40 protein-coding genes are annotated in these 43,117 nt (G+C 51.6%); 16 read left to right on the forward strand and 24 right to left on the reverse strand.

Annotated features, from left to right (window positions below; all coding sequences use genetic code 11):
- Positions 1-15 precede the first annotated feature (15 nt).
- Together IBX50_RS02890 and IBX50_RS02895 are read right to left on the reverse strand one after the other, a co-directional pair.
- The gene (locus IBX50_RS02890; RefSeq protein ID WP_292253153.1) at positions 16-1,806 is read right to left on the reverse strand and encodes a bifunctional diguanylate cyclase/phosphodiesterase; all 1,791 of its coding nucleotides are present in this window, start codon (positions 1,804-1,806) and stop codon (positions 16-18) included.
- Positions 1,807-1,814: 8 nt separating this feature from the next.
- Complete coding sequence (locus tag IBX50_RS02895) at positions 1,815-3,380, reverse strand: methyl-accepting chemotaxis protein (RefSeq protein ID WP_292253154.1); 1,566 nt, start codon at positions 3,378-3,380, stop codon at positions 1,815-1,817.
- 209 nt (positions 3,381-3,589) lie between these two features.
- Here IBX50_RS02895 and fabA point away from each other — a divergent pair, with 209 nt between their 5' ends.
- Positions 3,590-4,105, forward strand: coding sequence for a 3-hydroxyacyl-[acyl-carrier-protein] dehydratase FabA (gene fabA, locus IBX50_RS02900; RefSeq protein ID WP_292253156.1), 516 nt, complete (start codon positions 3,590-3,592; stop codon positions 4,103-4,105).
- Positions 4,106-4,119: 14 nt separating this feature from the next.
- Complete coding sequence (gene fabB, locus IBX50_RS02905; RefSeq protein ID WP_292253157.1) at positions 4,120-5,340, forward strand: beta-ketoacyl-ACP synthase I; 1,221 nt, start codon at positions 4,120-4,122, stop codon at positions 5,338-5,340.
- Between the two features lie 82 nt (positions 5,341-5,422).
- On the opposite strand, the gene IBX50_RS02910 is transcribed toward fabB, so the two are convergent.
- Positions 5,423-6,220, reverse strand: coding sequence for a 1-acyl-sn-glycerol-3-phosphate acyltransferase (locus tag IBX50_RS02910; protein WP_292253158.1), 798 nt, complete (start codon positions 6,218-6,220; stop codon positions 5,423-5,425).
- Complete coding sequence (locus tag IBX50_RS02915; RefSeq protein WP_292253159.1) at positions 6,198-7,007, reverse strand: sugar nucleotide-binding protein; 810 nt, start codon at positions 7,005-7,007, stop codon at positions 6,198-6,200. Before IBX50_RS02915 ends, IBX50_RS02910 begins: the two co-directional genes overlap by 23 nt.
- 379 nt (positions 7,008-7,386) lie before the next feature.
- Here IBX50_RS02915 and IBX50_RS02920 point away from each other — a divergent pair, with 379 nt between their 5' ends.
- From IBX50_RS02920 to IBX50_RS02930, 3 genes are all read left to right on the forward strand, one after another.
- A complete protein-coding gene (locus IBX50_RS02920) occupies positions 7,387-10,260 on the forward strand; it encodes a ribonucleoside-diphosphate reductase subunit alpha (protein WP_292253160.1) in 2,874 nt (957 codons plus the stop codon).
- A 34-nt stretch (positions 10,261-10,294) separates the two neighbouring features.
- On the forward strand, positions 10,295-11,539 hold the full coding sequence (locus IBX50_RS02925; protein WP_292253161.1) for a ribonucleotide-diphosphate reductase subunit beta: 1,245 nt from the start codon (positions 10,295-10,297) through the stop codon (positions 11,537-11,539).
- A gap of 201 nt (positions 11,540-11,740) precedes the next feature.
- Entirely contained in the window at positions 11,741-12,481 is a 741-nt protein-coding gene (locus IBX50_RS02930; RefSeq protein WP_292253162.1) for an SH3 domain-containing protein, read from the forward strand.
- 43 nt (positions 12,482-12,524) lie between these two features.
- Here IBX50_RS02930 and IBX50_RS02935 read toward each other — a convergent pair whose 3' ends face one another.
- The gene (locus IBX50_RS02935; protein ID WP_292253163.1) at positions 12,525-13,424 is read right to left on the reverse strand and encodes a helix-turn-helix transcriptional regulator; all 900 of its coding nucleotides are present in this window, start codon (positions 13,422-13,424) and stop codon (positions 12,525-12,527) included.
- Complete coding sequence (gene fdhD, locus IBX50_RS02940) at positions 13,421-14,287, reverse strand: formate dehydrogenase accessory sulfurtransferase FdhD (protein WP_366930686.1); 867 nt, start codon at positions 14,285-14,287, stop codon at positions 13,421-13,423. Before fdhD ends, IBX50_RS02935 begins: the two co-directional genes overlap by 4 nt.
- A 154-nt stretch (positions 14,288-14,441) precedes the next feature.
- Between fdhD and IBX50_RS02945 the strand changes: the two genes are divergently transcribed.
- A complete protein-coding gene (locus tag IBX50_RS02945) occupies positions 14,442-14,666 on the forward strand; it encodes a hypothetical protein (protein ID WP_292253165.1) in 225 nt (74 codons plus the stop codon).
- On the opposite strand, the gene IBX50_RS02950 is transcribed toward IBX50_RS02945, so the two are convergent.
- Positions 14,663-15,586 (reverse strand): diguanylate cyclase, encoded by a 924-nt coding sequence (locus IBX50_RS02950; RefSeq protein WP_292253166.1) that lies wholly within the window; start codon positions 15,584-15,586, stop codon positions 14,663-14,665. The two genes, IBX50_RS02945 and IBX50_RS02950, sit on opposite strands and share 4 nt — an antisense overlap.
- Before the next feature lie 166 nt (positions 15,587-15,752).
- On the opposite strand from IBX50_RS02950, the gene grpE reads away from it, so the two are divergent.
- The 3 genes from grpE (at position 15,753) to dnaJ (ending at position 19,587) form a co-directional block, all read left to right on the forward strand.
- The gene (gene grpE, locus IBX50_RS02955) at positions 15,753-16,331 is read left to right on the forward strand and encodes a nucleotide exchange factor GrpE (protein ID WP_292253167.1); all 579 of its coding nucleotides are present in this window, start codon (positions 15,753-15,755) and stop codon (positions 16,329-16,331) included.
- An 89-nt stretch (positions 16,332-16,420) separates the two neighbouring features.
- Positions 16,421-18,340 carry a molecular chaperone DnaK gene (gene dnaK / locus IBX50_RS02960; protein WP_292253169.1) on the forward strand — a complete coding sequence of 640 codons (1,920 nt, stop codon included), beginning with the start codon at positions 16,421-16,423 and terminating at the stop codon, positions 18,338-18,340.
- A 116-nt stretch (positions 18,341-18,456) separates the two neighbouring features.
- On the forward strand, positions 18,457-19,587 hold the full coding sequence (gene dnaJ, locus IBX50_RS02965) for a molecular chaperone DnaJ (RefSeq protein WP_292253171.1): 1,131 nt from the start codon (positions 18,457-18,459) through the stop codon (positions 19,585-19,587).
- Positions 19,588-19,682: 95 nt separating this feature from the next.
- Here the strand turns inward: dnaJ and IBX50_RS02970 are convergent, their stop codons facing one another.
- The 6 genes from IBX50_RS02970 to pcnB all read right to left on the reverse strand — a co-directional run bounded on the left by IBX50_RS02970 (position 19,683) and on the right by pcnB (position 25,077).
- Positions 19,683-20,858, reverse strand: a complete 1,176-nt coding sequence (locus IBX50_RS02970) for an acetyl-CoA C-acetyltransferase (protein WP_292253172.1) — start codon at positions 20,856-20,858, stop codon at positions 19,683-19,685.
- A gap of 186 nt (positions 20,859-21,044) precedes the next feature.
- Positions 21,045-21,425, reverse strand: coding sequence for an aspartate 1-decarboxylase (gene panD / locus IBX50_RS02975; protein WP_292253173.1), 381 nt, complete (start codon positions 21,423-21,425; stop codon positions 21,045-21,047).
- 23 nt (positions 21,426-21,448) lie between these two features.
- Complete coding sequence (panC, locus tag IBX50_RS02980; protein ID WP_292253175.1) at positions 21,449-22,315, reverse strand: pantoate--beta-alanine ligase; 867 nt, start codon at positions 22,313-22,315, stop codon at positions 21,449-21,451.
- Positions 22,312-23,103 carry a 3-methyl-2-oxobutanoate hydroxymethyltransferase gene (gene panB / locus IBX50_RS02985; protein ID WP_292253176.1) on the reverse strand — a complete coding sequence of 264 codons (792 nt, stop codon included), beginning with the start codon at positions 23,101-23,103 and terminating at the stop codon, positions 22,312-22,314. Before panB ends, panC begins: the two co-directional genes overlap by 4 nt.
- 93 nt (positions 23,104-23,196) lie before the next feature.
- A complete protein-coding gene (gene folK / locus IBX50_RS02990; RefSeq protein ID WP_292253177.1) occupies positions 23,197-23,706 on the reverse strand; it encodes a 2-amino-4-hydroxy-6-hydroxymethyldihydropteridine diphosphokinase in 510 nt (169 codons plus the stop codon).
- 12 nt (positions 23,707-23,718) lie between these two features.
- Positions 23,719-25,077, reverse strand: a complete 1,359-nt coding sequence (gene pcnB, locus IBX50_RS02995; RefSeq protein WP_292253179.1) for a polynucleotide adenylyltransferase PcnB — start codon at positions 25,075-25,077, stop codon at positions 23,719-23,721.
- 362 nt (positions 25,078-25,439) lie between these two features.
- Here pcnB and IBX50_RS03000 point away from each other — a divergent pair, with 362 nt between their 5' ends.
- Positions 25,440-25,679, forward strand: coding sequence for a hypothetical protein (locus IBX50_RS03000; RefSeq protein ID WP_292253181.1), 240 nt, complete (start codon positions 25,440-25,442; stop codon positions 25,677-25,679).
- 99 nt (positions 25,680-25,778) lie between these two features.
- On the opposite strand, the gene IBX50_RS03005 is transcribed toward IBX50_RS03000, so the two are convergent.
- Genes IBX50_RS03005 through dksA form a run of 5 tightly spaced genes read right to left on the reverse strand, consistent with a single transcriptional unit; the run spans position 25,779 to position 31,695 of the window.
- The gene (locus IBX50_RS03005) at positions 25,779-27,227 is read right to left on the reverse strand and encodes a sigma-54 dependent transcriptional regulator (protein ID WP_292253182.1); all 1,449 of its coding nucleotides are present in this window, start codon (positions 27,225-27,227) and stop codon (positions 25,779-25,781) included.
- Positions 27,205-30,165 (reverse strand): ATP-binding protein, encoded by a 2,961-nt coding sequence (locus tag IBX50_RS03010; protein WP_292253184.1) that lies wholly within the window; start codon positions 30,163-30,165, stop codon positions 27,205-27,207. Before IBX50_RS03010 ends, IBX50_RS03005 begins: the two co-directional genes overlap by 23 nt.
- A gap of 4 nt (positions 30,166-30,169) precedes the next feature.
- Complete coding sequence (locus tag IBX50_RS03015; protein WP_292253186.1) at positions 30,170-30,340, reverse strand: hypothetical protein; 171 nt, start codon at positions 30,338-30,340, stop codon at positions 30,170-30,172.
- The gene (gene gluQRS, locus IBX50_RS03020; RefSeq protein ID WP_292253188.1) at positions 30,322-31,257 is read right to left on the reverse strand and encodes a tRNA glutamyl-Q(34) synthetase GluQRS; all 936 of its coding nucleotides are present in this window, start codon (positions 31,255-31,257) and stop codon (positions 30,322-30,324) included. Before gluQRS ends, IBX50_RS03015 begins: the two co-directional genes overlap by 19 nt.
- Entirely contained in the window at positions 31,258-31,695 is a 438-nt protein-coding gene (gene dksA / locus IBX50_RS03025) for an RNA polymerase-binding protein DksA (protein WP_292253189.1), read from the reverse strand.
- Positions 31,696-31,882: 187 nt separating this feature from the next.
- Here dksA and IBX50_RS03030 point away from each other — a divergent pair, with 187 nt between their 5' ends.
- Positions 31,883-32,824 (forward strand): ChaN family lipoprotein, encoded by a 942-nt coding sequence (locus IBX50_RS03030; protein WP_292253190.1) that lies wholly within the window; start codon positions 31,883-31,885, stop codon positions 32,822-32,824.
- Here the strand turns inward: IBX50_RS03030 and IBX50_RS03035 are convergent.
- Genes IBX50_RS03035 through hemJ form a run of 5 tightly spaced genes read right to left on the reverse strand, consistent with a single transcriptional unit; the run spans position 32,803 to position 37,637 of the window.
- Complete coding sequence (locus IBX50_RS03035) at positions 32,803-34,374, reverse strand: bifunctional aminoglycoside phosphotransferase/ATP-binding protein (RefSeq protein WP_292253191.1); 1,572 nt, start codon at positions 34,372-34,374, stop codon at positions 32,803-32,805. The genes IBX50_RS03030 and IBX50_RS03035 overlap by 22 nt on opposite strands.
- Before the next feature lie 24 nt (positions 34,375-34,398).
- Positions 34,399-35,691: a glutamate-1-semialdehyde 2,1-aminomutase gene (gene hemL / locus IBX50_RS03040; RefSeq protein ID WP_292253192.1), complete on the reverse strand. Its 1,293-nt coding sequence runs from the start codon at positions 35,689-35,691 to the stop codon at positions 34,399-34,401.
- The gene (thiE, locus tag IBX50_RS03045) at positions 35,666-36,352 is read right to left on the reverse strand and encodes a thiamine phosphate synthase (RefSeq protein ID WP_292253193.1); all 687 of its coding nucleotides are present in this window, start codon (positions 36,350-36,352) and stop codon (positions 35,666-35,668) included. The genes hemL and thiE overlap by 26 nt, the downstream gene beginning before the upstream one ends.
- Positions 36,345-37,160: a hydroxymethylpyrimidine/phosphomethylpyrimidine kinase gene (locus IBX50_RS03050; protein WP_292253194.1), complete on the reverse strand. Its 816-nt coding sequence runs from the start codon at positions 37,158-37,160 to the stop codon at positions 36,345-36,347. Before IBX50_RS03050 ends, thiE begins: the two co-directional genes overlap by 8 nt.
- 39 nt (positions 37,161-37,199) lie before the next feature.
- The gene (gene hemJ / locus IBX50_RS03055) at positions 37,200-37,637 is read right to left on the reverse strand and encodes a protoporphyrinogen oxidase HemJ (protein ID WP_292253195.1); all 438 of its coding nucleotides are present in this window, start codon (positions 37,635-37,637) and stop codon (positions 37,200-37,202) included.
- Positions 37,638-37,795: 158 nt separating this feature from the next.
- Between hemJ and argC the strand changes: the two genes are divergently transcribed.
- The 4 genes from argC to erpA all read left to right on the forward strand — a co-directional run bounded on the left by argC (position 37,796) and on the right by erpA (position 40,609).
- The gene (gene argC / locus IBX50_RS03060; RefSeq protein ID WP_292253196.1) at positions 37,796-38,845 is read left to right on the forward strand and encodes an N-acetyl-gamma-glutamyl-phosphate reductase; all 1,050 of its coding nucleotides are present in this window, start codon (positions 37,796-37,798) and stop codon (positions 38,843-38,845) included.
- A 33-nt stretch (positions 38,846-38,878) separates the two neighbouring features.
- Positions 38,879-39,616 (forward strand): DUF6776 family protein, encoded by a 738-nt coding sequence (locus tag IBX50_RS03065; protein ID WP_292253197.1) that lies wholly within the window; start codon positions 38,879-38,881, stop codon positions 39,614-39,616.
- The gene (locus IBX50_RS03070) at positions 39,617-40,147 is read left to right on the forward strand and encodes a polymer-forming cytoskeletal protein (protein ID WP_292253199.1); all 531 of its coding nucleotides are present in this window, start codon (positions 39,617-39,619) and stop codon (positions 40,145-40,147) included. It begins immediately after the preceding gene.
- A 108-nt stretch (positions 40,148-40,255) separates the two neighbouring features.
- Entirely contained in the window at positions 40,256-40,609 is a 354-nt protein-coding gene (gene erpA, locus IBX50_RS03075; RefSeq protein WP_292253201.1) for an iron-sulfur cluster insertion protein ErpA, read from the forward strand.
- Between the two features lie 3 nt (positions 40,610-40,612).
- Here the strand turns inward: erpA and IBX50_RS03080 are convergent, their stop codons facing one another.
- Positions 40,613-41,734 carry an anhydro-N-acetylmuramic acid kinase gene (locus IBX50_RS03080; RefSeq protein ID WP_292253202.1) on the reverse strand — a complete coding sequence of 374 codons (1,122 nt, stop codon included), beginning with the start codon at positions 41,732-41,734 and terminating at the stop codon, positions 40,613-40,615.
- Between the two features lie 123 nt (positions 41,735-41,857).
- On the opposite strand from IBX50_RS03080, the gene tyrS reads away from it, so the two are divergent.
- Positions 41,858-43,057 carry a tyrosine--tRNA ligase gene (tyrS, locus tag IBX50_RS03085; RefSeq protein ID WP_292253203.1) on the forward strand — a complete coding sequence of 400 codons (1,200 nt, stop codon included), beginning with the start codon at positions 41,858-41,860 and terminating at the stop codon, positions 43,055-43,057.
- The last annotated feature ends 60 nt before the right edge of the window (positions 43,058-43,117 follow it).

Below are 43,117 nucleotides of genomic sequence, written 5' to 3' on the forward strand. Positions count from 1 at the left end.
AACCTGATCTGAAGCTCAGGTGGCTCGTGCGGCCCGGACTTTTTGCTGGATTAACAGTTGGGTTGTAGCCGCAGCATCTATCGGGCGGCCATAAAAATAACCCTGTAGATAGTCACAGCCTTTGTGGCGCAGGTAATCAGCCTGTGCTTGATTTTCCACACCTTCAGCAACCGCTCTCATTTTTAAACCTCGGCATAAAGCCAAGGTGGATTCCACTATAGCTCGGTCGGCTTCATTGGCAGGCAGCCCTTTGATAAAGGCTTTATCCAGCTTTAACTGGTTTACTGGTAGATGTTTCAGATAAGCCAGTGATGAATAACCGGTACCAAAATCATCAATGGCCAATTTGATACCATGATGCGATAGGGCATCCAGCTTTTCCAAAGTGCTTACATCCTGCTGTACAAACACTCCTTCGGTCAGCTCAAGCTCCAGACACTCAGGCGCAACCTTATGCTTTTGCAGTGCTGACTTGACATTGCCCACAAAGTTTTCACTCTGGAACTCCAGTGGTGAAGCATTGACAGCCAAACGGGGTGGAGCAATATCCTGATGTTGCCAGGCAGCGTACTGTTTGAGTGCCTGCTCCAGTACCCACTGCCCCAGCAGCTCCATCAGTCCGTGGCGTTCAGCGAGCGGAATAAATTGATCGGGCGGAATGCGCCCCATCACTGGGTGATCCCAGCGCAACAAGACTTCCAATGCATCAATTTCACCGGTTTCCGCCAGTACCAGCGGCTGGAAATTCAGGCTCAGTTCGTGATTGGTTAGTGCATCTCTCAGCCCCTGCAGGCGTGCCAATGGGTTGTTGTCGTCTTTGAGGTCTTCGGTGAAAAAGCGGGTTTGTCCGGCACCACGGGTTTTGGCGGCATGTAAAGCCAGCTCTGCCTGCTGCAGCACATCATTAACCGTGAGACTGGCATTGTCCCAGGTGGTGGCTCCGATGGAAAAGTTGAACTCCATCAGTCGCCCTTTGATGGCAAAGGGTTTGCTCAGGCATTCACGTACTTTATTGATATTTGCAGCACGTTCATTGTGGTCGTTGCCTGAAGTCAGCGGGAAGGCACCAATAAAAACATCGGCAGAATGACGTGCAACCATTCCTGCGCAGCAGTCTTTCAGGCGACGAGCCAGGCTGTTAAGCAGCTGATCACCGACCGCAAAACCGTAACTGGCATTGACCAGCCGGAAGTTATCAATATCAATCAGTGCAACGGCCCAGCGCTGTTGCAGGTTGGGAATCTGACGTGATAATTCTCGCTGCAGGGTGGCGGTATTGGACAGGCCGGTGAGACGGTCGTGCTCAGTAGCATGTTCCAGGCGGGCTTCTTGCCGACGGTGTTCGGTGATGTCAGAAAAAACCGCAACATAGTGAGTCACTTCACCATTCTGGGTTTTGACTGCTTTGCAGGTTAACCACTCTAGATAAACTTCACCATCCTTGCGGCGGTTCCAGATTTCACCCTGCCAGACACCTTCACGAGCCAGAGTTTGCCAGTAGTTTTCGTAAAATGCCGCATCATGGTAACCGGAGCTGAGTAGACGTGGGTTTTTACCGACTACTTCCTGTTCAGAATAACCGGTAACCTGCGTAAAGGTGCGGTTGACCGCAATGATAGTGCCTTTGGGGTCGGTAATGGTGACCCCGTCATGGGTGTGATCAAATACTTGCCGCATTAGCAGCAGAGCAGTTTTCTGATCCCGGCTTCGATACCTGCGGTACCACTGTCCGATCATAAAACCCAGGGTAAGCACTAGGGGTAAAAGAACCAGAAAAGGAACAAACTGCCGGAGTTGATCGCCCATGAATAGAGTTACCTGTTGGCAAAGGCTTTAGCCAGTGAATGCATTTGTCTTATCTGATCCGTCAGGTGGTCGGCACTATGAGATGTTTTTTCTGCCTGGTTGCGCGAGTTGGATGCCAGGTTACGTAGCTGTTCAAGACTGCTGACCACGCAGTCGCTGGCTTGCGACTGTTGCTCCATGGCAGATGTAGCGCGATGGCTGGCAGTCAGTACACTGGCAGCTGCTTCAGTCAGCTCAAGTAATACATCGCCGGCCTTCTCAATCTGCTCGACTGTTATCTGACTATCCTCACGACTGGCTCGCATCTGGTCAACGGCCAGATCAATGTTCCGTCGTATGGCTTGAATGCGTTGAGTGATGGTTTCTGTTACCTGCTGAGTACTGCTGGCCAGCTGTCGTACTGCATCGGCCACCACAGCAAAACCGCGACCGGATTCACCGGCGCGGGCAGCCTCAATGGCAGCGTTTAATGCCAGCAGGTTGGTCTGGTCGGCAATATCGGTAATTGAGCCGATGCTTTCGTTGATGGCTTCGGCATCTTCTCGCAGGGTTTCAATACGATCCGCCGCCAATTCAAAACGTTTCGCCATGTGGTGCACGCTCTGAACACTGTTTTTGACACTGCTCTGGCCTCGGCGGGTTTCTTCATCCATCTGTGTGCTGGCAGCGTTGATGCCCTGCATGCTGTGTTCAATTTCGTGGATGCTACCTGCCAGTTGTTCGGCCATGCTGGCCAACGCATCCAGATGTTCTTCCTGTGCTCTAACGCTGGTTTCAGCCTGATGTACGGCTTGATCCGTGGTGTTGGCGACCTGTCCCAGCGATTGGGTAGCATCCTCCACACGACCAATAACCGTGCGGAGTTTGGCATCCTGCATACGCAGTGCCAGATCTAGAGCGCCAAACTCATTCATGCTGCCGTTATAAACCTGCTGTGCAACCGGGTTGTCGATGATGCCCAGTGCTCTGCGGTAGATGTTTTTCAGTGGGTTCAGGGCAACAGAGGCGGTGCCGAGGATGACTAACCCCAGCAGACCAACAAAAATTCCCGCCCAGCTGCGGTCATCCACCAGGTATAGTACCGTTAGGGTGGAAAGAATTTGCAGCAGAATCAGCCCGACCACCAGTCCGTAAACAGACCAGCGTTTGTGGGATGCTTTTTGTTTGCCGCTGTTGATATCCTGATAAGTCTGCTGAGCGCGTTGCACCAGGCTTTTTTCTGGTTTAACCCGTACAGACTGATATCCGACATGTTCATCACCTTCAAAAATAGGTGTGACATAAGCATCAACCCAGTAGGCATCACCGTTTTTGCAGCGGTTCTTGACCACGCCCATCCAGGATTCACCGCGCTGGATACGCTGCCACAGATCGGCAAAAGCCAGCGGTGGCATGTCAGGGTGGCGTACTACATTGTGGTTTTTACCAACCAGATCTTCAGCAGAAAATCCACTGATTCGCTGGAAATCAGTGTTGGCATAACGGGTGATGCCTTTCAAGTCGGTGGTGGATACCAGTCGATCCTGAAGGCTGAGGGTCACTTCCTGGTCGGTGACAGGCAGGTTGTTTTTCATGATCAGTGGCGCCGGAATTGCTGCCTTGTTTATGGGATGTTTATATCCTTGTATTGTAACAGGTTAAAGGCAGGGATGTCGGTTAAGTCGTGCAACCAAAAAGTCAGTCAGCATCGGCAGATGCAAACAACGGGCTTTGGCAGTAAACTACAACCAATAAACATGAGAACCTTTATAGCCTTACAAGACCTCAACAACGGAAAGACCCAGTGACTCAACAAAACTCCTACAATCGTGAAGAACTACTGGCCTGTGGCCGTGGCGAACTTTTTGGCCCCGGCAATGCCCAGCTGCCAGTCCCCAATATGCTGATGCTGGATCGTATCATTACCATTGATGCAGACGGTGGCGCTTATGGCAAAGGTCAGATCATTGCTGAGCTGGACATCACCCCAGATCTCTGGTTTTTTGACTGCCATTTCCCCGGTGATCCGGTGATGCCGGGCTGTCTGGGCCTGGATGCCATGTGGCAGCTGGTTGGTTTTTATCTGGGCTGGCAGGGCAACCCCGGACGTGGGCGTGCGCTGGGCAGTGGTGAAGTTAAATTTACCGGTCAGGTATTGCCTGAGGCAAAGCTGGTCACCTATCGTATTGATATTAAGCGCACCATGAACCGTAAACTGGTTCTGGGTATTGCTGACGGCATTATGGAAGTGGATGGCCGTAAAATTTATGAAGCGAAGGATCTGCGTGTGGGGCTGTTCACCAGCACCAGTGGCTTCTGATAGAGGACAAGCGGATGAGACGAGTCGTTGTTACCGGTCTGGGTATTATTTCGTGCCTGGGATCAGATAAGACCAGCGTTGTGGATTCATTGCGCCAAGGCCGCTCTGGCATCAAGTTTAAACAGGAATATGCGGACATGGGCTTCCGCAGTCAGGTGGCTGGCAGTATTGACCTGGATCTGGATGAACTGGTAGATCGCAAACTGAAGCGTTTTATGGGTGATGCAGCTGCTTTTGCTTACCTGTCCATGCAGCAGGCCATTGAAGATTCCGGCTTAACAGAGGAGCAGGTTTCCAACGTGCGTACTGGCCTAATTGCCGGTTCCGGTGGTGCCTCTTCTGCCAACCAGGTGGAAGCAGCGGATGTGCTGCGTGATAAAGGGTTGCGCCGTGTCGGTCCTTATCGTGTTACGCGCACCATGGGCAGTACCGTATCTGCTTGTCTGGCTACTCCATTCAAGATCAAGGGTGTTAACTACTCGATCTCCTCAGCCTGTGCGACCTCCGCACATTGTATTGGTAATGCCATGGAGATGATCCAGCTGGGTAAACAGGATGTGGTGTTTGCTGGTGGCGGTGAAGAAGAGCACTGGACACTGTCTTGCCTGTTTGATGCCATGGGTGCTCTGTCGACCAGTTACAACGACACCCCGGACAAGGCTTCTCGTCCTTATGATGCAACCCGTGATGGTTTTGTTATTGCAGGTGGCGGCGGTATGCTGGTGCTGGAAGAGCTGGAGCATGCCAAGGCGCGTGGTGCAAAAATTTACGGTGAACTGGTCGGTTACGGCGCCACCTCTGATGGCTACGACATGGTGGCTCCTTCCGGTGAGGGTGCTGTACGCTGTATGCAGCAGGCAATGGCTGGTCTGGATGGCAGCATTGATTACATCAATACTCACGGCACCTCAACACCTGTTGGTGATACCGCGGAGTTAAAAGCCATTCGAGAAGTATTTGGTGATCAGTGCCCAGCCATGAGCTCCACCAAGTCACTGACTGGCCACTCACTGGGTGCCACAGGTGTACAGGAAGCCATCTATTCCCTGCTGATGATGGAAAACAACTTTATTGCCGCTTCGGCCAATGTTGAGCAGCTGGATGAAGCCGCCGCTGATCTGGATATTGTTACTGGTAAAGCGCGTGAAGGTGTCACCCTCAACCGTATTCTGTCCAACAGTTTCGGTTTTGGCGGCACCAACGCCTGTCTGGTGTTCCAGCGTTATCAAGGCTGAGCACAATAGCAGTAAAAAAAGCCCGACCAGTGAAAACTGGCCGGGCTTTTTGTTGATTGGGCTGTTATTAAACGGGCGATGATCAGGCTTGGGTAGCATCCTTCGGTGCAGCATCAGACTCAGTTGTAGCCAGTGTGGGACGTGGAACAGCGGAAATTTCTGCCAGCTGGGTCTCAATCCACTGCTCTGCTTCGGCCATCACCTCATCGGCTCTGCGACCTTGGGTGTTAATGGGTTTGCCTATCCGCAGGCTGAGTGTGCCGGATAGTTTGATCCAGCTTTTGGGATCCCAGTGTTCACCGCCATTGTGCGCCACTGGGATAATCGGAACCCCGGCTTTACAGGCAATCATCGCGGCACTTTTACTGAAGGGTTTGCGTTTGCCGGGTGGTACGCGGGTTCCCTCAGGAAAGATCAGCACGGATAAACCTTCATCCAATCGTTCGCCGCCCACCTTGAGCACCTTGCGCAGCATTTTTGCGGGTTGGCTTCTATCCAGAGGGATGGGTTTGATCAGGCGTAATCCCCAGCCAAAAATTGGAATCTGCAGCAGCTCTTGTTTCAGCACAGTGCAGAGAGGGGGTCTTAAGGTGTGCAGGATAATGGTTTCCCACTCGCTCTGATGATTGGCAACCATCACATAAGGGGGTGATGCGAGGTTCTCAAGCCCGCTAAAGCGGTATTCAATGCCACAGGTAATTCTGAGCCAGAACAACACAAAACGGTTGTAGATATTCAGCAGTGAAAAACGCTGCCTTAAAGGTAGCGGTATGGACAAAAGTGCCATGGGAGCACCAATGACCAACAGTGCCGAAAAATAACCAAAATAAAATAACAGACTGCCCAGTGGGCGAGGTTTACGTGGTTTGGGCTGAGTCATTCAGCTGCTCCAGTAGTTCAGGAAGTTTGGCACGCCAGGCGCGTGGGTGCACGCCAAAGGTTTCCAGTAGGTGTTGAGTATTCATACCCTGGCGTGTGGTGCCAGAGGGATCAGCGGGATAAGGCTCAATTTTAAGGTAACGCGCCAGAGTATGCAGCAGTTCTGTCTGGCTGACAGGCTCACTGCCTGCGTAGTGGTACAGGCCAGATGCTTGAGCACCTGCACCAACCTGCAGTAGTATGCCCAGCAATACACGGGCGATATCATCCAGGGGTTGCAGGCCACGGTAGTCAATATTTTCGGGTGCTTTGTGCAGTTGGCAACGTTGCAGCAGTTGATCCAGCCCGCCGCCGGGCGTGCTACTTAACAGTGGCGGGGTACGAAGCAGGATGCAGCGGTTGTATTGTGCTGCACGACTTTCCAGTTCCAGCAGTTTACGTGCTGTGCTGTCGGGGTTTTCGGGCAAATCCAGTTCACTGACACCCTGCTGCTCTGCAGCAAACACCTGGTCAGACGATAATAGCAGTAGGTGGGCATCCCGCAGGTTGCATAACTCGGTCAGGGCATCAATTTTTTCCAGCCAGAAATCAAGATGGCTCTGATTCAGCGTTAAGCCCACTTCGGATGATTGTCCCAGTGGCGCCAGAATCAGAAACTGAAAGTCTGAGAGAGTCAGAACTTCGGTATCAGGCTTGACCTGCAGGACGTCCAGACCGGAATAACGCCTGGCTTCTTGTTCCAAGGCTGTAAAAAGAGCCTGATAGTCAGAAATCAGCAGAATGCGCATACAGGGAACCTGTTAAAATAATTCATCAAGCCCATCAGTATAACAGAGCAGTAAAAGCGAAATGCAGTTCAAAAAGTCGTTTTAATTGGTGCAAATCAGGTTTGGAATTTTCAGCACATGACTATTGCAGAGAATGGTTTTGATCCAGAGGCTTACCATATCTATTCAATACCAGCGCAAGAAATGAGTCTGGAGCAGGTTGCCTGCCCTGTTCTGATCAACTGCAATCCCTCACAGGTCATGGATGGCCAAAACAACACTATCTTGTGCTACGGAATTTGCTAGACCCTATATATAGGGTTGAGATGGCGTTAAAGTGAAATAAACGAGAAGTGGTCAAAGACCAGACATGAACAACTAAAAGGTGGGAATCAGCACGATGGATGTAACCAGTGAAGAGAAGGTTCAGACAACCGCTCCAGGTAAACTGCGGGTAATCAAGCGCAATGGTGAGCTGGCCGGTTTTGATGCCGGTAAGATTTCTGTTGCGATGCGCAAGGCCTATATTGCCGTGGAAGGTGAAAGTGCCGACTCATCCAGCCGTATGCGCGACTTGGTTGAAAAACTGACTCAGCAAATTGTGGAGACTTTCCTGCGTCGGATGCCAGAAGGCGGCACCCTGCATATTGAGGATATTCAGGATCAGGTGGAGCTGGCACTGATGCGCTCCGGTGAGCAGAAGGTCGCCCGTGCTTATGTTCTCTATCGTGAAGAACATGCCCGTCTGCGTGCAGCCCAGCAGCAGGGCATCAGCAAACCTCACCCGACCATTACTACCACTCATCTGGATGGTCAGCGTCGTCCGCTGGATCTGGGTCGGATCGAAACCCTGGTGGCAGAAGCTTGTGCTGGTCTGGATCGTGTTGAGCCGAAAAAGATTGTTGATGCAGCCATCAAGAACCTCTACGACGGTGTACCCATTGACGGTGTTTCCACCGCACTGATGATGACCGCCCGTACACTGGTCGAAAAAGAGCCGGACTACACCTTTGTGACTGCTCGCCTGCTGCTGGATAATCTGCGCCGCGAGGCCTTGTCCTTCCTGAAAATTGCCGAAGATGCCACGCAGGAAGAAATGAAAGCTCTTTACCCGGAAGCCTTTAAAGCCTATGTCGCCAAAGGCATCGAGTTTGACCAGCTTGACCCGCGCCTGGGTGATTTTGATCTGGATCGTCTGGGTAAAGCCCTGGACCCAGAAGCAGACAACCAGTTCACCTATCTGGGTCTGCAAACCCTGTATGACCGCTATTTTCTGCACCACGAAGACGTGCGTTATGAATTACCCCAGGTGATGTTTATGCGTGTGGCGATGGGTCTGGCGTTGAATGAAGCCGACCGTGAAGCCCGCGCCATTGAGTTTTATCAGGTGCTTTCCGCTTTTGATTACATGGCCTCCACCCCGACCCTGTTTAATTCCGGTACACGTCGCAGTCAGCTGTCCAGCTGTTACCTGACCACCGTACCGGATGATCTGGATGCCATTTATAACGCCATCCACGACAACGCCATGTTGTCGAAATGGGCGGGTGGTCTGGGTAATGACTGGACTCCGATTCGTGCCATGGGCTCTCGCATCAAGGGCACCAATGGCAAAAGCCAGGGTGTGGTGCCTTTCCTGAAAGTGGTTAACGACACGGCTGTAGCAGTAAATCAGGGCGGTAAGCGTAAAGGTGCTGTGTGTGCTTATCTGGAAACCTGGCACCTGGATATCGAAGAATTCCTGGAGCTGCGTAAAAACACTGGTGATGACCGCCGCCGTACCCATGATATGAACACTGCCAACTGGGTGCCGGATCTGTTTATGCAGCGGGTGTTTGAAGACAAGGACTGGACACTCTTCTCCCCGAATGATGTACCGGAACTGCATGACCTGTTTGGTCTGGCGTTCAAAAATGCTTATGAAGCCTACGAAGAAAAAACCCGTACCGGTGAAGTCAAACTCTTCAAACGAGTAAAAGCGGCAGATTTGTGGCGCAAAATGTTGTCCATGCTGTTTGAAACCGGCCACCCGTGGATCACCTTTAAAGACCCGTGCAACCTGCGTTCACCGCAGCAGCATGTGGGTGTGGTGCACTCATCCAACCTGTGTACAGAAATCACCCTGAACACCAGCGTGGATGAAATTGCCGTGTGTAATCTGGGTTCCATCAACCTGGTGCGTCACATCAATGCACAGGGTGAGCTGGACGTTAAAAAACTCCAGCGCAGTGTAAAGGTTGCCGTGCGGATGCTGGATAACGTCATCGACATCAACTACTACGCTGTTCCTCAGGCGCGTAACTCCAACCTGAAACACCGCCCGGTGGGTCTGGGTATTATGGGGTTCCAGGATTCGTTATACCTGCAGGGGATTGCTTACACTTCCGCAGCAGGCGTCGACTTTGCTGATCGCTCGATGGAACTGGTCAGTTATTTTGCCATCGAGGCATCTTCCGATCTGGCAGCAGAGCGCGGTCGTTATGAAACCTATGAGGGTTCACTCTGGAGTCAGGGCATTCTGCCGCTGGACTCCATCGAGCTGCTGCGCAAAGAACGGGGTGAGCAGTACATCGAAGTGGACACCTCCAGCACTCAGGACTGGGATCGTTTGCGCGCCAAGGTGAAAACCCAGGGCATGCGCAACTCCAACGTGATGGCAATTGCACCCACAGCCACCATCTCCAATATCTGTGGTGTGTCCCAGTCGATTGAGCCGACTTACCAGAACCTTTATGTAAAATCCAACCTCTCCGGTGAGTTCACCGTAGTGAACCCTTATATGGTTAAAGACCTCAAAGCTTTAGACCTGTGGGATGAGGTGATGGTGAATGACCTGAAATATTACGACGGTTCATTACAGCCGATTGATCGGGTACCGGAAGAAATCCGTCAGCGTTATGCCACGGCTTTTGAAGTAGAACCCAAGTGGTTGGTGGATGCGGCTTCACGTCGTCAAAAGTGGATTGATCAGGCGCAGTCACTGAATCTTTACATCAAGGGTGCATCCGGCAAAAAACTGGATGTGACCTACCGCATGGCCTGGTATCGCGGATTAAAAACCACCTATTACCTGCGTGCTCTGGGTGCCACCAGTGTTGAGAAGTCCACCGTGGATCGTGGCACCTTGAATGCCGTGGCTTCGGGTGCACCACTGGCCGCTGCGCCCAGTCAACCGCAGCCCCGCGGCATTGAGGATTTTCTTGAAGGTCGCAGCGGACAAAACGCTCCAAGGGCTGGCGATATTGATGATCTGGGCTGTGAAGCCTGCCAGTAATTGCTGATTTAAGAATGAATACGAGGGTATCAAAATGTTGAACTGGGACGAGTACGAAGAAACAACACTGGCAACCCCACCCCCGGTTGCTCCTGCACAGCCAAAAGCAGCACCGGCACCCCAGGTTAATGCTACTGCGGCGGCGGAAGTGCCCAGCACACAGTATGCCCCGCAAACCGATGGTGAACTGCACCGCCGCGCTGCCGAAGCGGTTAAAGCGCTGGATGTGGCTGCTGGTCTGGAAGAGCTGGAAATGGGTGCGCAGCGTATTGCTGTGGACGACAAGCGCATGATCAACTGTCGCGCTGACCTGAACCAGCTGGTGCCTTTTAAATACGAATGGGCCTGGCAGAAGTATCTGGATGGCACGGCCAACCACTGGATGCCGCAAGAAGTCAACATGAATGCGGATATTGCCCTGTGGAAAAGCCAGACCGGCCTGACCGAAGACGAACGCCTGATAGTAATGCGCTCACTGGGTTATTTCTCCACCGCTGACTCACTGGTCGCCAACAATCTGGTGCTGGCGATCTATCGTTTGATCACCAACCCCGAGTGCCGCCAGTACCTGCTGCGTCAGGCATTTGAAGAAGCCATCCACACCCATGCTTACCAGTATTGTGTAGAGTCGCTGGGTATGGATGAAGGTGAAGTTTTTAACATGTACCGCGAAGTGCCCACCGTGGCTGCCAAATCCGCCTGGAGCCTGAAACACACCCAGGCGATTGCCCGTCCGAACTTCCAGACCGGCACCCCGGAAACGGATCAGGAACTGCTGCGCAACATGATTGCCTTCTATGTGGTGACTGAAGGTATCTTCTTCTATTGTGGTTTCAGCCAGATCCTTTCCATGGGTCGCCGCAACAAAATGACCGGTGTGGCCGAACAGTTCCAGTACATCCTGCGTGATGAATCCATGCACTTAAACTTCGGTATCGACATGATCAACCAGATCAAGATCGAAAACCCACACCTGTGGACACCGGAATTCCAGGAAGAGATCACTCAGATGATTCTGGAAGGTACTCAGCTGGAAATTGCCTATGCTCGCGATACCATGCCGCGTGGTGTACTGGGCATGAATGCAGCCATCATGGAAGAGTACCTGCATTTCATCTGTAACCGCCGTCTGGCGCAGATTGGTTTAAAAGAGCAGTTCCCCGGTGCCACCAATCCTTTCCCATGGATGTCGGAAATCATTGATCTACGCAAAGAAAAAAACTTTTTCGAAACGCGGGTGACAGAATACCAGGTGGGTGGCGCACTCAGCTGGGATTAATTCACAGTAATCCAGGAAAGAGCCCGGCGGAATGCCGGGTTTTTTATGGCTTTTGCCAGATTAAAAAAAGCCATTACAATGCTACTATCAATAAAAGTGCTTAGGTATTTGCGGTCATGGCATGGCTATGGTTATTCTAGGCAACTGAACCGGAAGGAGCGCGGTTGCCTTTAATTCATTTTGGTAGGTGGGCAAGAAAAGATGAATGGAATTTCTGGAAACAAATTACGACCCCAGTTGCTGAGCAGGCAGCTGTATTTACTTATTTTTATTGCCCTTTCTTTGATGATTCCCCAGGCAGTGGCTGCCCCCGGTGAAAGCTGGGTTATCTCTGTGCCAGTTGGTAATGTACGCGATAGACCCGCGCAGGATGGTGCACTGGTTGCCCAGTTACCAGCAGGAACCCCAGTCACGGAAATTGAACGAAGTGGTGCGTGGTTACGGGTGCGGCTGCCGGATGGTGTCGAGGCCTGGATGCATCAGGTGACACTAAGCCAAACGGTCGACTTGTTCGGCTTATCGCTGCAAACAGTGGATCGAAAAACACTCAGGCCGGCCATTCGGGCGGCAGGGGTTGAAATTGTGCGGGAGGTAGACAGTTATCCCTACGATTTATACGACCCGAGCGACTGGATGGCTGGCTCCACTGAAATGGCTGTGGGTTATACACTGGATCAGCAGTTGTTTGCCGTGGCAGAAATCACCTTCCGTTCGCTTGATGATACTGATCAGGTCAGAAAAATTGCCGATCAGGTCAGCCAGCAACTGGGGCCTTGGCAACGAGTGCTGGGTCGTCGCGCAGAAGGTCCGGTGGAATTTGAATGGCAGCGTGGCGGTGTAAAAGTGATGGTTCACCGTGGCTGGCCGGATACCACCACCTACCTGACTTACGAGATCCCGGAGCGGCTGGAGCAGATGCACTCAGCCCAACAAGCTCAGTAACTCTTTATCAGCAACACGCCATCAGTCACCATTAAAAGCAGCATCAGTTCTGGCGCTGCTCTCCGTTCCACACCAGTTTGCCGCAACGCTGTAACCGATAACCGCCACACCCCTGTGCTTTTTTTAACCCCTCGGCACTTTGTAACCAGTCAAAAACCTGTTGCAGCAGAGTACGAAAATACACCGGTCTGGGCACCACCAGCTCAAAGGCTTCTTCATACACAGGAATAAACCCCAGCCCGAACTCATTAGCCGCAGCCTGAGTACCCGGCCCGATATCTGCCAGTCCCTGTGCGACGGCAGAGGCTGTTTCTCGCTCTGTTAGTGCCGCACAACAGATATTGATTTGCTCCAGTGTGCTGCCCTGCTGCCCCAGCCAGTCTTTCAGAAAGCGTTGTGATCCGGCACCTTCCTGACGGGTCACCCAGTTTTTACTCAACAGGCTGCTGGTGGAACAGCTTTCCAGATCGGGCCGAATAATAAGCCCCTGCTGGCGCTGAAACAGATGCACCAGTACCCAGTGACGTGAGCCATTGTACTGGCGTACCAGCGCCGGGTGGCGTAACTGGCTTTCAACGGCCTTGCCCCAGTGCAGGGCGCAACAATCCACCAGCCCTTGTGACAACAAGGACAAACCCGCCTGGGTACCGGTGGGCATATAACTGTAAAGTGCCTGATGTTTTTGATCCTGCATGATGCGTAACAAGGCTGCCTGCAACAGCGGATCATCACTGCCGGAAATCAGCAGTCGATCACTCAGCACACCATGATGACTGGATTCCAGCAGCCACTGATCCACCAGCTTGCGTGGAAACAGCCATTTGCCGGTCACCTTGGTGGCGGGCAGGTGTCCGTCACTGGCGAGCTGATACACCTTTTTTTCATTCAGGTGCAGATAATCAGCAACATCTTTCACTGTCATGTAGGTGTTGTTATCACTCATAAAAGATCACCCGGACGCAGGGTCGGGCGAGCATCCAGATCCAGCCGTTGTTGGCTGGCAAAGACCTGGAAATGTCGTCCTTTGGCTCTTGCCAGCAACAGCAGTTTTAACTGCATGGCAATTTCCAGTCCCATCTGGGTGGCACCGGAGCGGGATAACAACACACTGATACCCATCTGGGCAGTTTTCATCACCATCTCGGAGGTTAAACGCCCGGTGGTGTAAAAAATGGCCTGCTCGGGTTTAATACCCTGCAGCCACATACGACCGGCCAGTGTATCCACCGCATTATGTCGACCAATATCCTCACAAAAAGCCAGCACCTCTCCATCTGCTGTACACACCGCACAGCCATGTACCGCACCGGCATTACGATAGGTGGCGTTATGGGTTTTCAGGTTGTCCAGCAGGGTATAAATCTGTGATTGTTTTAACGGCCACTGGGGTAAATCCAGACTTGCCAGCCGTGCCATCTGATTACCAAACACCGTGCCCTGACCACAACCGGTGGTGATGGTGCGGGTGGATAACAGCTCTTCCAGATTGGCAACGTCGCGAGAGGTTTTGACCGCTGCGGCACCCACTTCCCAGTCCACCTGGATGGCCTCGATATCTTCCAGATTTTCTACCAGCCCCTGATTACGCAGATAACCCAGCACCAGTGCCTCCGGGTCTTCCCCTAGTGTCATCAGTGTGACCAACTCGCGCTTGTTCAGATAGAGCGTCAGCGGGCGCTCACAAGCCAGAGCAATATCCTGCCACTCACCCTGCTCATTCATTACGCGGGTGGTCAGCGTCAGGGGTGCTCTGGCCTGTGACAGTTGAAGTTGGTGGTTGCTGGTATGACAGGCAGAAGACATCATGGGCGACTCGTGCAGGTTGTGTTAAAACTCAATTTTCGGAGCTAAAAAATAGTAGTAAAATACACTTAAGTTTCTGAAATATATAAAAAAATAGCCTTTTCGTGGTATAATGTTGGTTGTCTAGACAAAACATGATACCCACCCAAGGCTACCCTTGAATACTGACACAACCTCTTCTGTTTTGCCATCACTCACCGCTGAGCATTTAAGCCGCCACGATGTTCAAGTGAATAATCTTTTTAGCAAAGGATGGCAGCGAATCGGCTTTAATCAACTGCTGAAACAAGCGCGGTTTACAAAGCGTTCAGGGACGCCTGTCATGCAAATGGATACCTTCACGTTGAGACTAGAGGCTAAATCCGTTGGTGATAAATACTAACGGTCATCCGCACATACACAGTTTCGGCCTGTGTTCTTTGCCTGATACAACGCGTGATCTGCATTGGCCAGCAGGGTATCCAGGCTGTCGTTTCCTTGTGCGGTGTGACTGACACCAAAACTACCGGTGCAGTGTAAGTGTATGCCATCAAAAGTTATTTCCAGCTGATCAATACGTCGCCGTAATCTTTCCGCTAGTCTCATGGCCTGATTCAGCGTGGTTTGTGGCATCAGAATGGCAAACTCCTCCCCGCCCAGTCGTGCCAGCACATCGGAAGCCCGTACCTGTTCAGCAGCAGTTTTAGCAATGGATTGCAGCACCAGATCACCCGCTGCATGACCATGCAGGTCATTAATCTGTTTAAAGTGATCCAGATCGAACATCACCAGGCTGACCGGGTTGGCATTACGTTGTGCCAGATGCAGGGTTTTTTGGCCCAGATTAAAAAAAGCACGTCGATTATTCAGGCTGGTCAGCACATCGGTATCGGCCAGCATTTCTGCCTTCCGACGCGCGGCCTCCAGTTGCTGCTCTATCAACTTGCGATCGGTGATGTCCGTAGCAATCTCGATGCGCACCAGTCGACCATCCAACCACTCCACTGCCTGATCCCGACACTGATACCAGTGTTCATTGACGGTATTCTGAAACTCCCATACCAGCACACCGGTCGGCTTGCCTTCTTCATCCAGCAAACGATGATTGGTGCAGAAGGCGCAAGGGCCTGTCTGATCAGCTTGCAGCACCTGCCAGCATTTACGTCCGTGGGCTTCGCCCCATTGGTTGCGTCCATATTCATTCATGAACAGCAACTCATAGGTATCCATATCTGCAACGTACACCAGTGCATCAAGGTTATCCAAAATCCGGCTGACGGCCTGCTGGTTGTTGTTCTGTGTGGAGTGTTGATCCTTGTGCATGGGCATCTCTTTCATAGGGTTAAACGGATTGTACAAACTCCGAGTAGCGTAAAAACTGTAAGCCGGGCTTGAAACATACAAGGTTTGTCCCCATTTAACGGTAACTGGGAATTTAACGCTTTATTTAATACAAGGGCAACAGCCAGCCCGGTTTACGGAGTTGATTATGAGTAAGCAAGAGGATCTCAAGCAGCAGGACGAAGCAGTCGAACCACTGGTGACGGCCGCTGATGTTGAGATGAGCCCGGAAGAAGAAATTGCCGGATTGTCTGCACAGGTTGAAACCCTGCAGCAGGAGCTGGCCGAAGTGCGTGACCAGATGCTGCGTGCTGCAGCCGAAGCTCAGAATGTGCGCCGTCGTTCTGAGGCAGACGTGGAAAAAGCCCATAAGTTTGCGCTGGAAAAGTTTGCCCGTGAGCTGCTGCCGGTATCCGACAGCCTGGAAAAAGCGACTGAAGCGCTGGGTGATGTGGATGAAGCACAAAAAGAAGGTGTGGAGATGACCCTGCGCCTGTTTATGGGTGTGCTGGAGAAGTTTCAGATTAATCAGGTTAATCCCATGGGTCAGACTTTTGACCCCCAGTATCATGAAGCCATGAGTATGGTGCCAAATCCCGCTTTGCCCCCCAACTCAGTGATGGATGTGCTACAGAAGGGTTATACCCTCAATGGTCGCCTGCTGCGTCCGGCGATGGTGGTGGTAGCAACCGGCGGCACACCAAAAAAGATTGATGAGACGGCTTGAAAAAGCAACTGACTGGACACATTAAGTGTTCAGCATCAGGAAAAGAACTTCCCCTGTTAAAAAATTGAATACTTATTCGGAGATGAATTATGGGTCGCATTATTGGTATTGACCTGGGTACTACCAACTCATGTATTGCTGTGCTGGATGGTGATAAACCCAAGGTGCTGGAAAACGCTGAAGGTGGGCGTACTACCCCTTCCATCATTGCTTATACCGATGATGGTGAAATTCTGGTTGGTCAGAGCGCCAAGCGTCAGGCAGTGACCAATCCTCACAACACCCTTTATGCTGTTAAGCGCCTGATTGGTCGTCGTTTTGATGAAGAAGTGGTACAAAAAGACATCAAAATGGTGCCTTACAAAATCGTCAAGGCTGACAACAACGATGCCTGGGTGGAAGTAAAAGGCAAAAAAATGGCTCCTCCGCAGATTTCTGCTGAAGTGCTGAAAAAAATGAAAAAGACCGCAGAAGACTATCTGGGTGAAGAAGTCACCGAAGCGGTCATCACCGTTCCGGCCTATTTCAACGACAGCCAGCGTCAGGCCACCAAAGACGCTGGTCGTATTGCCGGTCTGGAAGTCAAACGCATCATCAACGAGCCAACTGCAGCGGCACTGGCTTATGGCATGGACAAGTCACGCGGTGATAAGACCATTGCTGTGTATGACCTGGGTGGTGGTACTTTTGATATCTCCATCATCGAAATTGCCGATGTGGATGGTGAAACCCAGTTTGAAGTACTGGCGACCAATGGTGACACCTTTCTGGGTGGTGAAGATTTTGACATCCGCCTGATTGATTATCTGGCAGACGAATTCAAGAAAGACAGTGGTATTGATCTGAAAGGTGATCCGCTGGCGATGCAGCGTCTGAAAGAAGCGGCTGAAAAAGCCAAGATTGAACTGTCATCCGGCCAGCAAACCGATGTGAATCTGCCTTATGTGACTGCCGATGCCACGGGTCCGAAGCACCTGAATGTCAAGGTGACTCGCGCCAAGCTGGAAGCGCTGGTGGAAGATTTGGTCGAGCGTTCTCTGGCACCTTGCCGCACGGCGCTGCAGGATGCCGGTGTATCCACCAGCAAGATTGATGACGTGATTCTGGTTGGTGGTCAGACTCGTATGCCGATGGTACAAGCCAAGGTTGCCGAGTTCTTTGGCAAAGAAGCACGTAAAGATGTTAACCCGGACGAAGCTGTGGCCGTGGGTGCTGCCATTCAGGGTGCGGTACTGTCTGGTGATGTAAAAGACGTACTGCTGCTGGATGTGACTCCGCTGACCTTGGGTATCGAAACCATGGGCGGTGTGATGACTTCACTGATCGAGAAGAACACCACTATCCCGACCAAAAAGTCACAGGTGTTCTCGACGGCTGAAGATAATCAAAATGCAGTGACCATCCATGTCCTGCAGGGTGAGCGCAAGCAGGCGACACAGAACAAGTCACTGGGTCGTTTTGATCTGGCCGACATTCCGCCCGCTCAGCGTGGTATCCCACAGATTGAGGTGACCTTCGATCTGGATGCCAACGGTATCCTGAACGTGTCAGCCAAAGACAAGGCCACTGGCAAACAACAGTCGATTGTCATCAAGGCATCTTCCGGTCTGTCTGATGATGAGATCGAAAAAATGGTGCGTGATGCTGAAGCTCACGCAGCAGAAGACAAGAAGTTTGAAGAGATGGTGCAGGTTCGTAACCAGGCCGATGGCATGATTCACGCGACCCGTAAAACTCTGGCTGATGCAGCAGACAAGGTGGAGCCAGCCGAGAAAGAAGGCATTGAAAAAGCCATCACTGAGCTGGAAGAAGCCATGAAGGGTGATGACAAGGAAGCCATTGAAAGTAAAACTCAGGCACTGGCAGAAGCCTCCGGCACTCTGGCACAGAAGCTGTACGCGGAGCAGGCTGCTCAGGCAGAAAATACTGCGGCAGGTGATGATGCAGCCAAAGGCCCGGATGATGCCGTAGATGCTGAGTTTGAAGAAGTGAAGGACGACAAGAAGTAATCCTTGCTGTTTAGCATGACCTAACCTGAGCCAACGCGGGATACGACTCCCGCGTTGGTTTTTTGCCCGCAGAGCAACTGCATGATGGGTGGATTAAAAAGCGGTGACGAATAACCATGGCAAAACGTGATTACTACGAAATCCTGGGGGTCGAACGCGAGGCTGACGAAAAGGCCATCAAAAAGGCCTATCGTCGACTGGCGATGAAATACCACCCGGATCGTAATTCTGATGACCCGGCGGCGGAAGAAAAATTCAAGGAAGCCACCGAGGCTTATGAAGTGCTGGCTGATGCTGATAAGCGTGCTGCGTATGACCGTTTTGGTCATGCCGGTGTCGATCAGCAGATGGGTGGCGGTGGTTTCTCCGGTGGTAACGGCAATTTTGGTGACATCTTCGGAGATATGTTCGGTGATATCTTCGGTGGTGCGGCTCAGGGCCGGGGTGGTCGCGGTGGCGCCCAGCGCGGTTCAGATCTGCGTTATCAGCTGGATTTGGATCTGGAAGATGCGGTGAAAGGCACCTCAGTCAAGATTAAGCTGCCGACACTGGAAGAGTGCCATCACTGTAATGGTACAGGTTCAGAAGACGGCAAGGTTGAAACCTGCGCCACCTGTAATGGTATGGGCCAGGTACGGATGCAGCAGGGCTTTTTTGCCATACAGCAAACCTGCCCACGCTGTCATGGTGCGGGCAAGGTGGTGCGCAATCCTTGCAAGAAGTGCCACGGTGAAGGCCGGGTACAGAACTCCAAAACCCTGGAAGTGAAAATCCCAGCCGGTGTGGATACCGGTGATCGTATCCGCTTGTCGGGAGAGGGTGAAGCCGGTCGCATGGGTGGCTCATCCGGCGATCTTTATGTGCAGATCAATGTACGCCCACATCCGATTTTTGAGCGGGATGGTGCCAACCTGTATTGTGAGGTGCCGGTTAGTTTTGTGGATGCCACACTGGGTGGTGAGCTGGAAGTACCAACCCTGGAAGGCCGAGTGAAGCTGAAAATTCCTGCGGAGACTCAGACTGGAAAACTCTTCCGCCTGCGCGGTAAGGGTGTCAAGCCAGTACGGGGTGGTGCAGCGGGTGATTTGTTGTGCCGTGTGGTGCTGGAAACACCGGTGAATCTGAGCGAAGCGCAGAAAGACCTGTTACGTCAGTTCCATGAAGACACCCGTGCTGAAAAGCACTCACCGAAAAAAAGTAACTGGTTTGATGGGGTGAAAAAGTTTTTTGAGGACATGAAGCCCTGATCCTGCATTTTTTCTGTGTAAATCACCATTAAAAAACCCGCCGTGCTGAACACGGCGGGTTTTTTGTTAGTGCTGTATTGCAGTTAATCCGTGTTTTAACGCTCAACCGCCAGCGCAACACCCTGACCACCACCAATACACAGGGTTGCCAGACCTTTTTTGGCATCCCGTTTGACCATTTCATGCACCAGGCTGACCAGTACACGGCAACCGGAGGCACCAATCGGGTGACCCAGTGCAATGGCACCACCGTTCACGTTCACCTTGCTGGTATCCCAGCCCAACTGGCGATTAACACACAGTGCTTGTGCAGCAAAGGCTTCGTTGGCTTCAACCAGATCCAAATCTTCGATTGCCCAGCCCGCTTTTTCCAGACACTTACGGGTGGCTGGAATCGGACCGGTACCCATGATGGCTGGATCAACACCGGCTGAAGAATAAGCCTTGATACGAGCCAGAACCGGCAGACCCAGTTCAGCTGCTTTGCTGGCAGAGCAGAGAATTACGGCAGCAGCACCATCATTGATGGTGGAAGCATTGCCGGCTGTGACGGTACCGTCTTTTTTGAAAGCGGGGCGCAAACCAGCAAGTTTCTCGGCAGTGACCGCACGAGGACCTTCATCGGTGTCAAATACCACTGGATCACCTTTACGCTGTGGAATGGCCACAGGATAAATTTCATCTTTGAAACGACCGTCAGCAACAGCTTTAGAGGCTTTTTCCTGTGAGGCAGAAGCAAAAGCATCCTGATCTTCACGGCTGATGTTGAACTTCTCTACAATGTTTTCGGTGGTGATGCCCATGTGGTAGTCATTGAAAGCATCCCACAGGCCATCCACAATCATGGTGTCCTGAGCTGTCCAGTTGCCCATGCGCTGACCATTACGTGAGTTAGGCAGGATGTGTGGAGACATGCTCATGTTCTCCTGACCACCGGCAATGATGATTTCAGCATCACCACAACGAATAGCTTGAGTCGCCAAATGAAGAGCCTTGAGGCCGGAGCCGCAGACCTTGTTGATGGTCATGGCGGGGGTGGTTTCAGCCAATCCGGCCGCAATCATGGTCTGACGGGCAGGGTTTTGACCACAACCGGCAGTAAGCACCTGTCCAAGAATGACTTCATCAATCTGTTCGGGTTTGATACCGCTGGACTCCAGCAGACCCTTAATGACGGTTGCGCCCAGTTGATGAGCTGGAACAGTGGCCAGTGAGCCACCAAAGCTGCCAATGGCAGTACGACCTGCCGCTACAATAACTACATCTTGCATTTTTAGTTCTCCCAGTACGCCTCATGTTGGAGGCAGGTTGGCCTGCCTTAAAAGAAGGCTATCTCAAAAAGGTAACAGAAGCATGACGGCTTGCCTACATAAAGGATAAAAAAACGCGAGTCTCTTAGACTAAAAATGCAGCCGAGGCTGCTTTAAAAGGTATAGAAATACGGGTTACACAGCAGCTTAGGCCACCTGTACCGGAATGGCATGGCTGGTATGGCTGACAGCATTGCCTTCAGTCATATAAATCAGTGCTGGTTTGTGGTTGATGCGCTCTGCCTCGGTAAAGTTGGCATAGGCACAAATGATCACTCGATCACCAACGGATGCCAGGTGGGCTGCAGCGCCGTTGACTGAAATAATGCCACTGCCGGGTTCACCACGGATAATGTAGGTGGTGAAGCGCTGACCATTTTCCAGGTTATAAATCTGAATCTGTTCGTACTCGTGTAAACCGGCCATATCCAGCAGGTTGCCATCTATGGCGCAGGAGCCTTCATATTCCAGTACCGCATGGGTGACACGAGCCTGATGGAGTTTGGCTTTTAGCATAATGGTTTGCATAACAGTGATTCTTCCTCGTCAATTCAGTGTTTATCCCGGTGAACTACCAGGTTGTCAATTAAACGGGCCTTGCCCAGTCGTGCAGCGACCAGAATTACCCAGGAGTCTGCCTTGATACCGGGTGGGCTGAGATCCAGCGAACGAATTTCGACATAGTCTGGTGCAAACCCCTGTTCAGCCAGGCGTGCACGGGCAAAGTGGCAGAGTTCAATAAAGTGGGAGTTGCCTGCTGCCAGTTTTAGACCAGTGGCTTGCAGAGTTGCATAGAGTGAAGGTGCTTTTTTTAGTTGCTCAGGTGTCAGGTAGGCATTGCGTGATGACAGTGCCAGGCCTTCACTGGTGCGACAGGTCGGCACACCAATAATACGGATGGGGAAAGACAGGTCTTTGACCAGTTTGTTGATGACTGCCAGCTGCTGGTAGTCCTTCTGACCAAAACAGGCAATATCCGGCTGCACAAAGTTGAACAGCTTGGTAACAACTGTGGCAACACCATCAAAGTGACCAGGACGTTTCTGCCCACAGAGTCCTTCACTGACAACCGGCACAACCACCCGGGTTATCTGCTCCTGACCCTCGGGGTAGACCTCTCCTACATCCGGTGTGAACAACAGGTCGCAGCCAACACTTTGCAGCAGCTGTTGATCCTGTTCCAGTGTGCGGGGGTAACGTTCAAAATCTTCACCGGGGCCAAACTGCAGTGGATTGACAAAAATACTGGCAATCACGATGTCTGCATGGCGACGTGCTTCTTCGACCAGACGTAAATGGCCCTGGTGCAGGTTGCCCATAGTGGGAACCAAAGCCAGTGTCTTTCCTTGGCTCCGCAGTTCAGCAAGCTGCTCACGTAGTTCACTGACGCGGCTGATGGTGATTAAGGGTGTGCTCATTTGAAGCAGTGTTCCTCAGCGGGGAAAGAGCCGGATTTGACGGCCTGATGATAGGCTGTCAGCGCTTCCGGTATGGAGCTAGCCTCGGCCATGAAGTTTTTTACAAATTTTGCTGTTTTGCCGACGGTGACACCCAGCATGTCATGTAATACCAGTACTTGCCCATCGGTATCCGGACCGGCACCAATACCGATCACCGGACAGCTGACAGCCTGACTCACTGCCTTGCCAACTTCACTGGGAACACACTCAAGCAACAGTAAGCTGGCACCGGCGGCTTCGAGACGTATTGCAGCATCAACCAAAGCCTGTCCGGCATCACCACGCCCCTGAACCTTGTAACCACCCAACTGATTAACAGTCTGGGGTGTCAGGCCGAGGTGCGCACAGATGGGGATGCCTCGGCGACTTAGCTCGGTGATACCGTTTGCCAGCCATGCGTCACCTTCAATTTTAACCACATGCGCACCGGCACGCATCAACTGTGCTGCATTCTCCAGCAAGGTAGGAATGCTGGAGTCACACATAAATGGTAGATCAGCCATGATCAGGGTTTGCTGGTTGCCACGTTTTACAGCACGGGTGTGGTAGACCATGTCGGCCAGGCTGACAGGAAGGGTGGAGTCGTGTCCCTGTAAAACCATACCAAGCGAGTCGCCGACCAGCATGACTTCAATGCCAGCTTCATTGATGCGGCGAGAGAAGGTGGCATCGTAACAAGTCAGCACACTGAACTTCTCACCGGCTTGTTTCAGCTCTTTGAGCGTATTAATGGTCACAGCTTTCATGGACTGTACCCTTGTTCTGGTTATAGGGTTGGATGGCAATTTTTTGCCATCCTAAGCATGGAAACGGGATTGTTACCCCTGGTAACCTAAAAGTCAAAGCCCGGATAGGCTATTTGCTTCCAGGGGTAACACCCCCTGAAAATCATCGAGTGTTAACTGATCCAGCAGGTGACTCACACGACCTTTACCGGGTATGTAAAGATCTGCGGCCAGCTCGGCGAGTGGCAGCAGCACAAACGCACGCTGAGTTATTCCGGGGTGGGGTAGAGTCAGGCGTGGGTGCTGGTATTCCAGTTGATCATAAAGCAGTAGATCCAGATCCAGGGTTCTTTCTCCCCAGTGGCGCAACTTGACTCTCTGGTGGTGTTGCTCCAGTTGTTGCAAGGCATCCAGCAATTGCAGCGGCTCAAGTTCGGTATCCAGTTGTGCCACGGCATTAATAAAGTCCGGCTGATCCTGCGGCCCCATGGGTTTACTCTGCCATAAACGAGACGTTTGCCGCAGTTGTGTCTGAGGCAGTTGTGCCAGTTCTTGAAAAGCAGTCAGTAATTGCTGAGAAGGTTGCTCAAGGTTACTTCCCAGTCCTATCCAGGCAATTGGCATAAAAGCTTTGGCTCAGCTGGATGCTGCAGGTTTGCGACGACGCGGGTTGCGGCGTCTACCGGCAGACTTTTTCGTCGGTGAGCGTCCCAGTGCATTCAGCAGGATGTGCTGACCGGCTTCATCGGTTTCCTGAAACTCTGTCCACCAGGCACCAACGCCTTCGGTTGGTTCACCGGCTGCTTCACGCAGTAGCATAAAGTCGTAGGCGGCTCGGAAGCGTGGCTCTTGTAGTAGTGCCCAGGCACGTTTGCCATGACGCTGAGGTAATTTCAGCTGCATGTCCCAGATTTCCCGCATCGGGAAGGCAAAACGTTTGGGAATGGTGATGTGCTGGTTCTGGCGCTGTAATAACCGGTTGCCTGCCTGCTGCATGGCAGGAAAGGCGGGTACACCATTTTTCAGCAGGTCGGAGTAGATCAGCTCAAGTCCTGGCCAGAGCAGGGCAGCATACAGATAGGCCGGGGTCACCGGACGCTCCTGCTGGATACGTAAATCGGTGTTGATCATGGCTTGTTCTACCAGAGCCAGGGCAGCAGGGTTTACTTTAAAAGCTTCATGGCTAGCGGGGAACAGAAAACCAAAAAGATGGTACTCAAGCAGTAACTCAAAGGTTTTGTGTGCGTGACCAGACAAGAATAGCTTTAACACTTCATCAAACAGACGAGCCGGAGCAACCTGTAACAGCAGATTGGCCTGACTGCGAATGGGTGCCTCAGTACTGGCTTCCAGAGTAAAGTCCAGTTTGGCAGCAAAACGGATGGCTCGCAGCATCCTGACTGGATCTTCACGGTAACGGGTTTCAGGATCACCAATCAGCCGTAGACGACGCGCTTGAATATCTGCCAAGCCGCCGGTGAAATCATGGATGGAGAAGTCGTTGATGCTGTAATAAAGCGCATTGATGGTGAAGTCTCTGCGTAGGGCATCTTCTTCAATGTTGCCCCAGACATTGTCACGCAACAACATACCGTCTTCTGATTGGCGTGAATGGCTGCTTTCTTCCGGTGCGTGTCCACGGAAGGTGGTGACTTCGATGATTTCTCGACCAAAACGCACATGAACAATTCGGAAGCGCCGACCAATCATGCGTGAGTTGCGGAATAAATGATGAACCTGCTCGGGTGTGGCATTGGTGGCGACATCAAAGTCTTTGGGATTTTTACCCAGCAGTCGATCCCGGATACAGCCACCCACTAGATAGGCCTCAAAACCACTATTTTGCAGACGGTAAAGAACCTTCAGCGCCCCTTCATGGATTTCGCTGCGCGAGACAGGGTGTTCCGAGCGGGGAAGAATGCTGCGGGTGACAACAGGTGCCGGAGGCTGTCTGTTCAGGCGGGTTTTGATGTAGCGAGTAATTCCTTTAAGCATTTTGGCCGTCGATATTAAATAAAGATACTGCGCAGTTTAACCGACCAGCCGGATGGGGCAAAGGCTGAAGAGTGATTCATAACAACAAAAGGGGAAGGCCTGAGCCTTCCCCTTTGAATCGATTGACACTGGCTGCATCCGTGCAGGAAATTAGGGAGATGTTTCTAGATCGCCCTGAATACGTATCACAGTCGCAAATTCTGCGTGAATTGCAGAGGCTGACCGTCTCGTATTCAAAACAATTTAGCCTCAGCTTGGACCTTTTCTTTGGGTGTTTATTGTTGTTGTTCACCCTTGTGATGTACTCAGCATTGTTTTTATTTTTTGCTGATCACATCGGTTTTCGCTGAAGACCGGAGACCTTGGCTATTGTTTTTATTGTCGATGCCGCAACTGCTGAACCGTTTTTTGTATTTGTGGTGGATTGCAGTGGTCTTTCACCTGGCTTCCTGTTGTTTTTGTTGTCGGAGGCCGGTTCGGTCAAGCTCAGTGTTTGTTTTTGTTATGCTGAGTCTGTGACGCCGGTGTTCTTATTTTTCTTGGCTAGTAGTATGCTTGTTGTGTGCCATGTTTCTGCATCTTATTTTAAATCAATTAGTTAGGTTAAAAATATGTTATTTTTGCAGTTTGCCTGAACCAGGTGTTACCCATAATTGGCCGGTTGAGGGTGGGATTTGGGTGTAACGGTAACACTTGTTTTTTTAACGTGAAGAAATACTTTTGCGTCTGGGAATACCCAGTCGCTGGCGTCTTTCCCACAGACATTTACGTGAGATGCCAAGCTTTCTCGACAGCTCGGTTTCACTGAGCAAATCCTGATTCTCACGGACAAAACGCACAAAATAATCTTCCAGAGACAGATCATCCACCGGCAGATGGGCGGGATCTGCCTCTTCTTTATCGGTGGTGGCGGATGCAGAGGATTCGCTGCTACGATTACCCTGTGTGGGTGCGGTGGTTGCTGACTGTATAAAGCTGACCTTGGGTGGAGTGTGGCTGCCGTGTGGCAACTCCAGATCTTCGGCATGTAACAGGGTGTCGTCTGCCAGAATCACTGCCCGTTCAACCCGGTTCTCCAGTTCTCGCACATTACCCGGCCATGAATAAGCCAGCAGTGCATTACGAGCCGAGCGTGAAAAACGTGCGTGGGGTTTGTTCAGGCGTTGGCAGGTTTTTTTCAGTAGTTCATCAGCAATCAGCAGTATGTCTTCACCCCGCTCAGTCAGACAGGGTAACTCCAGCTCCACCACATTCAGGCGATAATAAAGATCCAGTCGGAACTTGCCCTGATCCACGAGGGTCTTGATATCTCGGTGGGTTGCAGCAATCAGGCGTATATCCACCCGACGAGATTCAACAGAGCCCAGACGGCGGATTTCACCTTCCTGCAGCACTCTTAATAGTCGAGCCTGAGCTTCCAGCGGTAATTCACCAATCTCATCCAGAAACAGACTGCCGCCATCAGCGGCTTCGACCAGACCGTTACGGCTGGCATTGGCGCCCGTGAACGCGCCTTTTTCATGGCCAAAGAGTTCGGACTCGATCAGGGTTTCGGGAATGGCTGCACAGTTGACTGAAATCAAGGGGGCATCTTTTCTGGGGCTGAGAGCATGGAGTGCACGAGCAACCAGCTCCTTGCCGGTACCGGACTCACCCAAAATCAACACACGGGTGTCATAGGGTGCTATTTTGCTGATTTGCCGAAATACCGCTTGCATGACATCACTCTCACCAATCATGCCGGCAAACTGTGCCTGGCTGGCAGGAGAGATTTCTTCCGGCTCGGTTGTTTCAGCCTGCTGGCGTCGATGCTGGCTGAGGATATGATTCACCGCCGAGAGCATTTCATCGTGATCAAAAGGTTTGGCAATATAGTCCACCGCACCAAGTTTCATGGCATCCACTGCTGAGCGCAGGCTGGCATAACTGGTCATGATCAGTACCGGGATGTCCTGGCTGATCAGCTCCGTACCAGATTCACCCGGCAGGCGAAGATCACTGATGATCAGATCAAAATGTTCTTTTGCCAGTTGCTGGCGTGCCTCCGAAACAGTGCCCGCTTCAGCAACCTGAAAACCATTACGCTCCAGTAACCGCCGCAGGGCGGAGCGGATAATGCCTTCATCTTCAACGATCAGTATCTGACTCATGATCTGCTGGCTGCTCCTGATGTGTTAATTCAGTGATCGAAGGGAAACGGCAACAAAAACAACTGCCCACCCCGAGTAGAGGGCTGGGACTGATGGCCTGAATCTGTCCTTCGTGCTCTTCGACAATACTATACACCAGTGCCAGTCCCAACCCTGTGCCTTCACCGGCTTGTTTGGTGGTATAAAAAGGCTCAAACAGATGCTCCAGGTGCTGGGCTGGAATGCCTGTGCCATTATCGTGAACTTCAACCACCACATCCTGATCACGCCTGTCACCACAACAGAGAATAATACCGCCATCTGGAGTGGCATCACGGGCGTTGGCAATCAGGTTCACAAAAACCTGTACCAAGCGCTGGGTATCACCTCGTACATAAAGGTGCTCCGGACATTCGTTTTTATACACACGATTACGACCTCGGTTACTGAGCGAGATCAGGTTGATGGCTTCGGTCAGTGCGCCTCGCAGGTTCACCTGTTCAAACTGCAGGGTGGCGTGAGCACGTCCGGCATGAGAGAAGCTGACCAGTGACTGCACTATGGCGGTGATGCGGTGGGTCAGCTGCAGAATCTGCTGGCTGGTTTCCAGTACCGCCTGTGGGTCTTCTGCGTCATACCGTAGGTTCTGCGCCAGAGACGAAATGCCGGTGACAGGATTGCCAATTTCATGCGCCACCCCCGCCGCTAAACGACCGATGGATGCAAGACGTTCATTGTGCAGCAGTTCGTCCTGTAGTCGTTTCAGATCGCTCTGATCTTCCACCAGTAACACGGTGCCACCCATTAACGCAGCAGGGTCATCCAGTCGTGCTTTGTGAAGGCTTAACCACCGTGGTGGGATGCCCTCTTGCTTCAGTGGTTGGCGGTGGATTTGCTGCCGGGGGCTTTCTAAAAAGCCTTGCAGCAGTTGGTTCCAGGGCTCCGGCAGATGGCGGATTCTGGAGCCTATCACCTGTTCACCCACAATACCGGTGAGGTGTTCCATTGCCAGATTCCACATCAATACTTCCTGGTCTCTGCCCAGGGTGCAAATCCCGACTGGGAGACGCAGCAGTGTCTGACGGTGGTGGCGGCGGAGTTTGTCCAGCTCTCTGGCCATACCGGTCAGACGGGTGCGGTAGTCTTCCAGATGCCGTTCGACATAATGTATATCATCTTCTGATTCGGTCTGCTGATTTTGCCAGGGCAGGTACCGGTCGGTTAACTCTTGCGCTACAGCGGGCCCCATCAAGCCGGAAAGATTGGCTTGTATTTGGTCGCGCAGCCGTCGCATTGAATAAGGACGAGCATCGGATGGATTGAGATTAAGTTCACCCAGAGCGCGGCATACTTCACGCTGGGCGGTTTCGATACCCAGCGGAATACTGAGGAAGCGGGTGAAGTCATCACAGTTTCTAGCTTGTAATTGCTGGCGCTTGGGATGCAGTAAGGCATCCTGAGAACAGGCCAGCGCACTGGCCTTTTCTTCATCACTGATACGTGTCAGCAGTGACACCAGAATAAAAATGACAATGTTCAGTGTAATGGCAAGAATAGCAACGTTGTACCAGTCACTGATACCGTTTAGCTCCAGGTGCATACCGGCCAGTTGCAGTTCATTGATATCCAGCATCAACGGGAAACCCAACCCGACAACCCATACGGTGAACCCGGCCAGCAGACCAGCAATTAAACCGTTACGGTTGGCAGAAGGCCAGTAGAGTAATGCCAGTGTACCCGGTAAAAATTGTAAAGTTCCGATAAAAGCGGATAAGCCCAGGGTGGATAAATCATGTTTAACACTCACCACCAGATAAACCAGATAAGCGATGAATATCAGCGTGCCAATCAAGAATCGACGCATCCAGATCAGCCAGTAATAAATATCAAAACGGGCCGGGGGCTGGTAAATTGCCAGCACCAGATGATTCAGTACCATGGGCGCCAGAGCCAGGGTGATCACAATAATAGTGCCACTGGCTGCAGCCAGACCGGCAATAAAAGACAGTAGGCTCCAGTAACCACCCAGTGACAGGGTGGCATATTCGATTGGCACACTGCTTTCAAGGGCATGATGTGCCCAGTAGATGATGGGAACTGGCAGTGCCAGTAATAACAAAAAAACCGGCAGCATCCAGCTGGCTTGCATCAAGGCATCTTCAGAGGGATTTTCAGTGAAGATGATATGAAAAATATGCGGCATAGAAACAGCCGTGGCAAAAAACAGCAACAACAGGGTACGCCACTGATTGTCTTCCAGCGGGGTAATGGCCTGAGTCAGAGTATTACCGTGCTCAGCCAACCAGTTTTCCAGCCCTTCAAAACCACCAAAAACACTGAACAGGGTGATGCCGCCGAGTGCCAGAAAAGCCAGTAATTTAACCAGCGATTCAAAGGCAATGGCAACCAGCAGGCTTTCGTGGCGCTCGCGTAGTGAGATATGACGTGCGCCAAACAGTATGGCAAACAGGGTAATCACAGCACAAAACACGAACGCCAGATGATAGGGGGAGGATTCGTTGGTCAGCAGATAAATAACATCACCAATAGCCTGAATCTGCAGAGCCAGCAGTGGCATGGTGCCAATCAACAGTCCAAGGGTCACCAGCATACCTACCCAGCGACTGCGATAACGGAAAGCAAACAGGTCGGCCAGTGACGATAACTGATAGGTACGGGTCAGGCGCAGGAGGGGCGATAGCAGCACCGGTGCCAGCACAAAAACACCGGAGATGCCCAGATAATAGGTCAGGTAACCATAACCATACTGGTCGGCCATGGCAAAGGAACCATAAAAAGCCCAGCCGCTGGCATACATACCCAGTGCCAGCACATACACCAGTGGATGACGCACCAGTCTTGCAGGAATCCAGCCTTTTTCCACTATCCAGGCACAGGCAAATAAAACCAGTAGATAGCCAACGCCGATGACAAAAATCTGTGTCAGTGTAAAACTCATAAGGTTACAACTGCTCCAGGCGGCGTTTCTGCTCCAGCCATAGGGTGGCTCCGATCAGCGCGCCCCAGACCAGAAAAGGTTTATACCAGTCACTGCCACCCCAGGGCGTTAGAAACCAGGGCGAAAAGAAGTAACCAACGGTGACCAGCAGTAGCACTAATCGATAGAGATACATGGATCCAGATCCGTGTCCTTGATGTGGGTAGTAGCGGGAATGTTACTCGGCTGCCAGTGGTTTAATGCTTCTTCCAGCAGGGTGGCCACAGGTTCAAGTCTCAGTGCCGGATCTGGTTGTTGCTGCAAAGCGCAGAGGGCACGGTAGAGTAACGGGCTAGCCTGCTGAGTATCCATTGCCGGAGCGTGATTCTGTTTTGAAAGCTTTTGACCTGTGTCATTCACTATAACGGGAAGGTGAGCGTAATGGAATGCGGGCTGATGGGGTTGTGCTTTGCCAAGACAGGTCTGAATCCAGATTTGCCAGGGAGTGGAGTCAAGCAGATCAATACCCCGCAGCAGATGAGTAATGCCCTGTTCCAGATCATCCACCACTACGGCCAGCTGATAAGCCCAGAGACCATCACGCCTGCGAATAATAACATCACCAGCCTGGTTGAGAGGCCAGTGTTGGTTTCCCTGGATTTCATCCTGCCAACAAATAGTTTGCTGATGATCCACGGCCAGTCGCCAGGCCAGCGTGCGTTCAGGGTGACGGGGTTTTATGCGGCAATAACCGGGATAAATTTGATGGTTTGCCAGTTCTTTGCGGCTGCAGCTACAGGGGTAGGCATGACCCAGCTGCACCAGCTGCTCAAGGTGAGCCAGGTAAAGATCATGGCGCTGGCTTTGGTAGATCACTTGACCATCCCAGTGCAGACCAAAGGCTTCAAGGGTGGTAAGCAGGTCTGTGGCAGCACCAGGCATTTCACGGGGTGGATCGAGGTCTTCGATTCTGACCAGCCATTCACCACCACGGCTGCGTGCTTCAAGCCAGCTGGCCAGCGCCGTAACCAGCGAGCCAAAATGCAAGAGGCCAGTGGGGCTGGGGGCAAAACGCCCCCGATAAGTGGACTGAGACTGTTTGATAGGCAGCATTTAACCGCCGATCTGTTTTTCCTTGATCTCAGCCAGGCTTTTACAGTCTACACACAGGGTAGCGGTCGGCCGGGCTTCCAGACGACGGATACCAATTTCAATGCCGCAGGCATCACAGTAGCCGTAATCACCTTCTTCGATTTTATCCAGCGTTTCGTTGATCTTGCGGATGAGTTTGCGCTCACGATCACGGGTACGCAGTTCCAGACTGAACTCTTCTTCCTGAGTGGCGCGGTCAGCTGGATCAGCAAAGTTGGATGCGTCTTCTTTCAGATGCTGAACGGTACGATCCACTTCTTCCATCAGCTCCTGCTTCCAGTTCAGCAGCAGTTGACGAAAGTGTGCCAACTGAGCATCACTCATATATTCTTCATCTGTACCCTGTTGGTAAGGGATGAAGGTCTGGTTTTGTTCTGTATCCTGCTTGCTTGATGGCATAGCGGTGCCTCGCGACTTTAAGGGCGTCCTGTTTCGGTAACTGCTTCATAGTTACCGAGCGAAAAAAAGACTAGCTTATTTACTGCAATCCAGAGGAAATTGCAAGGAAAGCAGCCAGAACTTTAGCAGTGTGAGATGTTTGGTCGAAAGAGTCCGACAGTTTACTTTTACAGAAGGAGGCGCAGGTGTGCGGCAATTTATTCAAGGGTTGAAAGTTCTGGGTGTGGGTTTGAGTATTTTGCTGTTCGGTGCCTGTGCCATGACAGATACCAGCGCAAGCTCACAAGCGCAATGGTTGGCATCGGAGCACCAAGATCATCCGTTGGTTGGCCGCCTCTGGTCTGTGGCAGAACAAAGGTTTGTAGAACCAGCAACCTTTTTTGCGGAATTGCCTGGTAATCACTGGTTATTGATTGGTGAGCAGCATGATAACCCCGATCATCAGCGGCTGACCTTGGCTTGGCTGCAGGCTCTAGCAACCAGCAATCGGATGGGGGTGCTGGCGCTGGAAATGGCAAGACTGGAACAGCAGCCATTGCTGGATGCACAGCTGGGACAGCAGGTGACACCGGAAGATCTGAACTGGACACAGGGCTGGCCGTGGGAGCGTTACGGTGCACTGGTACAACAAGGGTTACTACAGGCACAGCAGGTATTGGCCACTGACCCGTCCAGAGAAAAACAAATGCTGGCTTACCGTGATGGTGCACCACAAGCGGCATTAACAAGGGCGCAGGCTGAAGCGCTGGATGCTCTGATCGACCAGGGGCACTGTGGCATGTTGCCTGCTGAGCGACTGCCAGCCATGCGCCAGGTGCAGCTGTTCAGGGATCAGGTTATGGCAGCAACACTGGCGGCTGTGCAGTTGCAAGGGCGGGTCGGGTTGATGCAAGCCGGTGCTGTTCATACCCGCAGGGATATAGGTATCCCACGCTGGTTGCCTGATGGTATGGAATACAGCAGCTTGTGGCTGGTGCAGGTCAACCAGCACCAGCAGCCAGAAGAGTATCTGGCGGCTGGTGTGGATGGGATTCCCATTACGGATTACATTTATTTCACCCCTGCTATCCCGGCAGTGGATTATTGCGAGGCTTTTAAGTCGCCCAGTCAGTCATCCAGTCGCAGGTGATCACGAATCAGCTTGACCAAGGTCTGGCTGGCAGCAGGAGCGTCAGTGTCCACGGTCACCGCATAGCTGAGTTCTTCCTGGGTGAGGGGTTCGTGGGTAGCCAGTTGATGCTCAAGCACCAGCAGATCAGCTTCGGCGATTTTTTCACCCTCCTGCATCCTTTTGGCCAGACGACGGCGCAGGGTGGCTTCATCCGCTTTTAATGAAATGATCAGTGAAGGCAGCCCCAGCTGTTCAGCAACACTGCGCAGCTGGTCGCGCTGGGCTTTTTTCAGGTTGGTGGCATCCAGGGTTACCGGGAAACAAGAGCGCAGTACCGAGTTTGCCAGCTGGGTCAGGCGGCTGTAGGTTTGCTGGGTTGCCTCGCTGGTGTAAATGCCACCGGTCAGCTCGGAGCGTCCATTCTCTTCTGCTTTCAGGCCAAACAAGCGCTTGCGTTCAACGTCGGAGCGGATACGAATACCGCCCAGCTCTCTGACCACATTGCTGGTCAGGGTGCTTTTACCGCTGCCAGAAAAGCCGTGGGTAATCAGCAGATAGGGGGAGTGGAAATCAGTGTAGCTTTCTGCCAGATCGGTATAACTGCGATACTGACGCAGCACTGTGGCCTTGTCTTCATCATCCAGACCGGGCTGAGCTAAGCGGAAAAGGTTAACCTTGGCACGAACCAGTGCCCGGTAAACCTTGTAAAAACACAAGAGTTGTAAGCCTTCATAATCACCGGTCTGTTCCAGGTAATGGTTCAGGGTGAGCTGAGACATTTTTTTCAGTCCACGGTCTTCCAGGTCCATTAGCAGGAAAGCCAGATCACTGATGACATCACACCAGCGGAAAGCATCATTAAATTCAATACAATCAAAAGCCACCACCTTACCCTGCCATAGGGTGGTATTGCCCAAATGTAGGTCACCATGGCACTCACGGACAAAGCCTTGTTGCAGGCGCTCACTGAGCAGCGCCTCGTGACGCTCAAAGGTATCCTTTGACCATTCCTCCAGCAACTGCAGTTGTTTCAGGGCGTCTTCATCGTTCAGTAGATCACGGATCTGGTCAAAATTCTGTTGTGCCGGAAACCAGATGGCTTCGGGTGTGCCTAACCCATCCGGCGGGGTGCCGGGTGCAATCTTGGCATGGAAATCAGCCAGTTGTTCGGCCAGTTGTAACAAGTGGCTTTCTTCTAACTCACCGCGCTGTTGCAAGGCATTCAGCAGTTGTGAGTCATCAAAACGGCGCATTTTGAGTGCATACTCAAAAGGTGCACTGGCATCCCCGATCAATGGGACATCAGCGCTGCCGGAAATGGGTAATACATCCAGATAAAACTCTGGTGCCAGACGCTGGTTCAGCTGCATTTCCAGTTCGCAGAAATGCTTACGCAGATCCAGGCTGGAGTAATCAAGGAAACCGAAGTTAACCGGCTTTTTAACCTTGTAAGCAAATTCACCCACAAGAAAAACCCAGGATATATGGGTTTCGCGCATCTGGATATCGCTGGCCGGATGCGGGTAGCTGGCGGGATTTTTTAATGCCTGGATTAATGCCTCGTTCATGGGCTGCTCCTTTTGATTTTTGATTTATTGGTTTGCAGCCAGTCGTGCAAAGGCTTTTTCTGCAGCAGCCAGGGTGATTTGTAGTTCTTTTTCACCATGGCAGGAAGATACAAATCCTGCTTCGTAGGCCGAGGGTGCCAGATAAACGCCTTCATCCAGCATGGCATGGAAAAAAGCTTTAAAGCGTTCAATATCACAAGCCGTGGCATCAGTAAAGTTATGCACAGCGGTAACTTCGGTGAAGAAAAGTCCAAACATGCCACCGACCTGTTGTGTCATGAATGGAATGCCGGCAGCCTGAGCCTTCTGCTGCAGACCAGAGCAAAGCTGGCTGACAAAATCACCAAGTTTCTGGTGAAAACCGGGCTGGCGTAACTTGGTCAGCAGCGCCAGGCCGGCGGCCATCGCCAAAGGGTTGCCAGACAGGGTGCCGGCTTGATAAACCGGGCCCAGGGGTGAAAGGTGATTCATGACTTCGGCTTTGCCACCAAAAGCACCTACTGGTAGTCCACCACCGACAATTTTACCCAGTGTGGTCAGATCCGGTGTGATGCCATAGTGCTGTTGTGCACCGCCCAGAGCCACTCGGAAACCGGTCATGACTTCGTCAAAAATCAGCAGTGCACCGGATTGATCACAAACTTCACGCAGGGTTTCCAGAAAACCCGGTTGTGGCGGAATGCAGTTCATGTTGCCAGCAACCGGCTCCACAATGATGCAGGCAATCTGATCACCCAGTTGTTTAAAGCATTCACGGATACCCTGAGCATCATTAAAAGTTAGAGTCAGAGTGTGCTGGGCAAAATCAGCAGGAACGCCCGGAGAGGTCGGAACACCAAAAGTCAGTGCGCCGGAACCGGCCTTGACCAGCAGTGAGTCACTGTGACCGTGATAACAACCTTCAAATTTGACAATCTTGTCGCGTCCGGTGAAACCACGCGCCAGACGTATGGCACTCATAGTGGCTTCGGTGCCTGAGTTGACCATACGCACCCGATCCATGGACGGTACTAGCTCACAAAGCAGCTCGGCCATTTCGGTCTCAAGAGCAGTGGGGGCGCCGTAAGATAAGCCGAGTTCCAGACGATCACGAACAGCATTCAGAATATCCGGATCAGCGTGTCCGGTGATCATTGGCCCCCAGGAGCCGACATAATCAACATAAGAGCGGTCATCTTCATCCACCATGTAGGCACCAGCTGCCTTTTTAATGAATAGCGGCGTGCCGCCTACACTTTTGAAGGCGCGTACTGGTGAGTTAACACCGCCGGGAATGGATTTGGCCGCGCGTTCAAAAAGTTCTGCTGAGCGTGTCATGGTGTACCTCATTAATAAAAGATGGTGAATACTCAAAAGCCTTGCGGTACTGGAGTACAGCCTGGCATGGATCGGCTGCTGCAAAAATACCTTCGGCTGCTGCAATCATGCTGGCGCCGGCCTGTACAACTTCTGATGCGTGCATTGGGGTGATGCCACCAATGGCTACGCAGGGAATTTGCAGGTGTCGGGTATGCAGAAAAATACTTAAAGGAGCAGCGGGAGCATCCGGCTTGGTTTTGGATGGATAACAGCGACCAAAAGCCAGGTAGTCGGCTCCCTGTTGTACGGCCTGTTCAGCCAGTTGCAGGCTATTATGGCAGGTGCGACCAATCAGAAAGTGGTTGCCGAGCAGTTCCCGTGCATGTTGTAAGCTGGCATCACCCTGCCCCAGATGTACACCGCTGGCTTCACAGGCACGAGCGAGTTCGGGGTCATCATTAATAATAAACAAGCAGTCATAACTTTTGCAGAGGTCAGACAGCAAACGAGCCTGGCGTAATGCTTTGCTGGCATCGGCTGTTTTGTCCCGGTATTGCAACACACTCAGCCCGCCTCTTAATGCTGCTTCGACCCGCTCCAGCATCTGGGTGTCATCTGGCAACAGCAAGGGGTCAGTGATGGCGTAGACACCTGATAATTGTTGTTGTTTTTTATCCATGAGTGCTGCTCTGCAGACGAAGGGGCAAGTGCTGACCTTCTGTGAGTTTTAAGGCATTTTCCAGACTTTGCCAGGTGAAATCCTGAGCCAGAGTGGATGCTTTATCAAGGGGTTCACCGCGTGCCAGACAGGCTGCCAGAGCGGAGGCCAGTGTACAGCCGGAGCCGTGATATTCATGCGGCAAACGCTCCCAGCGACTGACCACAGGATCCGCTGAGCTGGCAGTGAATAACAGGTTTTTAACCCCACGGGTCTGGGCATGAGTACCAGTGACCAGTACCGCTTTGCAGCCCTGTTTGATCAGGGCACGGGCTTTTTGCTCAACACTCGCTTTGCCGGGGATCAGCAGGTCAAGCTCCGGCAGATTGGGTGTAATCACAGTGGTATGCGGCAGCAGTTCGCTTTTCAGGTGGCTCAGCTGTTCCTGATCAGCAAAACCAGTGCCACTGCTGCTGGTGATGACTGGATCCAGTATCAGCGGGATATCCGGGTAACGATTTAAAAAATGTGCCAGTACTTCCTGCAGTGCCAGACTCCCGGTAACTCCCAGCTTGATGGCGGCAGGTCGAAAATCTTTCAGTAAGGCTGCCAGTTGGGCAGCAAAAGCTTCTGGCTCTTGAGGATTGATCTGACATAGTTCCCGGGTGTTCTGTGCCGTCAGGCAGGTGATCAATGTCAGCGGCCAGGTTTTTAATGCCAGCAGTGTCTGGGCATCAGCAATAACACCCGCTCCGCCGGATGGATCATGACCGCCGATAGCAAGAACACAGGGGTAGTGTTTCTGGAACTGAGAGCCGGTTTTTATCATGTTTGTGTTTTTTGAGCTGTGATTCTGTGAAAGCAAGGGTTACCAGGGTTTTACGATGACCAGAATGACAATAAATATCAGTATAAATACCGGTAGCTCGTTAAATACTCTGTACCACACATGACTGCGAGCATTCAGATCGGCGGCAAAGCGTCGCAACAAAGCACCACACCAGAAGTGGTAAACCAGCAGTAACGCAACAAGCAGCAGTTTGGTGTGCATCCAGCCTTGTTGCATGTAACCGGAAAAACCCAGGCTTAATAATCCTGCGCCCAGCAACACGGTCGCCAGCATGGCAGGCATCATGATGCCTCGATAAAGCTTGCGCTCCATAACTTTGAAGCGATCTGAGCCGCGTGTGTCTCCCTCCTGCAGTGCCTGAGTGTGATACACAAAAAGTCGTGGCAGGTAAAACAGCGCGGCAAACCAGGTGACCAATGCAATGATATGAAACGCCTTAAGCCATAAATAAGTCATAGTGATTCCGTGCAGTACTGAAAAAAGCAAGGATACCCTAATCAGTCTTGCAAGAGTAATCCGCAGGGGTAAAGTGGCATACCTGAGCAGGAAAATTGTGTATCATTTATTGCAATTATCAGTGCGATGTTCTGCTCAAGGTTCAGTAAGGGGGTCATGTGATCAAGGTCGGTATTGTTGGTGGAACCGGTTATACAGGCGTGGAATTGCTGCGGCTGCTTGCTATTCATCCTGATGCAAAGGTTGAGGTGATCACTTCGCGATCCGAGGCAGGTCTGCCCGTTGCGGACATGTACCCGAATCTTAGGGGCCACTATTCTGATCTTGCATTTTCCGAACCGGATGTGGGTCGTCTTGCTGCTTGTGACGTAGTGTTTTTTGCCACTCCGCACGGTGTTGCTCATGCATTAGCCGCTGAGCTGCTGGATGCAGGAACACGAGTGATTGATTTGTCTGCTGATTTTCGACTGCAGGATGCAGATGAGTGGGCGCGCTGGTACGGCCAGCCTCATGGTGCACCCGAACTTTTGTCTGAAGCGGTTTATGGTCTGCCTGAAGTGGCCAGATCTAAGATCAAGAGTGCCCGACTGATAGCAGTGCCGGGTTGTTATCCGACAGCTGTGCAGCTAGGACTGGTGCCCTTGCTTGAGGCAGGATGGATTGAACCGCGAGGTATTATTGCTGATTGCAAGTCAGGTGTTTCCGGTGCAGGGCGGGCAGCCAAGGTGGGTTCCCTGTTTTGTGAAACAGCAGAAAGTATGAAAGCCTACTCCGTTGGAACGCATCGTCACCACCCTGAGATCACTCAGGGTTTAACTGCCGCTGCAGGTCAGTCAGTGGGTATAACCTTTGTCCCTCATCTGACACCGATGATTCGCGGCATCCATGCAACCCTGTATGTGAGGCTGAACGGTAACAGCCTGAAACGAAGTGATGTGGAAATACAGCAGCTATTTGAGGCACGGTATAAAGGCGAGCCTTGTGTTGATGTGATGCCCTGGCAATCCTGTCCTGAAACACGCAGTGTGCGCGGAGCTAATATGTGCAGGTTGGCTATACACCGTCCGGAAGGCGGTGATTTGCTGGTGGTGCTATCTGTGATTGATAATCTGGTCAAAGGTGCCAGTGGTCAGGCAATACAGAATATGAACATCATGTTTGGACTGGATGAATCAGCAGGCCTAAAGTTCGCTGGGCTGATGCCCTGAAATGAGTGCTGACATTTAACGGATAACTGAGCAATGAAAAACGGACAGGAAGAGCGTCTAGAAATTATTTCATACAATCCAGCCAGACGTTTTTTGACTCGCATAGTGATGTTGATGTTGATGCTGGTGCTGGGTGGTGGTGGGTATTATCTAGGGCAGTGGTCAATCTGGCATGAGCGGGGGACAGCTGTCGTTGAGCGCGATGAACTGCGGATTAAGACTCGTGCACAGGAAAAAGAGCTGGTAGATCTGCGTCGTCGTGTTTTGGTCACAGAAAGCAGTAATGCGGTTGATCGCCGCGCATATCAGGAAGTACAACAGACCGTTCTTAATTTGAATGCTCGTATTGCTCAGTTAGAAAATGAGCTGCACTTTTATCAGCGTGTTATGGCCCCTGAAAAAGCAGACAAGGGTTTGCGTATTGACCGCTTTGAGATCAAGCCGACCGATAATCCGCTGGTGTATGATTATCAACTGGTGATTACACAGGTAACAGACAACAATACCTTCATTGAAGGGCGTGCGCTGGTCAGTATTATCGGTGAGCGAGGTCAGACAAAAAATATCACCTTGCCATTAAAAGATGTTTCACCCGATGTGGATGAGTTGAGTGTCAGATTCCGGTTCCGTTTCTTTCAGAATGTAGCCGGACAGCTATACTTGCCATCAGATTTTAATCCACAAAAAGTACAGGTAATCCTGCAATCAACCGGAAACAAGGCTATGCGCATCGAATCAGAATTTGACTGGGTCAGCCAGGAGGCTATTTAAATGTTTGGAAAAAATGCACCTCCAACAAATCACTTTGATACCCTGATTTCAGGCAAGGCTGAAATTGTTGGTGACATCCATTTCTCGGGCGGCCTGCATGTTGATGGCCGAGTTTTTGGCAATATTATTGCCGATGACGAGTCCAAGGCTGTGCTGCGTATCAGTGATAAGGGTGTGGTTGAGGGGGAGGTTTCTGTTCCGCATGTGATAGTGAATGGCACCATTATCGGTGATGTTCACTCCTCAGAGCACCTGGAACTGGCTGCTAAGGCTATTGTTAAAGGAAATATTTTCTATAATACGGTTGAAATGGTGATGGGTGCGCAGGTCGATGGCCAGTTGGCGCATCGTTACAAGAGCGTTAAAGGCGGCGAAAAAGCCAAGATGCCAAAACAGGTGACGCGTGAGAAGCCCAAGTCGACTGCTGTGCCGGGTCAGGATGCGATTGAGGCGCCTAAGCATCTTGGCTCATCTCCCACATCGGTTTCAGCAGCAGCTAAAGCCGCTGTGATTGAACAGCAGAAAAAGTGACCGGCTTGTTCAGCCTGCTGTATCGAGCTGGCTCGATCGGCAGGCTTGGATACTTGACTAGTTTACTCGGTTAAGTCAGACTTGAATCTGATAACCGGAGTCTGAAGTATGACCTCAGCAGTAACCTTTGTTCCTAAGCCCCTTTTTGTGACGCCTTCCGCAGTCAATAAGCTGTTGCAGTTGGTCGAGGAAGAGTCCAATCCTGATCTTTGTCTGCGCGTTTATGTAACGGGTGGAGGTTGTTCGGGTTTTCAGTATGGCTTTGATTTTAGTGAAGAACTGCAGGAGGGTGACACCCTGATTGAAGAGCAGGGTGCCCGTTTTGTGCTGGATGAGCTGAGTTACCCTTATCTGACCGGTTCAACTGTGGATTATGTTGAAGGTCTGGAAGGTGCTCGATTTATCATCAAAAACCCGAATGCATCCACAACCTGTGGATGCGGCTCTTCATTTTCGATCTGATCTTTACGCCGGATAAAACCCACCAAGAACTCTCTCTCCTTTTGCACCCGTCACACTGGGTAGATTGCCGTGCTGTCTGTTGACATGCTGATGAGCTAGCCAGGCAAATGCAATGGCCTCCATATCCTGTGGCGGTATTCCTGCGGTATCCGTTGATGTGACTTTTCTGGGTGAGCTCAAAGCTCGAATTCTTGATACCAGAAAAGTGTTGAACCAGCCGCCGCCACAAATCAGCAGATGTGCCAAGTTTACGGGATCAAGGTATTTGATTTGATCAGCCAAAGTGGTAGCGGTTAACTCTGTCAGGGTTGCCAGCACATCTTCCGGTAAAAGATTTTGTTGGTTACAGACAGCCAAGTGGGTTGCCAACCACTGGGGGTTAAAGTGTTCTCGCCCGGTACTTTTTGGGGGCTGGCGTGCAAAGTATTCATCCGAACAAAGCTGTTGTAAAAGTTCTGGTATGACACGCCCGCTGGATGCACGGCGCCCAGATGGGTCGTAGTCAGATTGCCAGTGCTGCTGGTGCCATGCATCCAGCAGTAGATTGGCAGGTCCAGTATCAAAACCTATAACGGGTGTTTTCTGGTCGGCAGGCAGATAAGTTAAATTAGCGATGCCGCCCAGATTGATGATAATCCGATCTTCATCTTTTGATTGCAGGGCAGCTTGGTGAAATGCAGGAACCAGTGGAGCGGCCTGGCCCCCAGCAGCAAGATCCCTGCGCCTGAAATCACAAATGACATTATGCCCAGTCAGCTCAGCCAGCAGGCTCGGGTTTAATAACTGCAGGGTGTAGGGTGGTGTTGAATTTGGCTGGTGCTCAATGGTTTGCCCATGACAGCCCAGTGCTACGGGTTGCTGGTCATCAGCAATACCTTCTAACACTTGTTTGGCGCATTCAGCATAACAACGGGTGATGCCATCTTCAGCAAGAGCCAGATCCTTGAAGGTCAGCTGGTTTGCGTGAGCAAGGCCGGTTAACAGCTTGCGCAGTTCGGTCGGTAGAGGAAGGCTGTAACCAGCGATTCGTGTCAGTTGTCCGGTGCTAGCGTCAAAGCGAACCAGTACCCCGTCAACAGCATCAAGACTAGTTCCGGACATCATCCCTACGTAATAACTGAACATTTCAGCTCCTGAATCTGCTGTTTGGTGGGTTATCAAGATAAGTACAGCTGCTATACTCTGCCACATTTTTAAGCGGGTACAAATGATGCCTTGTACCCCGGCAGAACCTGTTAAGGAAAAAGCATGAGCAACCTGAACGAATCGCTGGCCTTGATTAAACGCGGAACTCACGAAATTCTGGTTGAAGAAGAGCTGATCAAAAAGCTGGAAGAAAACCGCCCTTTGCGTATAAAAGCAGGATTTGATCCGACCGCTCCTGATCTGCATCTGGGTCATACGGTATTGATCAATAAGCTGCGTCAGTTTCAGGATCTTGGGCATCATGTCATGTTTCTGATTGGTGATTTCACTGGCCGTATTGGTGATCCGACCGGCAAAAATGTCACCCGTAAGCCGCTGACCGAAGAGCAGGTGATAGCCAATGCGCAAACCTATAAAGAGCAGGTGTTCAAGATTCTTGATCCAGCCAGAACTCAGGTGATGTTCAACTCCGAGTGGATGGGCAAGATGAGTGCCGCTGATCTGATTGGTCTGGCTGCACAACAAACTGTGGCGCGGATGCTGGAGCGTGATGATTTTGAAAAGCGTTATAAGGGCAACCAGCCTATAGCTATTCATGAATTTCTCTACCCGCTGGTGCAGGGCTATGACTCAGTGGCGATGGAGGCAGACATTGAATTGGGTGGTACCGACCAGAAGTTCAACCTATTGATGGGGCGGGAGCTGCAAAAGGGACGAGGCATGACGCCTCAGGTGGTGATTACCATGCCCTTGCTTGAAGGTCTGGATGGTGTGCAGAAGATGTCCAAGTCGCTGGGTAATTATGTTGGCATCGACGAAGCACCTGGAGTGATGTTCAATAAGCTGGTCTCCATGCCAGACAGTATGATGTGGCGTTATTTTGAATTATTGTCTTTCCGCAGCATGGAAGAAATTAACCAATTAAAGAAAGATGTTGAGCAGGGCGCAAACCCGAGAGACATCAAGATCCTGCTGGCGCGTGAACTGATTGAGCGCTTTCATGGGGAAGAAGCTGCAGCAACAGCACACAAGTCTGCGGGTAATCGTCTTGCTGAAGGTGAGCTGCCGGAAGATCTGCCAGAAGTTGATCTTGAGCTGGAGGGCGAAGACGATCTGCCGATTGTTGCAGTCATCAATCGCGCAGGTCTGACCGCCAACAGTGCGCAAGCCAAGGATGCCATCAAGCGTGGTGCTGTTAAGGTGGATCATGAAGTTGTCAGTGAAGATTGCCGCTTGAAAAAAGGCTCGGAGCAGGTGATCCAGGTTGGTAAAAAGAAGTACGCAAAAGTCCGTCTGATCTGAAGATCTAAAAAACTTTCAAAAAGGGCTTGCAAGTCGAATTCAGATGCCTATAATACGCAG

This window comes from Marinospirillum sp., from assembly GCF_014859565.1.

Bases quoted from the DNA above. Each gene is read 5' to 3' on its own strand.
- IBX50_RS02890 (WP_292253153.1), bottom strand. From the start codon at position 1,806: ATGGGCGATCAACTCCGGCAGTTTGTTCCTTTTCTGGTTCTTTTACCC.
- IBX50_RS02895 (WP_292253154.1), bottom strand. From the start codon at position 3,380: ATGAAAAACAACCTGCCTGTCACCGACCAGGAAGTGACCCTCAGCCTT.
- fabB (WP_292253157.1), top strand. From the start codon at position 4,120: ATGAGACGAGTCGTTGTTACCGGTCTGGGTATTATTTCGTGCCTGGGA.
- IBX50_RS02910 (WP_292253158.1), bottom strand. From the start codon at position 6,220: ATGACTCAGCCCAAACCACGTAAACCTCGCCCACTGGGCAGTCTGTTA.
- IBX50_RS02915 (WP_292253159.1), bottom strand. From the start codon at position 7,007: ATGCGCATTCTGCTGATTTCTGACTATCAGGCTCTTTTTACAGCCTTG.
- IBX50_RS02920 (WP_292253160.1), top strand. From the start codon at position 7,387: ATGGATGTAACCAGTGAAGAGAAGGTTCAGACAACCGCTCCAGGTAAA.
- IBX50_RS02925 (WP_292253161.1), top strand. From the start codon at position 10,295: ATGTTGAACTGGGACGAGTACGAAGAAACAACACTGGCAACCCCACCC.
- IBX50_RS02930 (WP_292253162.1), top strand. From the start codon at position 11,741: ATGAATGGAATTTCTGGAAACAAATTACGACCCCAGTTGCTGAGCAGG.
- IBX50_RS02935 (WP_292253163.1), bottom strand. From the start codon at position 13,424: ATGAGTGATAACAACACCTACATGACAGTGAAAGATGTTGCTGATTAT.
- fdhD (WP_366930686.1), bottom strand. From the start codon at position 14,287: ATGATGTCTTCTGCCTGTCATACCAGCAACCACCAACTTCAACTGTCA.
- IBX50_RS02950 (WP_292253166.1), bottom strand. From the start codon at position 15,586: ATGCACAAGGATCAACACTCCACACAGAACAACAACCAGCAGGCCGTC.
- grpE (WP_292253167.1), top strand. From the start codon at position 15,753: ATGAGTAAGCAAGAGGATCTCAAGCAGCAGGACGAAGCAGTCGAACCA.
- dnaK (WP_292253169.1), top strand. From the start codon at position 16,421: ATGGGTCGCATTATTGGTATTGACCTGGGTACTACCAACTCATGTATT.
- dnaJ (WP_292253171.1), top strand. From the start codon at position 18,457: ATGGCAAAACGTGATTACTACGAAATCCTGGGGGTCGAACGCGAGGCT.
- IBX50_RS02970 (WP_292253172.1), bottom strand. From the start codon at position 20,858: ATGCAAGATGTAGTTATTGTAGCGGCAGGTCGTACTGCCATTGGCAGC.
- panD (WP_292253173.1), bottom strand. From the start codon at position 21,425: ATGCAAACCATTATGCTAAAAGCCAAACTCCATCAGGCTCGTGTCACC.
- panC (WP_292253175.1), bottom strand. From the start codon at position 22,315: ATGAGCACACCCTTAATCACCATCAGCCGCGTCAGTGAACTACGTGAG.
- panB (WP_292253176.1), bottom strand. From the start codon at position 23,103: ATGAAAGCTGTGACCATTAATACGCTCAAAGAGCTGAAACAAGCCGGT.
- folK (WP_292253177.1), bottom strand. From the start codon at position 23,706: ATGCCAATTGCCTGGATAGGACTGGGAAGTAACCTTGAGCAACCTTCT.
- pcnB (WP_292253179.1), bottom strand. From the start codon at position 25,077: ATGCTTAAAGGAATTACTCGCTACATCAAAACCCGCCTGAACAGACAG.
- IBX50_RS03005 (WP_292253182.1), bottom strand. From the start codon at position 27,227: ATGAGTCAGATACTGATCGTTGAAGATGAAGGCATTATCCGCTCCGCC.
- IBX50_RS03010 (WP_292253184.1), bottom strand. From the start codon at position 30,165: ATGAGTTTTACACTGACACAGATTTTTGTCATCGGCGTTGGCTATCTA.
- IBX50_RS03015 (WP_292253186.1), bottom strand. From the start codon at position 30,340: ATGTATCTCTATCGATTAGTGCTACTGCTGGTCACCGTTGGTTACTTC.
- gluQRS (WP_292253188.1), bottom strand. From the start codon at position 31,257: ATGCTGCCTATCAAACAGTCTCAGTCCACTTATCGGGGGCGTTTTGCC.
- dksA (WP_292253189.1), bottom strand. From the start codon at position 31,695: ATGCCATCAAGCAAGCAGGATACAGAACAAAACCAGACCTTCATCCCT.
- IBX50_RS03035 (WP_292253191.1), bottom strand. From the start codon at position 34,374: ATGAACGAGGCATTAATCCAGGCATTAAAAAATCCCGCCAGCTACCCG.
- hemL (WP_292253192.1), bottom strand. From the start codon at position 35,691: ATGACACGCTCAGCAGAACTTTTTGAACGCGCGGCCAAATCCATTCCC.
- thiE (WP_292253193.1), bottom strand. From the start codon at position 36,352: ATGGATAAAAAACAACAACAATTATCAGGTGTCTACGCCATCACTGAC.
- IBX50_RS03050 (WP_292253194.1), bottom strand. From the start codon at position 37,160: ATGATAAAAACCGGCTCTCAGTTCCAGAAACACTACCCCTGTGTTCTT.
- hemJ (WP_292253195.1), bottom strand. From the start codon at position 37,637: ATGACTTATTTATGGCTTAAGGCGTTTCATATCATTGCATTGGTCACC.
- IBX50_RS03065 (WP_292253197.1), top strand. From the start codon at position 38,879: ATGAAAAACGGACAGGAAGAGCGTCTAGAAATTATTTCATACAATCCA.
- IBX50_RS03070 (WP_292253199.1), top strand. From the start codon at position 39,617: ATGTTTGGAAAAAATGCACCTCCAACAAATCACTTTGATACCCTGATT.
- erpA (WP_292253201.1), top strand. From the start codon at position 40,256: ATGACCTCAGCAGTAACCTTTGTTCCTAAGCCCCTTTTTGTGACGCCT.
- IBX50_RS03080 (WP_292253202.1), bottom strand. From the start codon at position 41,734: ATGTTCAGTTATTACGTAGGGATGATGTCCGGAACTAGTCTTGATGCT.
- tyrS (WP_292253203.1), top strand. From the start codon at position 41,858: ATGAGCAACCTGAACGAATCGCTGGCCTTGATTAAACGCGGAACTCAC.